Origin of the sequence: Methylotenera sp. 1P/1, from assembly GCF_000384355.1 — a bacterium.
Taxonomy (GTDB): domain Bacteria; phylum Pseudomonadota; class Gammaproteobacteria; order Burkholderiales; family Methylophilaceae; genus Methylophilus.
The window spans coordinates 2,699,895-2,747,525 of sequence record NZ_ARWC01000001.1; the positions used below are offsets into that span (position 1 = coordinate 2,699,895).

A 47,631-nucleotide genomic window follows, 5' to 3' on the forward strand; every position below is an offset into this window, starting at 1 on the left:
GCACAATGCCTACATAGTTCCACATAAACCGGCGTAACTCGTTCCAAGTGTGCGTAATCAAGACCTCTTCATCCGCATCTGTCACACGGCTTTCATCCCATGCCGGTAATGGCATGAATGCCTGTTGTGCGTTCTGCATGATATGGTTGGCTGCTGCTTGGCTAAATACCAAGCACTCCAACAATGAATTGCTGGCTAGGCGGTTTGCACCATGCAGGCCGGTGCAGGCGGTTTCGCCAATGGCGTATAAGCAGTCAATATCAGTACGACCATGCGCATCTGTCATCACGCCACCACAGCTATAATGCGCAGCCGGCACAACGGGAATCGGCTGTTGCGTGATGTCGATACCTAGCTCCAGACAGCGTTTGTAAATAGTGGGGAAGTGGCTCTGAATAAACTCGGCTGGCTGGTGTGAAATATCTAGATAGACACAATCCAAGCCACGTTTTTTCATCTCAAAGTCAATGGCGCGCGCGACCACATCGCGCGGGGCTAGCTCTTCACGCGCATCATGTGCAGGCATAAATCGGGTGCCATCCGGCAATTTAAGTTGGCCGCCTTCGCCGCGTACTACTTCAGAAATCAAAAAGGATTTGGCGTGTGGATGGTACAAGCAGGTAGGGTGGAATTGAATAAACTCCATATTGGCCACTCGACAGCCTGCACGCCACGCCATGGCAATGCCATCGCCAGTGCTGACATCAGGGTTAGTGGTATATAAATACACTTTGCCAGCACCGCCGGTAGCCAGCGCGGTGTGCTGTGCTGCAATAGTAATGACTTTGCCGGTGTCGTTGTCTAACACATAAGCACCTAAACACCGGTTGCTTGAGGCAGCTAGCCCTAGCTTTTTAGTGGTGATTAAATCGACAGCAATATGATTTTCTAACAGCGTAATATTGGCGTGCTCACGGATACGTTCCGTCAGTGTTTTTTGTACGGCATTGCCAGTGGCATCGGCCACATGAAAAATACGTCGATGACTGTGGCCGCCTTCGCGTGTCAGGTGGTAGCCGCTATCATCAGATTCGCGCGTAAAGTGCACGCCTTGCTGGATAAGCCACTCAATGGTTTCACGGCCTTTTTCTGCCACCATGCGTGTCACTGCTTGGTCACACAATCCGGCACCGGCAATCAAGGTGTCTTCGATGTGCGCTTCAATGGAGTCTTCACTATTTAATACTGCGGCGATACCGCCCTGTGCCCAACTACTGGCACTGTCGGTAATCTCACGCTTGCTGACTAAACACACTTTTTTGCTATCGGCAATTTTCAGTGCCAATGTTAATCCGGCAAGGCCGCTCCCGATAATCAGGACATCAAATTGATTATTCATACATCTTAATTTTAGTGAACTATTGGAAGTTTAACTGTGTCTCTACATAAGAGCTAGCGATGCATGTTAAATCATGTGTAAATAAGATAGGGGAAGAGAAAATGCTACAAACAGGTAAAATTGAGGAATTAACCCGATCAGGCTTCGTGGAAAGCCCCGCGAAGGCGTATACTACTGGCTACAAAAAAACCACAAACGGGAGCGACGCCGCTATGGCGGAAAAGCCAGTGCAAAACCCAAGCGCTGAGAATCGAGAGTTAGACCAAGTGTTGGTCTTACGTGCACAGCAAGGCGATAAAAGAGCATTCGGCTTGTTGGTGGAAAAATACCATCGTAAATTAGGCCGGTTACTTTCACGCATGATTCGCGATCAAGCGGAAGTGGAAGACGTGGTGCAAGAGTCTTTTATTAAGGCCTACCGCGCTTTGCACAACTTTAGGGGTGATAGCGCGTTTTATACTTGGTTGTACCGTATTGGCATCAACACGGCTAAAAACTATTTGGTCTCCATGGGCCGCAAGCCGCAAGTGATGCAAGATGTTGAAATTGAAGATGTAGAAAATTTTGACGAAGGCATTGAAATGCGCACCATGGACACGCCGGAAACAGCGTTGATGACCAAAGAGATTGCGCAAACCGTGAATGATACGATTGCCAATTTGCCAGATGAGTTACGTACGGCGATTACTTTGCGCGAGCTGGAAGGGCTAAGTTACGAAGACATTGCCTCAATTATGCAATGCCCAATTGGTACTGTGCGCTCACGTATTTTTAGAGCACGCGAGACCATTGCATTAAAATTGCGTCCGTTGTTAGATACACCTGAGCACAAACGTTGGTAATTTTGTTGAATATGATAAAGATAGAAGTACGGGGTTAGTATGAAAGAACAGTTATCAGCCTTGATTGACGGCGAATTTGATACGCACAACGCGGATCATCTTTTGATTGTTGCAAAGTCCGATGGTGAGCTACGACGCGCGTGGAACGAGTACCATATGATTGGCGATGTGATGCGCGGGGATGTTGTGTTGCATCGTAACGTGGCCGGCCGAATTCTGGAGGCACTGGACGAAGAGCCTACTGTGATTGCGCCAGCCATGGTGAAGGCATCGCGTACGGATACCAAGCAACCATTTTTTAAGAAGACTGCATTTTGGTCAGTTGCTGCATCCGTCACGGCGGTGATGTTTGTCGGACTCATGTTGTTGCAACAACAAAAGGCGGAACAGACACTGGTCAATCCAATTGAAATTGCAGAAAGTATGCCCAGTGAATACTTAGCTGCGCACCAAACGTATGCGCCTAACAGTGCCGCGTACTATATTCAAAGCGCCTCATATACGGAGCAACGTTAATAATGCTTAGATGGATGTTGGCTTGCGGCTTGTGCTGCGCGAGCCTTAATATTCAGGCCTCCGAAGACCCTTGGTTAGCATTACAGAAAACCGCTTTTGCAGCGCGCGAACTTAACTATCAAGGCGTATTTGTCTATCAAAATGGTAATCAAATACGTTCAGTACAAATCACCCACATGAACAATGCCGGACGCGAACTGACCCGTAATGTGGTCCTGGATGGTCAGCCACGTGAAGTATTTAGTGAAGGCAGTGATATTGTCATTTTTAATGCAAAAAATAACAAAGTGGTGATTGAAAAGCGCCGCGGTCAAAATTTATTTCCAGCCATGTTGCCCACTAATCTAGATGTGATTAAATCTAGCTATATCGCAAAACTTGGCGCTGTAGAACGGATTGCGGGGCGCGATGCACAAATCATTGATTTGGTGCCCAATGATAACTTTCGCTATTCGTATCGAATATGGTCTGATGCCGAATTTGGTTTGCTGTTGAAAATGACGCTGCTGGATAATCAAAACCGTGCGATTGAGCAGATAGGCTTTACGCAGCTGAGCATGCTCAATACGCATGAATTAGATTGGTTCCAACCCAAAATCGACTTATCCAAACAGTATGTAATGGAAGACGAGACCACGGTTAACCATGTCTCCAATAATTGGGTAGTGGCGAATTTACCGCCCGGATATCGTAAGATCGATCATATTGAGCATATTGTGCCCGGCAAGTCAGGCATTGTGAATCAAGTCATTTTTTCAGATGGTATTGCCTCGGTTTCTGTCTTTATCGAACCCCTTAAAAAGGGCATGCGTGCCAAAACAGGTCACAAAGTAGTGGGGTCGACCAATATTTGTGCGCATGTGATAGATGGCTATCAAGTGATTGTGGTGGGCGAAGTGCCAGCACAAACCGTGCAGCAAATTGCAAAAGCCATCAGCTTTAACAAGCAACCTACCACCACTGCCAATAAATAATTGTTGTTGAGTACATCATGATAGAAGAACGCGCTGTCATTCTCTCGCTAGAGTCTAACTCCTCTCCCGCTGATACATCCTCGATTGCTACTTTAGAAATTGAGCGTAAAACTGCTTGCGGATTATGTGGTCAAACCCGCGGCTGTGGTAATGCCATATGGGGAAAATTGTTTGCACATCGCTCAACAGCATTTAAAGCGAATAACAGCATTCATGCATCAGTAGGGCAAAGCGTTATCGTTGGCATCAATGAACGCGCGCTGTTATGGGGTGCTTTGCTTTTATATATATTGCCACTTGTGACCATGCTGATTGCCTCCATATTGATCATGCAATGGACTGATTCAAATGGCATCACCATGCTAGCAGCCTTGATTGGGTTAGTACTAGGACTGTTGTGGGTGAAAGGGTTTACGGCAATGCATCAGTATTTTGTGTTGCAACAGCCTGTCATTCTAAGATTGGCAGATGACGACAGGCCAATTACATTTGCCAATCAACTTAATTAACCTTGAGGATAGAAGGAAATTTAGATGTTAAAACAATGGATTTCTAGCACGTTGTTAACGATTGCAATTGCAGTCAATGCGTTGCCCGTTTATGCAAAAGATTTGCCAGACTTTACCGAACTGGCTGAGAAGCAAGGCCCTGCAGTGGTCAATATTAGCATCACCTCAGTTGCGCATACCAATGGTATGGCGCCTTTTCCAGGTATGCCGGATGATGAAAATATTCAAGAGTTCTTCAAGCGTTTTGGTATCCCAGGCATGCCGCCAGGCCAAGGACAAGCGCCGGGTGGACAAGAATTTAAAACTCAATCGTTGGGTTCAGGTTTTATTATTAGCCAGGATGGCTATATTTTAACGAACGCACATGTGGTGAGCGAAGCGGACGAGGTGTTGGTCAAGCTGTCAGACAAGCGTGAGTTCAAAGCCAAAATCATTGGTGCGGATAAGCGCACTGATGTGGCATTGATTAAAATCGAGGCGACCAATTTGCCTAAAGTGACTGTGGGTGACCCCAACGCACTGAAAGTCGGTGAATGGGTGGCGGCGATTGGCTCACCTTTTGGTTTGGAAAACACCATGACGGCTGGGATTGTCAGTGCAAAAGGGCGCGCATTGCCACAAGAAAACTTTGTGCCGTTTATTCAAACCGATGTGGCGATTAATCCAGGTAACTCTGGCGGCCCATTGTTTAATTTGCGTGGCGAAGTAGTGGGTATAAATTCACAGATTTATAGCCGCAGTGGTGGGTCTATGGGTTTGTCATTCAGTATCCCGATTGATGTGGCGATTGATATTTCCAACCAATTAAAAGCCAGTGGCAAAATCACACGTGGCTGGCTGGGGATTGCTATTCAAGAGCTCACCAAGGAGTTGGCTGAATCCTTTGGCATGAAAAATACCAATGGTGCTTTGGTAGCGGGGGTGGAGAAGGGTGGGCCTGCGGACAAAAGTGGTTTAGAAGCCGGAGATGTCATCACTAAGTTTGATAGCAAACCGATTGTGACCTCTAGTGACTTACCTCGCGTGGTGGGTAGTACAAAACCGGGTAAATCTGTGCCGGTAGAAGTGGTGCGTAAGGGCGCGGCTAAAACTCTGAATGTCAGTGTGGGCGAAATGCCGATCGATCCTGCCGAGGCGAGTGCGCCCAGTAAAGCAGCGCCAAAAGCAGAGGCCAATAAAATCGGCTTGACGTTGAAAGAGCTCACGCCACAGCAAAAGAAAAAGCTCAATGGCAAAAATGGTTTGCTAGTCATTGAAAGTACTGGGATTGCAGCGCAGGCAGGCATTCGTCGTGGTGACGTCGTGCTAGGCCTAAACAACAGTGAAAGCCAAAGTGTTGATTTGTTTAATAAACAGATTAATGCTGTACCAGCAGGCAAGACGGTTGCTATTCTGGTATTGCGTGGCGAGAGCACGCTTTATGTGCCGATTAAAGTGACGAAGTAACACAACAAATAGCTGGCGATTCAGTCGGCTATTGCTGTTATGCAAAACCCGCATTGCATCTGCATGCGGGTTTTTTCTTTTCTCAAGATTGTTATTTCGTTTGCGGGTGATCTGCCGTGCCAGTGAGCACGAGAGTGGATTTAATTTGACGTGAGGCTGTACTTAAGTTGACACGAATACTACCTTTGAGCTGTTGGCTTTCTGTCACGGTTAATGCGCCTGAAGCTTTCATGTTTCCGGATTTAAGCGCAAGTTGATCAACTGTCAATTGTCGATTTTTTGTAAAAAGCCGACCACTCAGCGAATCGAATCGGGTAGTACCATTAATCGCGGCATTCTTTTTAGCTACTTGGATTGCGCGCATGATGTCTATCCAGCCAATCTCGCCTTGTGAAATATTGAACTGACCCTGTAGATTCGGTTGGTCGAAGAGATGTTCAATGTCCACAGCATTCGCAGAGATATCAATGTCCGCATCTACATTGCCTTTGGCGCTCACCGTGCTAAAGGCAGGCATTAAGCTGTCCAAATCCGCATTGTGTACATTAATTTTGCCAGAGGTCTGCCAACCGTTTAACCAATCTAATGTAAGTGCCCCTGTCAGGGTGCCGTTGTAGGCAAAGCCTTGAATTGTGCTGAAATGAATGGCGTCATGATTGGCAGTGCCCTCTGCTTTCAGATTGCTAATAACGATCGGTGCACCCATTGGTAATGTCAGTTTTTTTGCTTGCATCGTAATCGCATAATCATTCGCCTGTGCAGTCAGCACAATCTGTGTGCGTTGCTCATCAAGCATCATTTCCGCATGGCTCAGTTGACCACTAGGATTGAATTGCAAGCTAGCATCAAAACTGGGTAGCTTGGATTGCGCCAACTGAATCGTGATATCACGTAGCTCAAACTGTTGTGTTTGCCATTGCATTTTCGATTGTCCATGCATCAGCCATTGTGCGCTACGCTTGGCTTGCGCTGGTGTGATTAGCATACCTTTCAACTCAATTTTCTCAATGGGACGCGCGTCTGTCGTCAGCATTGCCCAAGTAGGAAAAATCTTGGCTGATTGTACTTGGACATCCGATACGTTGCCGACATCTATATGTTCGAGTACTAAGTGTGGGCTAGGCAATAGCGCAGTGTGCATTTGATGAATCTTGACACGCTCGCCAATATGATTGCTTGCCAGTTGCTCTACGTTGCTCAGCCAAGGGCTCATCACAATCGGCAGATATGTGAGTAGCGCTAACACAAGCACTAAGCCCGCGACAGTTAAGCCTGCAGGTACCAGCCATTGTGTGACAAATGTGACCGTATAATGTAAGCCAAAACTGAATGCTTTGAGTAAAGAGAAGTTAAATGAAGGGAGTTTGAATTTAGGCACCTTAGGTGCCGGGTTTGCACTCGCAATTGTATCGAAAGCGTCCGCAGATACGTGTCTATGATCGTCATAGGTTCCTGGCGCAAATGTATCGCCAAATGCCTCTTCATCTATGTCAATATGCTGCTTTACTTTTAGCGGTGTTGGCTCGGGTGGTGTTGACTTAGATGATGCCGCCTTTTTTTGCTGATGTTTTTGTAAAACGGCTTCTATCTCCGCCTTGGCTTTCGCCTCCGCTTCTGCTCTGGCTTTCGCCTCCGCTTCTGCCTTGGCCTGCGCTTCCGCTTCTGCTCTGGCTTTCGCCTCCGCTTCTGCTTTGGCTTTCGCCTCCGCTTCTGCTTTGGCCTGCGCTTCCGCTTCTGCTCTGGCTTTCGCCTCCGCTTCTGCTTTGGCCTGCGCTTCCGCTTCTGCTCTGGCTTTCGCCTCCGCTTCTGCTTTGGCCTGCGCTTCCGCTTCTGCCTTGGCTTTCGCCTCAGCTTCTGCTTTGGCCTGTGCTCTGGCTTTCACCTCAGCTTCTGCCTTGGCCTGTGCTCTGGCTTTCACCTCAGCTTCTGCCTTGGCCTGTGCTTCTGCCTTTGCCTGTGCTTCTGCCTCTGCTCTGGCTTTCGCCTCAGCTTCTGCCTTTGCCTGTGCTTCTGCCTCTGCTCTGGCTTTCGCCTCAGCTTCTGCCTTGGCCTGTGCTTCTGCCTCTGCTCTAGCTTTCGCCTCAGCTTCTGCCTTGGCTTTCGCCTCAGCTTCTGCTTTGGCCTGCGCTTCTGCTTCTAGTCTTAATTTAGTCTCAATGGCGGCTTGTACTTGAGCAATGTTTTCGGCTTCTTCATCAAGCTCTGCTTGCGCACGTGCTTTGCCATCTTGTTTTTGATTGGATTTGTGCAAGGTAGCCACAGGTGTTGGGCTAGCGGATCTTGTAATCGCACTGCCAAAACTGGTGTCGAAAAATTGCTTGGTTTGCAGTTCCTCCACTACCATGGGGTTTATGGTATTGGAGGCAAAAAAGGCAGTCTCGTCAAAATCGCTTTTTGCAATGATGAAGCCATCATTGATGAGCTGAATCAGGATTTGGGTGTATTGATATTCTGTGAGTTTGCCTATGGCTTGCATCACAGACTTGGCATCGAGTTTACTATCGGTTTTGGTGAGTACCTGGATGTGGCTAGGCGGTAGCACTTTGTTTTTTAAAGACAAAGCCCTTGCGCCCTTGCTGGTTCTGCAGTAAACCGTTGATAAATTCATGCGAGTCCTTGCTCCGTTAAATCGTCATTTAACGCACCAATTGATATCACTTAAGCTTACCTCTGTTGGCTGCAAACAGGGTAACGCACTTGATATTTTGCGCGAAGATTCAGCGTTTACTAAATCATCTATAACGCTTTTTTAGTTTACTACAGATGATTTACTAGAGGTAGTGAATCCACCGGCTGGCATGGAATATTGTAGGTAGCGTCTAGTTTTGTTGTGTATTCGTCTCTTTTGCATAGTATTCAATATAAGTACTCACGTTTTTTGTGGGTTTTGAACAGTACCATCAACTGACTTTATTGCATGCATAACGATAGATAAACAGTGGCTACGATGCAATTAATTACAACCTAATCAAGCCTTTGTAGTAAAATCACGCCAACTTAAAAAAGGCGCATTATGCGCCTTACCTGTTTTTAAACGCTAAAGTAAACAATGAAAAATATCCGTAACTTCTCCATTATTGCTCACATTGACCACGGTAAATCTACACTGGCTGATCGTATTATTCAATTGTGCGGTGGGCTGGCCGACCGCGAAATGGAAGCGCAAGTGCTAGATAGTATGGATATTGAGCGTGAGCGCGGTATTACCATCAAGGCGCAAACGGCGGCATTGCAATATAAGGCCGATGATGGGCAAGTATACAACCTGAATTTAATTGATACGCCTGGCCACGTGGATTTTAGTTACGAAGTATCACGCTCACTTTCTGCGTGTGAAGGCGCACTGTTGGTAGTGGACGCCAGCCAAGGGGTTGAAGCGCAAAGTGTAGCCAATTGCTATACCGCTTTAGATTTGGGTGTTGAAGTCACTGCTGTACTGAACAAAATTGATTTGCCTTCTGCAGATCCGGATCGCGTGATTCAAGAGATTGAAGATGTGATTGGTGTAGACGCAACCGATGCAGTGCGTTGTTCTGCCAAAACCGGCGAAGGCGTGCGCGATGTATTAGAGGCTGTGATTGCCAAAGTGCCAGCGCCTAAAGGGGATGTTAATGCACCTTTAAAAGCGCTGGTGATTGATGCATGGTTTGATAACTATGTAGGTGTTGTAATGCTGGTACGCGTGATGGATGGCGTATTAAAACCAAAAGATAAAATCCGCTTAATGGCCACGCACTCAGAGCATTTATGCGAACAAGTTGGTGTATTTACCCCTAAATCAGTACAAAAAACGGCACTCTCTGCGGGGGAGGTAGGTTTTGTGATTGCTGGGATCAAAGAGTTGGCCAATGCCAAAGTAGGCGATACGGTGACCTTGGCTGGCAAACCCGCTTCAGAAGCATTGGCCGGATTTAAAGAAGTGAAGCCGCAGGTGTTTGCAGGCTTGTACCCGGTAGAGTCTAACCAGTTTGAAGCCTTACGTACCGCGCTTGAGAAGTTAAGCTTAAACGATGCGTCATTATTGTTTGAACCAGAAAACTCCACGGCATTAGGCTTTGGGTTTAGATGCGGCTTCTTAGGTTTGTTGCACATGGAAATCGTACAAGAGCGTTTAGAACGTGAGTACGATATGGACTTGATTACCACTGCACCTACGGTAGTCTATGAACTATTGCTTAAAGATGGCAGTGTGGTACAGATTGAAAATCCATCACGCCTGCCAGAGCCTTCGCGTGTAGAAGAAACGCGTGAGCCTATCATTAATGTGAATTTATTGATGCCACAAGACTATGTTGGTCCGGTGATGACGCTTTGTAACAATAAGCGCGGTCTTCAAAAAAATATGCAGTACATGGGGCGTCAAGTGATGCTCAGTTATGAAATGCCATTAAACGAAGTGGTGCTAGATTTTTTTGATAAATTAAAATCGGTATCGCGTGGCTATGCTTCAATGGACTATGAATTTTTAGAGTTTCGCGCCGCAGATTTGGTGAAGTTAGATATTATGGTCAATGGTGAGCGTGTGGATGCGCTCAGTATGATTGTGCACCGTGCCAACAGTGTGCATCGTGGCCGTGAGGTCGCGGCAAAAATGCGCGAGTTGATTCCACGTCAAATGTTCGATGTGGCGATTCAGGCCTCTATTGGTGCCAATATTATTGCGCGTGAGACGGTCAAAGCCATGCGTAAAAACGTGATTGCCAAATGTTATGGCGGTGATGTATCGCGTAAACGTAAATTGTTGGACAAGCAAAAAGAAGGTAAAAAACGCATGAAACAGGTGGGCAATGTGGAAATTCCACAAGAAGCTTTCCTGGCGATTTTGCGCGTAGAAGATAAGTAAGATTCATTAAAACAATAAACACTAAAAGGGATAACCATGTATTTTGCTTTGTTTATGTTGGTCATACTGCTGGTCACAGGGGCTATTTGGCTGCTCGATATTCTGGTGCTGCGCAAACGCAGAAAAAACAATGTAGACCCTTGGTATGTGGAATATAGCAAAAGCTTTTTCCCAGTCATTTTGCTAGTGTTTGTCATCCGCTCATTTTTGGTAGAGCCATTTAAAATTCCATCCGGTTCGATGATGCCTACGTTACTGGCCGGCGATTATATTTTGGTCAATAAATTTACCTATGGCTTACGTGTGCCTATTTTGAACAATACCTTTGTCGAGTTGAATCAACCTAAACGTGGTGATGTGTTTGTATTTCATTATCCACCTGAGCCAACGATCGATTACATCAAGCGCGTGGTAGGTTTACCGGGGGATGTGATTCAATATCACAATAAGCGTTTAAGCATTAACGGCAAAGTGTTAAACGTTAACGATGAAGATGACTTTATCTATACCTTGCAAACCAAAGATGAAAACAATCAAGACCGTGATGTGACCATTCAAGCGTTACGCTATCAAGAGACATTGGGTGAGGTGAAACACGATATTTTGGTTCATGATTTGGTGAATCAATATGAATCAGGGTCACCGGGCGCTAAGCTGATGAGCGGGCAATCTATTACGGTGCCAGAAGGCCATTATTTTGCTATGGGCGATAATCGCGATAATAGTTCGGATAGTCGCGTATGGGGCTTTGTGCCGGAGCGCAACTTGGTAGGCAAGGCATTTTATATATGGTTTAATTTTGATAACTTTTCCAGAATTGGGAATACAATCCAATAAGGATTGTTGATAAGGAGAACAGTGATGCAGCCATTCCAAAACGGTCTAATCCGCAAACAACGAGGCATGTCTTTTTGGGGCACGTTAGTGGTGTTGGCGGCACTCGTGTTTATCGGTACGTTTGTGATGAAATCCTTGCCAGCTTATTTAGAGTTTAATTCTGTGCGTACGGCTATTAGATTTATTGCCAAACAGAGTTCTGGTGAGCTTAACAGGAAAGAAGTGACAGAAGCTTTTGACCGTCAAGCCACTATCGACAATATTGATAGCATCAATGGCCGAGAGTTGCGTATTGAGGGCGGGGCGATTGTGGCTGAATATCAAAAGGTGATTCCATTGTTTGGCAATATGAGCATTCTGTTGGATTTTCATGCGACTACTGCAAAATAACTTGGCGCAACATAATCCCGCATGTCTTTAGCATCACTTCATCCACTCATTGGCTATACGTTCAACGCACCATCACTACTACAGCTGGCCGTCACACACCGCAGTTTTTCTGGTAACAATAATGAGCGCCTAGAGTTTCTAGGTGATGGGGTGCTTAACTTTATCGTGGCACATCAGTTGTATCATCGCTTTCCTAAGTTGCCTGAAGGTGATTTAAGTCGTTTGCGGGCGCAGTTGGTCAAAGAATCCAGCTTATGTGAGATTGCGTTGACGTTAAACCTCAAAGATTACTTAAAATTAGGTGAGGGCGAGCTGAAAAGTGCAGGCTGGCGCCGCCCTTCAATCTTAGCGGATGCACTGGAAGCCATTGTGGGCGCGGTATACCTAGATGGTGGCTTTGTCGCGGCAGAAGCGGCGGTATTAAAGCTGTTTGCACAAAAGCTCAGTACGATCGATCCCAAAGCGATTGATAAAGACGCGAAATCACAACTACAAGAATACTTGCAGAGCAAAAAAATTGAATTACCCGATTATGTAGTGGTCTCGATTGAAGGCGAAGCGCATGCACAAAGCTTTAAAGTAGAGTGTGTGATTAAAAAATTAGAGATTACAACTTTAGGCGAGGGCACTAGCCGTCGCAATGCAGAACAACAAGCTGCACAACTAGCCATGGAAAAAATAAATCAATGACTCAACCCTTTAAATGCGGCACTGTCGCGATTGTAGGCCGACCCAATGTAGGCAAATCGACATTGCTGAACCATATTTTGGGGATGAAGCTCGCTATTACTTCACGCAAGGCGCAAACCACGCGCCATCGCCTGTTAGGCATTCACACCACAGAAGATACGCAGTTTTTATTTGTAGATACCCCGGGTTTTCAGCAAAAACATTTAAATGCTTTAAACAAAACGCTCAATAAAACTGTGACGCAAGTGCTCACAGAGGTAGATGTAGTGTTATTTGTGATTGAGCCGATGAAACTGGGCGATGCGGATAAAAAAGTACTGAGTTTACTACCGAAAAATAAACCGGTGCTGCTCGTGGTCAATAAGTCTGACCTAATGGGCGATAAAGGTAATCTGTTACCACTGATTCAAGACTTTGATTTGTTGCATCCATTTGCTGGCATTATCCCTGTCAGTGCTAAAAAGAATTTGAATCTGGATGAGTTATTGCTAGCCACGCGTGAGCATTTGCCAGAGCAAGAGGCCATTTATGGTGAAGACGAGCTGACAGATAAGAATGAGCGTTTTTTGGCGGCAGAACTTATTCGCGAAAAAATATTCCGACTGCTTGGTGATGAGGTGCCTTATTCGGTGGCAGTAGAAATTGAAAAATTTGAAACAGTGAAAAATTTGCGTCGCATTTTTGCTGCGATTATTGTGGATAAAGACAGCCAAAAACCCATGCTGATTGGTAAAGGCGGGGAGAAGTTGAAACAAATTTCAACCGAAGCACGCCAAGACATGGAAAAACTATTTGGTAGTAAAGTGTATCTAGAAACTTGGGTTAAAGTGAAAGGCGGATGGGCAGATGATGAAAGGGCACTTAAAAGCTTGGGCTACTAGCGCCCATTGGAAAGCTGCTGTGGCGAGGTAACATCACCATGCAATCCTCGCTATCTATGCAATTTGGACAGCCTATCTCGTTGGATGATCAGGGTATTTACTATACGGTCAATCGTAAAACAGGCGGCATCAATAATGTATTTCAACTGGTTTATGAAGACGATGGCTGGTATTTGTTCCAATTAAAAAACACCAGTAAAGACGGCGATATGGCTTGGGTGATTTTGGCTGACCAAGGCGACTATGCGTTGATGAGTGTGGATACTGGAACAGTGCGCCAATTGTTTGATAAACCAGAATTTTCAGAGCCTAAAGGGGCTTGGCAACTGATGCGGAATGACCGCTACGGCTTTGGCAAATTTACCCCGCTCTTGCCTGCAGCACCTATACGTTATGCCATGGTTTTATTTTCTGGCAATGAGATGCTAGTCCCCTTATTGATTGAAAAAGCTGAGGACGAGTTGCTACAGAGTCTAGCAAGTCTTGCACGGTAATTCGCACGGATTCTGATGGTATAAATATGGCATCCCCCCTTCATCTACATCGCCAAGATAATCAGCCTGTCTACGTGCTACACACCTATCCATTCAAAGAAACCAGTTTGGTGGTTGAGTTATTTACACAGCGATTCGGTCGTGTGGCTGTGCTGGCCAAAGGTGCGCGTCGGCCACGTTCCGCCATGCGTGGTATGTTGCAATCATTTCAATTGTTGACAGGTACTTGGTCAGGAAAAAACGAACTGAAGACATTACATAGTTTGGATTGGTCTGCAGGGCTGACCTTGCTCAAGGGTGAAGCGCTGATGTGCGGATTTTATTTGAATGAGCTGCTGCTGCGCCTGCTGCCTAGAGAGGATGCGCACGAAGACTTGTTTGCCTATTACGCCAATACGTTGAATGCGCTGTCAGGCATGTCGACAGCCAGTCAACCGCTTGAATTGGCCGTGATTCTCAGACGATTTGAGTTAACGCTGCTACAAGAACTGGGATACGCTATTCCACTGCTGCAAGATGAAAATGGCGAGCCGATTGTGGCAGAAAAAAACTATCGCTACGAGGCGGAGTATGGTGCATGTGAATTAGGGGCAACTAAAAATGGCGTACAATTACGGGGCGGAACATTGCTGGATATGGCACGCGAAGACTATCGTGATGCACAATCACAGGTACAAAGTAAGCAACTGATGCGCTATTTACTGGCGCATTATTTGGGGGATAAACCCTTACATACACGACAGTTACTCATTGACTTACAAGGGTTATAAGCTGTTTTTTTGTGATTTGATAATAGAAAATTACTAAATGATTAAATTAGGCGTCAACATCGACCACGTCGCCACCATACGTCAGGCGCGTGGCACTAAATACCCCAGTGTAGTACAAGCTGCTTTGCGTGCTGAGCAATCAGGCGCAGATAGCATCACCTTGCACTTGCGCGAAGACAGACGTCATATGCAAGACGCTGATATCTTTGCATTACGTCCATTGCTACAAACCAAAATGAATTTGGAATGTGCGGTCACAGATGAAATGTTAGACATTGCGATTAAAGTAGCGCCGCAAGATGTGTGCTTGGTGCCAGAGCGTCGAGAAGAGCGTACTACCGAAGGTGGTTTAGATGTGATTACGCACTATGCCAAGGTTGAGCATGCCGTCAAAAAACTGAGCGATGCCGGTATTCGTGTCTCACTATTTATTGCGCCCGATATTGCACAGATTGATGCCGCCGTTAAAATGGGTGCGCCCGTAATTGAATTGCATACCGGTACCTTTGCCGATGCTGAAACAGAACGTGCGCAAGAGGACGAACTCAGCCGAATTGAGCTGGCCTTGCATCATGCGCGTGATGCCAAGCTGGTCGTCAATGCAGGCCATGGCTTGCATTATCACAACGTGCATCACGTTGCGCGTATGTTTGGGTTTGAGGAGTTGAATATTGGCCACGCCATTGTTGCGCATGCCCTATTTGTGGGTTGGGATAACGCGGTGCGCGAGATGAAAGCGTTGATGAAAGAAGCGGCGACATTGACACGATGATTTACGGCATCGGTACGGACATTGTTGAAGTCGCCAGGCTTGAAAACTCTATTCAGAACTTTGGAGATGAGTTTGCTTTGCGTGTACTCGCTGAGACTGAACTGGCTAGCTATCATCAAACCAAACTTAAGGCACGCTTTTTAGCCAAGCGGTTTGCAGCTAAAGAAGCATTTTCCAAAGCACTTGGCACCGGTATCCGTGGTGTGGTCAGCTTTCAAAATATTGCCGTGTCGCATGACGATTTAGGCAAGCCGGTACTAGTATTAGCGCAAGAATTGGCGAACTTTGTGCAAGAAAAACACATTACGCGTATGCACGTGACAATCAGTGATGAAAAAAATCTGGCGGCGGCCTTTGTGGTGTTAGAGCAGTAACCATGCAGTCTAATCTTCCGGATTACGAGCGTCGCTTTGGTGGTGTGCGCCGCCTGTACGGTTCAGCAGGATTCGATAAGTTACAAGCGGCGCATGTGTGTGTCATTGGTATGGGTGGGGTAGGCTCGTGGGCGGTGGAGGCTTTAGCGCGTAACGCCATTGGCACATTGACGTTGATTGATTTGGATAACATTGCCGAATCGAATGTGAATCGACAATTGCATGCAGTGGACGATGCGTTTGGCTTGCCAAAAGTGACCGCGATGCAACAGCGCGTCAAGATGATCAATCCAGCTTGTGTAGTACACACGATAGAAGACTTTATTACCCCCGACAATATTGCTGCATTATTGGGCCAGGGTTTTGATGTGATTGTGGATTGCATTGATGATGCTAAGGCCAAAGTGGCCCTAGCCGCACTTTGTAAACAACAGCAACAACCGCTGGTGATGGTGGGCAGCGCTGGCGGACGCTTAGACCCCACGCGTATCCAAGTAGATGATTTAGCGTATGTCACAGGGGATCGCTTGTTGGCCAAAGTGCGCAATCAATTGCGTCGTGATTTTGCTTTCCCCAAAGCGAGTAACACTAAAAAGTCTGCAAAATTTGGTGTTTTAGCTATATTTTCTGACGAGCCTGCACTTAAACCAATACAAGTAGAAGGCGCCGGATGTGAGATCAATCCTATCAGTTCAACCAGTATCACTGGATTGAATTGTGCCGGTTATGGCTCCAGTGTTTGTGTGACCGCGCCATTTGGATTTACCGCTGCGCAATATGCGTTGAACCACATTGTAAAACCATAGTCATTGAGGCATGACCTCTATACAATCGCCAGCCAATTTTAAAGGCAATAAATCCAACCTTCCCCACAAGTTATGTGTTCTATGTGGGCGCAGTATGGTGTGGCGCAAAGCGTGGGCAAACAACTGGGATGCTGTGAAATATTGTTCTACACACTGTAGCCGTGCCGCAAAATCAAAACGATGATTCGCCATTTAGTTATAGTGCTGGGGGATCAATTAACCCTAGATAATCCTGCGCTTGAAGGCTTTGACGTTGCTTGTGATCAAGTAGTCATGGCTGAAGTGATAGGTGAGGGTGCGCATGTATGGAGTCATAAAGCACGCATTGCATTATTCTTATCTGCTATGCGCCATTTTGCAGAAAGCCTTAAGACATCTGGTTTCCCGGTTGCTTACTATCCATTAGGTGAGCACAGATATACTGAACTACAAGAAGTTTGGTCACATCATATTAAGCAACACGCGCCGCAGAAAATGATTGTTTGTGAGCCAGGTGAATACCGCGTGTTGCAACTGCTTAAGACGTGTGCAGAAAACACCAATATACCGCTTATTGTGCGGGACGATACGCATTTTATGTGTAGCCAAGCCAACTTTAAACGTTGGGCTGGCCAAAGTAAAAGCTTACGCATGGAGTTTTTTTACCGCAACATGCGTCAGGAACACCAAGTGTTGATGCAGGGCACTCAACCCATTGGCGGTGATTGGAATTACGACCATGAAAATCGCAAAACCTTTGGTAAGCATGGGCCGCAATCAGTGCCGCTAGCCCCGGTGTTTGAGATTGATGCCATCACACACGAAGTATTTGCGGATGTAGAACACCATTTTGCAGAGCACCCGGGGACATTGGCACATTTTTGTTGGCCGGTGACACGTAACCAAGCCTTAACACTGTTAGATGTGTTTATCCAATACAAGCTTGCTGATTTTGGCGCACATCAAGATGCGATGTGGCAAGGCAGTGAGCAACCTCAATATGCTTTTTTGTGGCATTCATTGCTGGCTTCATCGCTTAATTTAAAGTTGTTGAACCCACGTGAGGTGATACAAGCGGCAGAGCAGGCTTATCACGCATATCAATTGCCTCTGGCCAGTGTGGAAGGATTTATCCGTCAAATTTTGGGTTGGCGAGAGTTCATTAGAGGAGTGTACTGGTTAGATATGCCGGCGATGGCAGAAGGCAATCATTACAAACATCAACGTAATTTACCTATTTGGTATTGGACAGCCAATACCCATATGAACTGCATGCGTCAAACCATCACGCAAACCATGCAGTATGGCTATGCGCATCACATTCAACGTTTGATGGTCACTGGGATGTTTGGTCTATTGGCGGAAATCGCGCCCAAACAAATAGAAGCTTGGTATCTGGCTGTGTATGTGGATGCAGTAGAATGGGTGGAATTGCCTAATGTGGCAGGCATGGCTTTGCATGCAAATGGTGGGCGCTTTACTTCTAAACCCTATGTGGCAAGCGGTGCCTATATTCAGAGAATGAGTAATTACTGCCAAGGTTGCCGCTATAAACCTGATATTAAAACGGGTGCGCAGGCTTGCCCTGTCACCACGTTGTACTGGCATTTTCTAATTAAGCATTGTCAGGACTTCGCACATCATCCTCGCACGGCCTTGATGGTGAAGCATGTCGATAAGATGTCACAAGAACAACGCAATGCCATTACCGATTACGCACAAGGGTTATTAGCACGACTAGATAACCTGTAGCCAATGCTAAACTTGTATGATTGTCACAAATTTGTCATAAACGACATAGGGTTTCAGCATAAAATAAAGTCATGATAACTCCACTACTAGACCGTGATTTAAGCATTCTCAGTTTTAACCAGCGCGTACTCACCTTAGCGCAACGCGAAGACTATCCCTTACTAGAGCGCCTGCGTTTTTTATGCATTGTGGCTTCTAATCTTGATGAATTTTTTGAAGTGCGGATGCCGCAACAACTGCAAGCAGTGCAAGACAATGTGACGCAAGGTGTGGTCAGCACCCAAAGCTTTACGCAGATTGCCAGCAAGGCACATGCCTTGGTCGCCAAGCAATATGAGCTGTTTAATGATGTATTGATGCCTGCGCTCGCCAAAGAAGATGTGCATTTGGTCTCTGGCGGTGTACGTACGCCAGAGCAAAAACAATGGGTTGCGCAATACTTCAAGCGTGAGGTCAAGCCTTTGCTCATGCCAGTGGCGCTAGATCCCTCGCATCCGTTTCCGCAAGTAGCCAACAAATCGCTCAACTTTATTGTAGAGCTGGAGTATGCGCACAATCAGGAGCGCAATATTGCCATTGTGCGGGTGCCGCGCGTGGTGCCACGCTTGGTGCAGTTGCCCGTCAATATCAGCCAGAAAGCGCAGTGCTTTGTATCACTGACCAGTATTATCCGTGCCAATTTAGATGACCTATTCAGTGGCGCACGTATTTTGCATTTCTCACAATTTCGTGTGACGCGGAACTCAGATTTAGCTTTGGATGAGGATGACGTCGATAATTTACGTACTGCATTGCGCGAAGAGCTTGCGCATCGTCAGTATGGCGATGCCGTACGCTTGGAAGTCTCGCATGAGTGCCACGAAGAGTTAGCCAATTTCTTGTTGGAGCAATTTAAATTGCCGCAGCAAGCACTGTATCGGGTCAATGGCCCAGTGAACTTAGGGCGTTTGATTCAACTGCCAGATATGGCTGAAGGCGCACATCTTAAATTCGTTCCATTCTTGCCGCAATGGCCAAAAAGTTTGCAGCGTACTCAATCCATCTTGGCGCAAATCAAAGAAAAAGATGTGCTGATTCATCAGCCCTTTGAAAGCTTTGATGCTGTTATTCAAATGCTGGAAGAAGCCGTAGACGACCCAAACGTGCTGGCGATTCGCCAAACCATATATCGCACGGGCGCAGACTCCAGAATCTTACGCTTACTGCAGTTGGCCGTACGTCGCGGTAAAGAAGTGCTGGTGGTGGTTGAGCTTAAAGCGCGCTTTGATGAAGAAGCCAACATTAACTGGGCGGAAGCGTTGGAATCCATTGGCGCACAGGTGGTATATGGCGTGGTTGGCTTAAAAACGCATGCCAAAATGTTGTTGATTATGCGGCGCGAAGGGAAAGCGATTAAGCGCTATGCACATCTTTCTACCGGTAACTACAATCCCAAAACAGCCAAACTCTATACCGATGTATGCATGCTGACGACAGATGCGGCAATCACCAGAGAGATGGAGCATGTGTTCAGGCATCTCACCAGTGAGTTGCCTTTGCCGCGGATGCAACAGTTATTGGTGGCCCCTTTTACTTTACATACCGCGATGTTAGCGCAAATTAAAAAAGCACAGTTGGCAGCAGGCCGCGGTCAGCCTGCCACTATCATTGCCAAAATGAACTCGCTGACGGACGAGACGCTGGTGTTGGCGTTGATTGCTGCGGCTAAAAAAGGAGTGGAGATTGATTTAATTGTGCGTGGTGCCTGCATTCTGCCAGTCGATTTACCAGCGTTGGCTGGTCGCGTACGCGTACGCTCAATAGTGGGGCGCTTACTAGAGCACTCACGCGTGTTTTATTTTAATGTTGCGGGCGAAACCCATCTTTGGTTATCTAGCGCGGATTGGATGAGCCGCAATATGCTACGTCGTGTGGAAGTGGCATGGCCGATTCATGACGCCTCCATGCAACAACGTATTATGGATGATTTGCTGACGCCATATCTGCAAGACAACGTAGATGCGTGGACACTGGGCGAACAAGGTGAATATCAACCGGTGCGAAAAATAAACACTGCAACGGTGCCATCGCATGCAATCTCTAGCCAAGCCATGTTAATTAAAAAACATAGCTAGGCTGAATAGCAGAATGCCAGACACTAAGTTAGTTAAAAACGTAATCCTTTGGCGGCACGCAGATGCCGAATTATGTGCGCCGGGCCAAACAGATATGGCAAGGCCACTAACGGCCAAAGGGCTCAAGCAATCTCGCGCAATGGCGCAATGGCTTCAACAATATCTGCCAAAAAATACCGTGGTATTGGTAAGCCCGGCTTTGCGTGCATTGCAAACAGCAGAGGCGTTGAATGGAAAGGTTATCATCGAAGATGTGTTTCAGCCTGACACCCGCTTAACAGAAGTGTTGGCCTATTTGCATCAGCACACTGCCGAGAATGTACTGATCGTTGGGCACCAGCCGTGGCTGGGTGAGCTGGTGGCTGCTTTGCTGGGTTTGGGTGATACCCCGGCGATCAGCGTCAAAAAAGGCGCAGTATGGTGGCTGCGCCTACGGCAACAGGGGGGAAGTACGTATCAGCTTTTTTCAGTACAAACCCCGCAGTTGCTAGATTAATCCCTAACGTTGTTTTTTAGGCATTAGTTTCAAGTCTTATTTTTAAGCTTTATTTTTTAGGGCGACCAGTTTTGATGACTGGAATTTTTTCCATGGTCATTTTTAATGTGTTGTCGCTCATCGCTGCCAATAATTTAATGCCTGCACGCAATAACTCACTTTTCTTTACCGGGTGACCCAGCGCGTTCATTCTGCTTTTCAGTGTGCCAATCGCCGCATACTCTTCTTTAGGCATGGTAAAGCTATCGCGTTCCATTTTAACTTTTTCTGGTTTATTTTTTTTGTCGTCTTTTTTATGGTCTTTTTTGCTGTCGGCCGCTTTTGCTTTGGTTGCTGGTTTGGCTTTTGTGGCTGTTTTTGCAATAGGCTTAACAGCAGCTTTTGCTGGCGCAGCTGACTTAGCGACGACAGATTTAGTCGCGGCAGGTTTAGTTACGACAGGCTTAGCAACAATAGCTGCGGGTTTGGCCGCTACCGGCTGATTCGGGATGGGTTTGCTCACTGTAGGTTTGCTGACAGCTGTTTTTGCTGCGGTCGGTTTTGTTTGTGCAGGTTTGCTAGCTGGTTTAGCGGCTGTTTTTGGTTTGGATACAGGGGTGTTCGCCATGACGGGTCTCCTAAAAATAGTATAAACAGTTTATACCGTTTATTTTCATTGTCAATTGCTCCATTGGATTGCAGTGGCAGTGAGCCATTGCAATCTCATCATATGAAAACGGTATGACAGTTTGATGGAGGTTGCGCGTTTAATCCGGCGTGCTGACGACAAGTGTCCAATTGGTTTTTTGCCAGGCCAATACTTCTTCTTCTAGCAGGTAGCAGGTTTGTGGAAAGGCCTTTTGCCATGCGCTTGGTAAGCTCAAGAAAAAACCATGGTGTTCGCGCGCTAATTGTAAATTTTTAAGCACAGGCATATTGCGTGAATGGCAGAATATGACAGCTAAACGCAACGCAAGAAGTTGGCAGATAAAAATCTCATCTTCAAAGTCGGCCTCTAGTTTTCTAAGCTTCCCATAATGCCCCAATACCAATAAGCTAAGGCGATGTAATTCGCTCTGTGCAAATCCCATGAGCTCGGTATTGTCCAGAATGTAAGCGCCATGGCGTTGTGATTCACTGTGAGAAATAGCGCAGCCAATCTCATGACTGTAAGCTGCCCAACCTAATATTTGCCGGTGCTTAATGACTTCATGCGCGTCTTCATCAGGGACATTCAAGGATGGTGATAGTAGATCAAAAAACCGTAGTGCTACTTTAGACACATTGCCTGCCTGCGTTTTATTGGCACCAAAACGGGTGGTCAGGCGATGGATGGAAGCGTCGCGCAAATCTTCAGTGGCGTCATCCTCAGCAATCATGTCATACAACAAACCATGTCTGAGTGCGCCTTTGGCCACCACTAAAGTATCTAGTTTTAAAATATCAAATACGGCAATCAAAATACTCAAGCCGCCGGCAATCACTGCTTTGCGTTCTTCTTTTAAGCCACCTAATTCCAAATTGCTCACATGTTTGGCTTTAATAAGTTGATGACGTAACCAAGTCAGGCCTTCCTGCGTTACGACATCTTCGCCAAATCCTGCGTAACTTAAAATATCTGCTACTGCACCCACCGTGCCAGATGCGCCGTAGGCAATATCCCAATGTCTGTGTTGATAGGTTTCTGCCACCATGTCTAAGAAAGACTCAGCGGCGATTTCGGCACGTTGAAAGTTGCGTTCCGAGAATTGACCATCCGCAAAGTATTTAAGTGACCACGCCACGGAGCCCACGCGTAACGAGTCTGTGGTTTCGGTATTAAAGTGCTGGCCGATAATGAATTCTGTAGAGCGGCCGCCAATATCAATCACCAAGCGCTTTTCGTTAGATTGCGGTAGTAAGCGGCTCACTCCCTGATAAATCAGGCGCGCTTCTTCCACCCCGGAAATCACTTCGACATCGTAACCCAACGCTTTTTTGGCTTGTTTAATAAAGACATCACGATTTTTAGCTTCACGTAAGGTTTGCGTGGCCACAGCGCGTACACAATGCGGTGGAAAACCTTTCAGTGTTTCACCGAATCTTGCTAGGCATTTCAAGCCACGATCAATGGCATCTTGCGTTAAGTTGCGGTCTTCGTCTAGGTCGCCGCCTTGGCGTACCGCTTCCTTTAGGTAATCCACACGTTGAATTTGGCCATGCTCAATACGGCCGATTTCTAACCGAAAACTATTGGAACCTAAGTCGACAGCAGCAAGGAGTGTTTCTGAGGCGTTGGGGTGAGTTGCGTTCATGAGAGTGTTATAACCTGTTTATTTGAAATCTTGATGACTGTTTTGTATTTTATGCTAACGTAATCTGTTGTTCGTATTCGGGAAAGTAGCGTGCGATCACGCTGAGATCGAACTGTTGCAGAATGCTGGTGTTTGGCTCACGTGCTAATAAAAAGATGAACGACTGCTTGACCAATTCAGTGGTGGATATTTTGCCTTGCGTCAGTTTCTGTGCATACGCAGGCTGTACGCTCACCAAGTGTGAGGTCGTGCTGCGATCTCTTACCGTGACTTTAAATTGCAAGGTATCCACTGCAACCACTTGAATATCTGCCATATTCAACTCCTACAAAATGTACATGCGCTCTTGAAATGGCAGAGGCCGACCCAATTTATGTAACAAAGAAATGCGTTGATCGCATGTTTAAAATAAAAAATAATTAAACAATATTATTGTTATTGCCAAATTTAAGTTTAACTCAAAGAGAGACTCCATGACGACAGAAAAATTAGCTTTCCAAGCCGAGGTCAAACAACTTTTACAATTAATGATTCATTCTTTGTACAGCAACAAAGAAATCGTATTGCGCGAGTTGATTTCCAATGCATCCGATGCCGCAGATAAACTGCGCTTTGAAGGCCTTTCCAACGGCGCGCTATACGAGAATGATAGCGAGCTAAAGATTCGCATTGGCTTTGACAAAGCAGCACGTACAGTCACCATTTCAGACAATGGCATTGGCATGAATCGCGAAGAGGTGATTCGCAATATCGGTACCATTGCAAAATCGGGCACCAAAGAGTTCTTTCAAAACCTAACGGGTGACCAAGCCAAAGATGCCAACTTGATTGGCCAGTTTGGGGTAGGGTTTTACTCTGCATTTATTATTGCGGATAAGGTAACGTTGATTACACGCCGTGCTGGTGAAAAGGACGCGGTGCAGTGGCAGTCAAGTGGTGAGGGCGATTTTACTATTGATACAGTAGAAAAAGCAGGGCGCGGTACCGATGTGATTCTGCATCTGCGCGAAGGCGAAGAAGAGTTTCTGAACGATTGGAAACTCAAAACGATTGTGCGCAAGTATTCCGATCACATTACCTTGCCTATCATCATGAAGAAATCAGAGTGGAAAGATGGTGAGAATGGTGCTGGCGGTGAGATGGTACCTACTGATGAAGATGAAACCATCAATAAAGCTTCGGCATTGTGGGCGCGCAACAAAAATGACATTACCGAAGAAGAGTATCAAGAGTTCTACAAGCATGTGTCACATGATTTTGAAAACCCGTTGGCCTATTCGCACAGCCGTGTAGAAGGTAAGCAAGAGTATATTTCTCTGCTCTATATTCCAACGAAAGCGCCATTTGATTTGTACGACCGTGAGCGTCGTCAGGGTATTAAGCTTTACGTGAAGCGTGTGTTTATTATGGAAGACGCAGAAAAGCTGATGCCACAGTATCTACGTTTTGTGCGTGGTGTGATTGATTCTGCTGACTTGCCGCTGAATGTCTCGCGTGAAATCTTGCAAGACAGCCGCGATGTAGAAGCCATTAAAAATGGTTCTGTTAAAAAAGTATTGGGCTTGTTAGAAGACCTGGCAGAAAACAAACCAGAAGCGTATGTAAAATTTTGGGATGCGTTTGGCCGTGTGATGAAAGAAGGGCCCGGCGAAGATTGGGCCAATAAAGACAAAATTGCAGGCTTGTTACGTTTTGCTTCCACGCATGCAGATAACGACACACAAAATGTATCCCTTAAAGATTACATTGCACGGATGAAGCCTGAGCAAGAGGTTATCTACTATATTACTGCGGACACTTTTGCGGCCGCGCAGCATTCGCCGCATCTGGAAATTTTCCGCAAAAAAGGCATTGAAGTATTGTTGATGTCGGACAAAGTGGACGAGTGGCTATTAGGTGGCTTAACTGAGTTTGAAGGTAAAAAACTGCAATCCATTGCCAAAGGTGATTTGGACTTAGGCAAGCTGCAAGACGAATCCGAGAAAGAAGCACAGAAGAAAGTGGAAGAAGAAGCCAAGTCATTAGTCGAGCGTATTCAATCAACACTGGGCGATGCTGTGAAAGAAGTGCGTGTGACCCATCGTTTAACTGATTCACCGGCATGCTTAGTGGCCGGCGAGCATGATGTTTCGGGTAACTTGGCGCGTATTCTAAAAGCGGCTGGCCAAAAAGCACCGGAGAGCAAACCTATCTTGGAGATTAATCCAGCCCATCGTTTAATTGAGCGGCTAAAGAACGAAAATGATGATGCTAAGTTTGCGGATTATACCCACGTAGTGTTTGATCAGGCCTTGCTTGCAGAAGGTGGTCAATTAGAAGATCCGGCAAGTTTTGTACGACGCATGAATAGCCTGATTGTGTAAGTATTGACAGGCATGAGCGAAAAGCCCGCGAATTCTTCGTGGGCTTTTTTGTCTCAATTTTAAGTTCTCACGTTAGGTTGGCGTAGTATTTGCTAAAATTTAACTAACAACAACCAAATTACTTTTAAGGTTCCTATGGCTGCAACGAAAACATACAAAGCGACACAAATGGTTTTGCCAAAATTAACCACCATCAAACAGGCATTGCAAAATCATTTGGTGTACTCCTGTTTTAAGACAGATCAAGCAGCGACGCCGCGTAACTGGTATGACGCATCTGCTTATACAGTGCGGGATCATGTAGTAGAGCGCTGGGTAAAAACAGCTTCTGCTTATGCCGAGCAAGATCCTAAACGTGTTTATTATCTTTCATTAGAGTTTTTAATTGGCCGTATGTTGACCAATGCCGCACTAAACTTGGGCATTAAAGATGAGTTAAGCGATGGTTTAGGTGCATTGGGGCACTCGCTGGAAGAAGCGGTGGAGATGGAACATGATGCTGCGCTAGGGAATGGTGGCTTGGGTCGTTTGGCTGCTTGCTTTTTAGATTCGATGGCGACGCTGGATATTCCTGCCACAGGGTATGGCATCCGTTACGAGTACGGCATGTTTAGGCAATCCATTGAGCATGGGCAACAAATTGAGAATCCAGATAACTGGTTACGCTATGGCAATGTGTGGGAGTTCCAACGCCCTGAAGTAACTTATATGGTGAAGTTCTACGGCAAAGTGGTGCAAGTGCCCTCAGCGCATGGCACCAAAAGCCATTGGGTAGATGAAGACCATGTGGTAGCCATGGCGTATGACATGCCAGTGCCCGGTTACGATACTGAAACGGTGAATAATCTGCGCCTTTGGTCAGCCAAGGCCACCAAAGAATTTGATTTGCGCCACTTTAACGAAGGCAATTATGAGCAATCGGTTGAGGTGCGTAACGACAGTGAAACCATCTCTAAAGTGTTATACCCCAACGATGCGTCGGCATCTGGTCGTGAATTGCGATTAAAGCAACAATACTTTTTTGTATCAGCTTCCATTCAAGATATTTTGCGACGCTTTATGGCCTCCAAAACCAATATGACCAAATTGGATTGGAAAGACTTGCCTAATAAAGTGGCGATTCAACTGAATGACACGCATCCTGCCATTGGTGTGGCGGAAATGATGTATCAACTGGTCGATGTGCATCATCTTGATTGGGCAATTGCATGGGATTTAGTAACGCACGTGTTTGCATATACTAACCATACATTGATGCCGGAGGCATTAGAAACGTGGTCGGTAGAGTTGTTTGGCAGTTTGTTGCCGCGTCACTTGGAAATCATTTATGAAATCAATCACCATTTCTTGCAAATGGTGAATCATCATTTCCCAGGTGATACAGATTTGTTAAAACGTGTATCAATCATTGATGAGACACATGGCCGTCGAGTACGTATGGCACATCTGGCAGTGGTGGGTAGCCATACCGTCAATGGCGTTGCGGCTTTGCACAGTGAGTTGCTTAAAACAACCTTGTTTGCAGACTTTAACCGCATCTACCCTAAAAAACTCACCAACATGACCAATGGTATTACACCACGCCGTTGGTTGAATCAGGCTAACCCTGGTTTAACTAAGTTGATAGCGCAAGCGATTGGCGATGGGTTTCAAAAGGATTTAACGCAGCTAGTGAAGCTTACACCGTTAGCAGATGATGCTGCATTCAGAAAAGCATTTAGAGCGGTTAAGTATGCCAACAAACAACGCCTAGCCAATAAAATCGCTTCGTTGACAGGCGTGCAGCTTAATCCCAACGCGCTGTTCGATGTGCAGATTAAGCGGATTCATGAATATAAGCGCCAACTGCTGAATGTGTTGCATGTGATTACGCTCTACAACCGCATCCGTCGTGGTGATGCAGGCAGTATCACGCCGCGTGTGGTGATTTTTGGTGGTAAAGCCGCGCCTGGTTATTGGTTAGCCAAATTGATCATCCGTCTGATTAATGACGTTGCCGCGATTGTGAATGATGACCCGGCTGTGGGCGATCAACTAAAAGTCGTGTACTACCCTAACTACGAGGTGTCTGCAGCGGAGATTTTATTCCCCGGCAGTGACTTGTCCGAGCAAATTTCAACGGCAGGGACTGAAGCCAGCGGTACCGGCAACATGAAAATGGCGCTGAATGGTGCACTGACGATCGGTACATTAGATGGCGCCAACGTAGAGATTAAAGAAGAAGTGGGGGATGAGAACATCTTTATTTTTGGCTTGACCACGCCAGAGGTAGCCGCCACTAAAGCTGCCAATTACAACCCGTGGGATATTTACCATAGCAATCCTGAGTTGAAACAAGTACTTGATATGATTGGATCAGGCTTCTTCTCGGTAGAAGATCCAACTCGCCACCAAGCCATTGTCGATACCTTGCTACATAAGGGCGATCATTACTTATTGCTGGCCGACTATGCGAGCTATATTGCCAAGCAAGAGGAAGTCTCACAGGTATATCAAGATCAAGAGGAATGGTCGCGTCGTGCCATATTAAACGTAGCACGCATGGCCAAGTTCTCTAGTGATCGAACCATTGGCGAGTACGCCAACCAAATTTGGCATGTAAATTCTTTTAAAAACAGCAGCGTAAAAAGCCCAAAAAATAAATAGTTAAGCGTAAACTCTACTCTGTATTTTCAATATTAGGGTGGAGGCTGTGATGAAGAAAAGTTTAATGGCTGTGTTGTTTATGATGTTTGTAACACACGCAAATGCGCTCAGTGTTGCTGACCTTAGCAACACTGAAGCGAGCGGTGGCTTAAAGGAAGCGCTGACACAAGGCGTAGGTAAAGCCGTGAGCCTATTGGGTAACACTGATGGGTTTCTGGGTAATAAAGAAGTTAAGATTCCATTGCCGGACTCACTGAAAAAAATTGAGAAAGGTATGAAGCTCATGGGTATGGGCAAACAGTCAGATGAGCTGGTGTTGAAAATGAACCGAGCAGCAGAGGCTGCCGTACCAGAAGCCAAAGCATTGTTGGTGGATTCGATTAAAAAAATGAGTGTGGCCGATGCCAAGTCTATTTTGACTGGACCGAATGATGCGGCCACGCAATATTTTAAAAAGACTACCTCTACCCAAATGGCTGCCAAATTCTTGCCTATTGTGCAAAAGGCTACAGAGAAAGTGCAGTTGGCGGAAACTTATAATAAGTATGCAGAGATGGGTAGTAAGTTTGGCGTCGTCAAAAAAGAGGATGCCAAGATAGAGCAGTATGTAACGAATAAGGCGCTAGACGGTCTATATTTAATGATTGCCAAAGAGGAGGCGGCCATTCGGCAAGACCCGGTTGGTCAGGCCAGCAGTCTTCTGAAAAAAGTATTTGGTGCCGTAAGTAATTAAAAAGCGTTTAAGTCTTTGAAAATAAAAGCGCATTGCAATGCGCTTTTATTTTCTGTCGTGAGTGAGGCAAGAAATCTTAAACAAAAATGCAAAGACTGTTTGACACATCCTCAAAATCTTTGCTATAGTCTCACCTCTCGACGCAACATGAAAAACGAAACGTCGATGCGGACGCGGGATGGAGCAGTCTGGCAGCTCGTCGGGCTCATAACCCGAAGGTCACAGGTTCAAATCCTGTTCCCGCAACCAGTTTAAACATAGCGATTTAAGCGGTAGTAATTTAAGTTCTTTAACAAACTGAATGACTGATAAGTGTGGGTGTTTGTGGTGATGGGTTAAGAGACTTCGGTTTCTTAGAGACTCAGAATATAAACGCTTACACTTAAATTTAAGACAAGTATGTACAGGTTACTTTAAGTAGTAACACATACCTTGAAATGAATTTGAGAAATAAAGCAAAGCGAAATAACCACCTCGAAAGAGGTAAACAAGTAATAGTCAGAAATTAAACTGAAGAGTTTGATCCTGGCTCAGATTGAACGCTGGCGGAATGCTTTACACATGCAAGTCGAACGGCAGCACGGACTTCGGTCTGGTGGCGAGTGGCGAACGGGTGAGTAATATATCGGAACGTATCCAATAATGGGGGATAACTAGTCGAAAGATTAGCTAATACCGCATACGCCCTGAGGGGGAAAGCTGGGGATCTTCGGACCTAGCGTTAATGGAGCGGCCGATATCTGATTAGCTAGTAGGTGAGGTAAAGGCTCACCTAGGCTTCGATCAGTAGCTGGTCTGAGAGGACGACCAGCCACACTGGAACTGAGACACGGTCCAGACTCCTACGGGAGGCAGCAGTGGGGAATTTTGGACAATGGGCGCAAGCCTGATCCAGCCATTCCGCGTGAGTGAAGAAGGCCTTCGGGTTGTAAAGCTCTTTCGCAAGGGAAGAAAACTTAGTCTCTAACATAGGCTGAGGCTGACGGTACCTTGATAAGAAGCACCGGCTAACTACGTGCCAGCAGCCGCGGTAATACGTAGGGTGCGAGCGTTAATCGGAATTACTGGGCGTAAAGCGTGCGCAGGCGGCCTGATAAGTCAGATGTGAAATCCCCGAGCTCAACTTGGGAACTGCGTTTGAAACTATCAAGCTAGAATATGTCAGAGGGGGGTAGAATTCCACGTGTAGCAGTGAAATGCGTAGAGATGTGGAGGAATACCAATGGCGAAGGCAGCCCCCTGGGATAATATTGACGCTCATGCACGAAAGCGTGGGGAGCAAACAGGATTAGATACCCTGGTAGTCCACGCCCTAAACGATGTCTACTAGTTGTTGGTGGAGTAAAATCCATGAGTAACGCAGCTAACGCGTGAAGTAGACCGCCTGGGGAGTACGGTCGCAAGATTAAAACTCAAAGGAATTGACGGGGGCCCGCACAAGCGGTGGATTATGTGGATTAATTCGATGCAACGCGAAAAACCTTACCTGGCCTTGACATGCCACTAACGAAGCAGAGATGCATTAGGTGCTCGAAAGAGAAAGTGGACACAGGTGCTGCATGGCTGTCGTCAGCTCGTGTCGTGAGATGTTGGGTTAAGTCCCGCAACGAGCGCAACCCTTGCCAATAATTGCCATCATTTAGTTGGGCACTTTATTGGGACTGCCGGTGACAAACCGGAGGAAGGTGGGGATGACGTCAAGTCCTCATGGCCCTTATGGCCAGGGCTTCACACGTAATACAATGGTCGGTACAGAGAGTTGCCAACCCGCGAGGGGGAGCCAATCTCAGAAAGCCGATCGTAGTCCGGATTGCAGGCTGCAACTCGCCTGCATGAAGTCGGAATCGCTAGTAATCGCGGATCAGCATGTCGCGGTGAATACGTTCCCGGGCCTTGTACACACCGCCCGTCACACCATGGGAGTGGGTTTTACCAGAAGTAGGTAGTCTAACCGCAAGGGGGACGCTTACCACGGTAGTATTCATGACTGGGGTGAAGTCGTAACAAGGTAGCCGTATCGGAAGGTGCGGCTGGATCACCTCCTTTCTAGAGCAAAACCTTTTGCTGCAAGCATTCACTCTTATCAGTCATTCAACAGTAGTACAACAAAGATTGGCCACAGGTAATATTAGAAACTACCTTATTGGGTCTGTAGCTCAGCTGGTTAGAGCACCGTCTTGATAAGGCGGGGGTCGTTGGTTCGAGCCCAACCAGACCCACCAGATTCACCTCGTAATATATGGGGGATTAGCTCAGCTGGGAGAGCACCTGCTTTGCAAGCAGGGGGTCGTCGGTTCGATCCCGTCATCCTCCACCAAGCTTTGTTGAGTAGAAATTAGAAGCAAGTATTGCTTAAGGATTGATTTAAACAATACTTGCTTCTAGTTTTTAACTAGACTGTTCTTTAACAAAATGGAAGAAGTAAAGAGAATGCACATTGTGTGATGACAATGTTGTATTCAAATGGGCAATATTATTTTTTAACCGGAGTAATATTGACTGATTGCAAAATCGAACATTTTGCTTGGCATGAGTTTCTGGAATGAAAGTTCTTGAAATAAATGTAAGTGAAATAAAAACCATCTTAATTTGTACAACCTTGCAGATTAAGAAAAGTTGCTTTAGAAAAACTATAACGCATGTCTCATGCATGATGAAATCTGGATTTAAAAAGGGTTTAGGTTTTAACGTTATAGGATCAAGTGAATAAGTGCATATGGTGGATGCCTTGGCGATTACAGGCGATGAAGGACGTGATAGCCTGCGTAAAGGTTCGGGGAGCTGGCAAATAAGCTTTGATCCGGACATATCCGAATGGGGAAACCCACCCGCAAGGGTAACCGCTCCTGAATATATAGGGAGATGGTGGCGAACCGAGTGAACTGAAACATCTAAGTAGCTCGAGGAAAAGAAATCAACCGAGATTCCGTAAGTAGTGGCGAGCGAACATGGAACAGCCTGTTATTTTTAGCACATGCGATAGTAGAACGGAATGGAAAGTCCGGCCATAGAGGGTGATAGCCCCTTATACGAAATCCCGTGTGTGGAACTAGGGTAACGACAAGTAGGGCGGGGCACGAGAAACCTTGTCTGAACATGGGGGGACCATCCTCCAAGGCTAAATACTCGTAATCGACCGATAGTGAACCAGTACCGTGAGGGAAAGGCGAAAAGAACCCCGGGAGGGGAGTGAAATAGATCCTGAAACCGTATGCATACAAACAGTGGGAGCCTCGTAAGGGGTGACTGCGTACCTTTTGTATAATGGGTCAGCGACTTACATTCAGTAGCAAGCTTAACCGATAGGGGAGGCGTAGCGAAAGCGAGTCCGAATAGGGCGTCTAGTTGCTGGGTGTAGACCCGAAACCAAGTGATCTATCCATGGCCAGGATGAAGGTGCCGTAACAGGTACTGGAGGTCCGAACCCACAAATGTTGAAAAATTTGGGGATGAGCTGTGGATAGGGGTGAAAGGCTAAACAAACTTGGAAATAGCTGGTTCTCTCCGAAAACTATTTAGGTAGTGCCTCGTATATCATTCTCGGGGGTAGAGCACTGTTATGGCTAGGGGGTTCATAAGAACTTACCAAACCATTGCAAACTCCGAATACTGAGAAATGCAATTACGGGAGACAGACCATGGGTGCTAACGTCCGTGGTCAAGAGGGAAACAACCCAGACCGACAGCTAAGGTCCCAAATGACGTGCTAAGTGGAAAACGAAGTGGGAAGGCATAGACAGCCAGGATGTTGGCTTAGAAGCAGCCATCATTTAAAGAAAGCGTAATAGCTCACTGGTCGAGTCGTCCTGCGCGGAAGATGTAACGGGGCTAAGCACGTAACCGAAGCTTCGGATACTAGTTTACTAGTATGGTAGGAGAGCGTTCTGTAGGCCTGCGAAGGTGTTCTGTGAGGAATGCTGGAGGTATCAGAAGTGCGAATGCTGACATGAGTAGCGATAAAGGGAGTGAAAAGCTCCCTCGCCGAAAGCCCAAGGTTTCCTGCGCAACGTTCATCGGCGCAGGGTGAGTCGGCCCCTAAGGTGAGGCAGAGATGCGTAGCTGATGGGAAACAGGTTAATATTCCTGTACCTCTATACAATGCGATGTGGGGACGGAGAAGGTTAGGTCAGCCGGGTGTTGGATGTCCCGGTTCAAGCGTGTAGACAGATTCTTTAGGCAAATCCGGAGAGTCAATGTCAAGGCGTGATAACGAGTCTACTTGTAGACGAAGTGATTGATACCATGCTTCCAAGAAAAGCCACTAAGCTTCAGTTGTATAAGACCGTACCGCAAACCGACACAGGTGGGCAGGATGAGAATTCTAAGGCGCTTGAGAGAACCCGGGAGAAGGAACTCGGCAAATTAGCACCGTAACTTCGGGAGAAGGTGCGCCTCGGTAATGTGTAGAGATTTACTCTCGAAGCATGATGAGGTTGCAGTGAAAAGGTGGCTGCGACTGTTTAATAAAAACACAGCACTCTGCAAACACGAAAGTGGACGTATAGGGTGTGACGCCTGCCCGGTGCTGGAAGATTAAATGATGGGGTGCAAGCTCTTGATTGAAGTCCCAGTAAACGGCGGCCGTAACTATAACGGTCCTAAGGTAGCGAAATTCCTTGTCGGGTAAGTTCCGACCCGCACGAATGGCGTAACGATGGCCACACTGTCTCCTCTCGGGACTCAGCGAAGTTGAAATGTTTGTGAAGATGCAATCTACCCGCGGCTAGACGGAAAGACCCCATGAACCTTTACTGTAGCTTTACATTGGACTTTGACAAGATTTGTGTAGGATAGGTGGGAGACGTTGAAGCGGAGTCGCTAGATTTCGTGGAGTCAACCTTGAAATACCACCCTGATGTTGTTGAGGTTCTAACCTAGGTCCATAATCTGGACTGGGGACCGTGTATGGTGGGCAGTTTGACTGGGGCGGTCTCCTCCCAAAGAGTAACGGAGGAGTGCGAAGGTAACCTAGGTACGGTCGGAAATCGTACTGATAGTGCAATGGCATAAGGTTGCTTGACTGCGAGACGGACAGGTCGAGCAGGTGCGAAAGCAGGTCATAGTGATCCGGTGGTTCTGTATGGAAGGGCCATCGCTCAACGGATAAAAGGTACTCTGGGGATAACAGGCTGATTCCTCCCAAGAGTTCATATCGACGGGGGAGTTTGGCACCTCGATGTCGGCTCATCACATCCTGGGGCTGTAGCCGGTCCCAAGGGTATGGCTGTTCGCCATTTAAAGTGGTACGTGAGCTGGGTTTAAAACGTCGTGAGACAGTTTGGTCCCTATCTGCCGTGGGCGCTGCAAGTTTGAGGGGACCTGCTCCTAGTACGAGAGGACCGGAGTGGACACACCGCTGGTGGACCAGTTATCATGCCAATGGTATCGCTGGGTAGCTAAGTGTGGAAGAGATAAACGCTGAAAGCATCTAAGCGTGAAACTCGCCTCAAGATGAGACTTGCCGGGGGTTTAACCCCCCTAAAGGGTCGTTCGAGACCAGGACGTTGATAGGTCAGGTGTGGAAGCGCAGTAATGCGTTAAGCTAACTGATACTAATTGCCCGTGAGGCTTGATCCTATAACCTTAAGACTTGACCAAAAAGTTAAGATTAACGGTTTGTTTTAAAGCACGATATGTAATCACCCCATTTAAATTCTTTACTTCTTCCAATTTGTTAAAGACGCCTCATGAAAATGAGACGGCAACACAGCATTTCTGCTGATGAAAACTCGTAAGAGTCAAAACATCAGTGATACCAGTTATGCTTGGCGGCCATAGCGGTTTGGAACCACCCCTTCCCATCTCGAACAGGGCCGTGAAACGAACCAGCGCCAATGATAGTATGCTCTTCGCATGCGAAAGTAGGTCACCGCCAAGCTATTTATACCAAAAAGCCTCAGATAATCTCTGAGGCTTTTTTATTGCAAAAACATTCTTCGAACATGAAGACTGTATAAAAACAAAAAGAGCACATTGATATGTGCTCTTTTGTTTACATCCAAAGCCTCGCTATAGAGCGATTAAGGCCCTACACTTTTGGCCGCTGGTAAGCTTGTTGGATTGGTTGTATTTGCACATGTCGGTTGCTCCCAACCATCGGTTTTGCCATTACTATCACCATTTAGATCATCAATCACCATATTGTCTGGTCTAGCAGCATCACCTGAAACGCCTGCAGGTACATAGTCCAAGTTAAGCGTGTTGCGTACACGCCAAGCCATATTATGATCAGCACAGGATGTATCACCTGATAAGCCAACTGCACCCACAAGTACACCACTGTTATTGTATAGCGCGAGTCCACCACCAAACACATTCACTCCACCAATACGATTGCCAACCATAGGGTCAGCATGGGTACCTACAAGTGCTGGGTTGCCACCATAAGCGACTGCAGGATCTACAGGATTACTAAACTGTAGACCATAAAGACTACCGCCTAATGGATTTGCTCCAGAAGTGCCTTGTACTGCAGAGTATAAATTAGCGGTGGATAAGGCCAGACCAGGTAAACTGAATGCATTGGCTGTATTGGCTTTTTGCGCAGAAATCACGCGGCTGCCGGGCCATTGTGCACCACGGTCAGCGCCAGAAAAAGCGACAGCACATACGACGCCATCCCGATTCACTACTGTAGCCCACATTTGTAAATTGAAGCCTGAGGATTCTGAACCTACGGCGCTCAGCAATGCGGTTTTTAATTGTGCGTAACTGGGTAAATTGCTACACACGCCGCCTCTAGATTTATCATCTTGAGGGATGCCGCGGTTTGGTTTAGTGTCAGCAATGGCGTGGCTACTTAACGCGGCGCTAACAAGCAGTGCAGAGGCGAGCAGTTGGATACGATGAGGCTGGTTGTTCATATTAAACACTCCAAAATAAGTATTGTTATTGGGGTTAAAGGGAGAGGTGTCAGTGTGTATTCAAATGCGACGAATAATGTGCGATGAATAACTTTTGAAGCATAACAAACGCAGTGCGTTTAAAATATCCCGCAAATTGGGGGCGTTAAGATGACAGTGTATGCAGTAAAATTAGTCCATTGGAATCATCTACTTTATTGCGGGATTGCGCTATGCTATGTGTAATACGCTAGGATGAGATGAGAATGCAGCAGTTATTTGAAACGCGCCTATGGGCTTTGTTATTAGCGTTGATGACAGCGCCGACTAGCTATGCAGCGAGTGTCTATATGGATGCATCGGACGCGGAAGAAATTACCTTGTCTTCTAACGCATTGTCCGGCGAGGCGGTGATGGAAATTCAGACCGAGGACAATTCTGCTGAGCAGGAAATACAGTCTTCAGTATCTGACAAATCCACTTTACAGCACATGCCGTATCATCAAGAAGTACTGGAGGCTGCAAATAAAACGACGCTAGACCCAGCGCTGATTCATGCGGTCATTACAGTGGAATCTAGGCATAACCCTAAAGCGGTTTCTAAAAAAGGTGCATTTGGCTTGATGCAGTTAATGCCTGCCACTGCGCAGCATTACGGTTTGACCCGTATGCGATTCCAAGATAATCGGCAAAATATTCTCGCGGGCGCACAGTATTTGAAAACCTTATTGCGGTTATTTGATGGTAATTTAGAGCTGGCATTGGCTGCGTATAATGCGGGGCCAGCTTCTGTTAAAAAGTATCATGATCGTATTCCTCCGTTTGAGGAAACCAAACTTTACGTGCCCAAAGTACTGAAATACTATCGAAAATACGCGAGTTAACGGTTTGTTTACTAACTGTTGATGCCGATGAACTTCCATTCATCATAGGTAGTGGCCTCTGAAAAACTCTCATAAGCAGTAGGGAATCCCGATTTTTTGATAGCAGCTTGATGGGACTGGCTATACACCCCAATGATCAAGCCTTGTTGTGTTACTAGCCCCCATGCTTGTTTTGAGATGGGATCTGCATATAGTTTGCGGAGATGGCGTTTGACTACAGGAAAACGCTTGTCTAGAACCAAGTCTTCTAATGCTTTTGGGTATTGTTTTGCGCCGCCCGGTGTGGATTCATAGTAACTTAAGATGGCGGCTCGGTACTGGTCACCAATAAACAACAGTTCTTTTTCATGCTCTCGCTGTAGTGATTGATGCCACACAATACCTACAACACTTAAAGCAATGCCAGAAAGCGCCACGATGATGAGGATGCCAATAAAGGTGAATCCCTGAGTCAGCTGGCCAGTACGCATATTACCAATCAGAGAACTTTGTGCCATCTTTTGCGATGCCTGTTGCACCGCTGTGGATGTTATATAGCCCACCTTCAAGTGGTGGAGCTGGCGGATCAATAACCCAAGTGTTCTCGCTTTCGGTGATAGGGTCTATCGGCAATCTGTTCATGTATTGCTTTTCCACAAGCTCGTCTAGGCTGGCTGGGTACTGGCTATGGTCGGCATAGTATTTATCAATACCTTCGCGCACGGTGTTCAAACTTTGCTTAAGTGCTGCTTCTCTTGCACGCTCTACACTACTAAAGTATTTTGGATAAGCCAAGGTGAGCAGTAATGCGAGGATCGACAATACGACTAATAACTCGACTAAAGTGAACCCGAGTATACGGCGGCAATTTGGCTTACCATTTGGCATAAGGAACTCCATTGGTACCCGTTAGCGGGCTTAACGAGTACACATCATATACATCTTTCCCAGCGACTGGTTGGTTGGCACTGCTTTCGTAGCTGCGCAAGCCCCAGCCTTGCGTTTGCTCAATGCTGAGTGCATCAGTCTCTCGTTGTGCAACCATCGGGTCTAGAGGGATTCTACGTAGAAATTTGAGTTTATGTTTGTTGGGGTCTTTCAGGTCTTCAGCCCCTTCTACCAATATTTCTAAATTAGGTGGGTACCCGGTCTCGTCTATGTTTTTTTTGATACGGCCTTCATCACTTGCTTTCTTATAGGCATCAATGGCTTCGCGAATTTGCCGTAAATGGTGACGTAACTCGCTTTCTTTAGAACGTTGAACTGTCACCGAGACTAAGGGCATGGCCACACTCGCCAAAATTGCCACAATCGCCAACGTGACAATCAGCTCAATCAAAGAAAATCCGCGCAGACGCATATGGAATTAGAAACGCGAAGGCGGATTAGTGGTATCAATAATGGGTGCTGGTTGTGCCTGCGGATCAATAATGACAGAAGGCACGGATGTCGGTGCGTTAGGGTCGATTACCTGACCGGGGATATCCTGCCCTGAGCTCTCAGTGGCTGGATTAACAGGGACTGCGGCCGGTGCTGGACTAATGGCATTTTCTGAACCATCGGCAGGTGTATTCAACTGCTGTTGTCGTTCACGCCGTTGGTCACGCAGTCTTTCCAGTGGCGTCAATGGGGCGGCAGAGCCACCAGAAAATGCGGGCAGTGCTTTTTGCGGTTTGTCCGTGATGATACTTTCGGTACCAGACCAATATTCGGAGACGTCCGCTTTAGGTAATTCTAAGTTGGTAATAACTCTTGGTGTAATGGCCAATACAATTTCCGTTTTACTTTTTTTGTCTTCTTGGTTCGAGAATAAACGCCCAATCAGCGGAATATCGCCCAAGCCTGGTAAACGGCTGGCATTTTTTCTTTCGTCATCCAAAATTAACCCGGCTAAGATTTGCGTCTCTCCATCTTTGAGGCGCAGTGAGGTGTTGGCATTACGCGTGCCAATGGTATAGATGGTGGCGCCATTTCTGGTCACGGTTTTTTCACCTAAAGAGCTCACTTCAAGGCCGACCTTGATGTTTACAAAATCATCCAAGGTGACATGTGGTTCAACATCAAGCTTTAGCCCGACATCAATATAAGTCACATTTTCAGAGATACCGACGTTAGCAGTCGAGGTGGTGGTGATAATGGGCACTTTATCGCCTACCAAGATTTTGGCTTTTTCATTGTTTTTGACGCGGATTCTTGGGTTGGAGAGCAAGTTAACATCGCCAATGGTTTTTTTAAAGTTAATGGCTGGGTTGGGGGATACGCCTATACCGCTGGAGTTGAGGGTTTTTAGCGCTTGTAAGGTGAGCCCAGTGTCTGCACCAATGACGGCCAGTTGATTCGGGTAAATAATCCCTAACTCTTGTAAACGGCTGCGGCTCACCTCTAACACTTCAATGTCCAGCATTACTTCAGAGTCTGCAATATCAGTGGCGGCCACTAATTTTTCGGCAATGCGCACGACCTCTGGTGTATCGCGCATGACCAGCATATTGATGCGTTCATCAATAAAAATATCTTTGGTTTTAAGCATGGACTTCAACATACCAGCCACTTGCTTGGCATTGGTGTTGTTTAAGTAAAAACTACGGATTTTTAAGTCTTGATAATCCTTTAATTTTTGTGGATTGCTTGGGAACACCAGCGCTGTATTTTCAGACAGTGCTTTTTTCTGTAGACCATTGCTGGCGAGTACCATATCTATCGCTTCTTCAATGGGTAGCTTTTTGATGAAGATAGTCGCTTTGGTGTCTGGCTTGATGTCTTTATCCAAAATAAAATTAATACCCGTTGCACGTGATAAAGCCTCAAATACGGCTTTGATATTTGCATCGCGTAGCTCTAAAGAAATAGGCTTATCTACGCTGGATTTAAGCTGTGGCGGTTGCATATTGCTGTTGCCAATTTTTTGATTGATTTGCGTTTCCAGTTTAAGCGCTGCTTTGTTTTGCGGGTTCTCTAACAGCACTTCATGTACTTCGCGCTTTGCTTGTTCAAGTTGGCTGTTGTTGGCCAACTCGTCCGCTTTTTGTAACTGCTGATGTTGCTTAATTTCTCTAAACACTTCATTTCTGCTGGTCATCGCGCTTTGGTTATCTGGTGCAAAGCTGAGTACACGCTCATATAGGCGCTGTGCTTCTGCAAGATCGCCTTTTAGACGCGCTTGATCCGCTTGTACCAATAGTTCATTCACAGCAGATTCAGTATTTAAATAAAAGTCCTTACGTGCTTTGGCAGATTCCGGATTTTGTTTAAGGTCTTGTTGTGATTCATAAGCGCGTGTTTCAGGCGGCTCATTTTTATGCTTATTGGATTCCCATGGCGCAAATGCGCAGCTTGTCATGAGCGGTAGCCCAGACAATAACAGCATAGCTGTGAGCGCTCGTGTGTGTTGCATCTTTAGATGATTAAACAATGGCATTGCTGATCCTTTTACTGGTTTACTGCCCCGGCTGCGCCATCTGTCCATTGAAGGACGATTCCGGTGAAATTAATTTTTGTGTTTTTGATAAAGTTTGTGGCAGATTCAGTGGTAAAAATGTGAACAGCAATTGGTTGGCATCTTCACCATCCAAGCGCCAAAACGCATCCACTTGTTCACCTTTTGCCACGGTATACACTTTGTTGTTAGCCATCAAAAAAATTTGCGTGCCTTTGGGGCCATCGTCTAGTTTCCCCATATAAGTAAAAGGCGAGGGTGGCGCTACCGGCGGGGGCGGGGGCGCAGGTTTGATTTTGGGGGTAGGTGCGACGACGACCCATGAATGTACCGGGAATAAATCGGCAGGCTTTTCTGCGCTTGTGTCTCGATGCATGATGCGCCAGTTGGATGGTGCCGCTGGTGTCGTTTCGACTTTGTCTACAGGTGTTACTTGAGCAATTGCCAATGATGGCAGTTTAGCGGTACGTGCACTGTCTGCAGGCTCAGCAAGTAATGACTCATCTGACTGGCCAGACGTGAACGCTGTCCACGCAGTCAGCGCAACAGTCACAATCAGTACGGCCCATAGCCATCCATTTTTACCTGCGTTAGCCGTTGCTTGTGCTGTTAAATTCATGAGGGGTCAGCCTTCACATATAACACTAACACCAATTTTGCATCAACCACGGGGGTGAGGGTGCTATCTCTATGCATTTGAATATCCGCGATGGCCACCGAAGGCACTGCACTCAGCATGGCAGACATAAATTGACGCACTTGAGTGTAATGGCCTGTGACTGGAAGCACCATTTCATATTGGGTGAGCGCTGCCTGTTGTGGCACATTACGCGGTGTAATTTTGGTGAGTTTATAATCGCCGCTATTCAATACAATGCGTTGTTGCGCTGCTAATTGGTTGAGTTGCGCAAGTGTGTCTGGGATGGAATCTGCACGAGGAAAAATGCGGTAAAAATCCTGCAAGGTTTGCTGTGTTTGCTCGGCTGGTTTTTCTATGATGGCTACGTGCGTGTCAGGCTCTGCATGTTGGTTTAAATCAGTAGAAAAGCTATGGATTTCTTCTTTTATCTCTGCTGATTTAGAGGTGTAGTACACACCGCCGGCGCAAATTGCCAGCAAGGCTAATAGACCCCAGACGCCAAGTTTCCTAGCCGCATGCGACAGTAACCACATCAGATATTGGGTATTCACCATATTCAGCTTTTCCCTTGCGCTACTTTCCCTAGCTCTAGTTTCCATTGTGCAACAATGGTAAATCCAACTGGCTTGTAGGGGTCGCTTTGATCGATTTGATGTTTAAGTAAATAGACCTGCGCTAAGGTGTTTAATTGTGCCAAAGCTTGCACGTACTGCAAGGTTGCGGCCATGTTTTTGGCCTGGCCGGTCAACACGACTTGTTGTTTTTTGCGATTAGGCGCTATGCTCAATAGTGCGATATCTTGTGTGCTGACTTGCTCCAGCGAAGTCAGTAGCGGATTCCATGGAATGCTTAACTGCGTGACAATATCACGGGCATATAGGACTTCATCTTCCGATGCGGTTTCAATCGGTAGCTCAACTGGCTTATTGCGTAATGCAGGTGACATTCCAGAGGCAGAAACCAACGTGGATAATGTCTGCTGTTGTAGTTGATATTGCTGTACCCAATATAGTGTGCAGCCAATCGCTGTCAGTAGCATTGCCAACCCGAGTAAGCTGATCTTTTTGAAAGAAAATGCACTGGTTTCCACAAAGTCAATGTGTAATCGCTGGCTCATGCCATTACCTCCAACAGTGGATACGCCGTTTGTGGTAGCGCTTGTTTGTTGGAGAGACCTAAGCGTTTGATTTGCCAGTGCGTAATGGGCGCCAATGCGCTGGCCTTGTGTGCAGGTGCATAAATGGAGATCACGCGCGCTACATCGTCTTCTAACACCATGGTGCGCGCTAGAATCTCTGGCAGTTGCTGCTGCCAGTCTAATGCAATGGCTTGCGAGCGGATTTGGGTACAGATGCCATGATGAAAAGTTGCAAACACCAAACGGCTATGCTCCACCATTGCCACTACGCCCTCTACCTTGTGCAAGGCGTTGGCTAGACCATTGATGGCTCTTACAAAGTAGGGCTGCACGCTTTTTAAAACAATGGATTGCTTTTCGGCTAAGGTGTGTAATTCAATCAGTAATGTTTGATCAATGGCCGCGCACATGGTGGGCTTAGCAGGTGCAACATCATCACATTGTATGGCCCAGTTCAGCACTTCGGCCCCAAACACTTCGCGGAAAGCCGCTTGCGCATACGCGGTTTTTTCTGTGATGGAGATATGTTTTAAGGTAGGCGGCAACACTAAATAGCGCACCAAATCACTTTCAAGCGTCAACTGCATTGCAGTGTGGCGGGGTGCAGCAAGCTCTACCAATATACGTGCTAAGGTTTGCAATGATGCTTGCCAAATATGCTCTGGATTCGGGGTTACGGCATGTTCGTGCTGGGCTAGTACTTTCTTTGTCAGCCCGGTACGATGCAGCACCGCCACATGAGTGGCGCTGAGTGTGACCAACAGTTGATTAGGCCACAAAGGTAACACGGTTAATCTCCTGTAAGGTTGTCATGCCTTCGCCCACCGCTTCAATCGCGGCCTCACGTATGGTGCGCATGCCGCTACGTTTTGCGGCTTCTTTCAGTTTGCGAATAGGCTCGCGCGCTACAATCATTTCTCTTAATTCGTCGTTGAGGACTAACAGTTCAGCGACTGCTTTACGACCTTTGTAACCGGTGCCTCGGCAATGACCACAACCTTTGGCATGTTTGAATTGCATGCGGCTGGCCATTTCAACGGTAATGGCCGATTCTTCTAATAGTGCGGCCGAAGGCTGCTCTGGCTCCATACAGTGTGGGCAAATCACACGAATCAGGCGCTGCGCCATGATGCCATTGACGGCTGAAACAAAGTTGTAGGGGTCTACACCCATGTGCATAAACCGTGCAATCACATCCAGCACATTGTTGGCGTGCACGGTAGTAAATACCAAGTGGCCAGTCAGCGCTGCCTGTACCGCAATCTGTGCAGTTTCTGAATCGCGAATCTCGCCCACCATGATTTTGTCAGGGTCGTGTCGCAAAATAGAGCGTAGGCCGCGTGCAAAAGTCAGGCCTTTTTTCTCATTGACTGGGATTTGCAATACGCCGGGTAGCTGATATTCCACTGGGTCTTCGATAGTGATGATTTTGTCATGCCCAGTGTTAACCTCAGAGATGGCTGCATATAACGAGGTGGTTTTGCCACTACCGGTGGGGCCTGTCACCAATACCATGCCATAAGGCTCTGCGGCTAAACGACGAAATTGTGTGATGATATTGGGGTTGAACCCAAGCGCTTGTAAGCTTAAACCTTGCGCTTCTTCAGACAGCGATTTACGATCGAGCACGCGTAATACGGCATCTTCACCAAACACACTGGGCATAATGGATACACGGAAATCCACTTCGCGGCCTTGTGTGATGACTTTAAACCGGCCATCTTGAGGAATACGGCGCTCCGCAATATCCAACTGCGCCATGACTTTGATTCTAGAGATGGCTTGGTCGGCATTGTCTTGCCCTTGAATGCCCCCCACGCTTGCCATGACACCGTCGATACGGTACTTCACTACTAGACCTGAATGTGCGCATTCCAAATGAATATCGCTGGCGCCTGTTTTTAAAGCATCGTACAGCGTGGAGTTCATCAGTTTGACAATCGGGTTGCTCTCTTCGCTAATCGATTTTAATGAAAGATGTACCACCGACTCATCATTATCCGCCAGTAGGTTTTGCTCGCCCGTCGGTAAGCCATCCATGGCGCGCATGGTTTCTTCATGTCTAGCTAAAAATGCGGCAATATCAGTGCGATGCGCGAGCCGCCATGTGTATGACCGTTTAATGTATTCATTGGCCCATGTTTGCAAGATGTCATTAAACGGATCGGCAAACACTAAAATAAGCTGTTCGTCTTCGGTATAAAAGGCCAGACATTCTTTTTGTTGGGCTTTGGAAAATGGAATCGTATCAAAGCCTGCAATTAGCGTGTGCATTTCTTTCATGGTGATGGGCGCATAATGAAAGCATGTGCCAAGCGCAGAAATGAATGTATCTTGCGTGCCGCCAATCAGCTCTTCCAGCACTTCAATCATGCGTCTTTGCTGAAGTTGCGCTTGTGCCTTCGCTTGCTTGATGGTGGCCGGGGTCATCATCACAGTGCCGCCGTCTAATGCAAAAGTAGGGGTCGCGATCATTGTATATTGCCTGCAAGCTCAAAGATGGGCATGTAAAGTAACAAGACTACCACACCTATTACCAAGCCAATCATCAACATTAATATGGGCTCAAACAAGCGCGTAAACCAGTCTATCCAGCGTGCGAGTTCTTCATCATAAAAGCCGGCAATGCGCTCCATCATATCGCCGATATTACCGCCGCGTTCACCCACTGCCAGCATGCGCAAGGCTACTGGTGTGGTCAGTCCGGTTTTGTCGAGCGCATCGGAAATCGGGTGGCCTTCGTTAATGGCTGCTGAAGCAAGCTTCATACTGTTTTGTAAGGCAGAATCTAACAAGCCGGACACCGATTGCAGTGCAAGTAGAATAGGCGTGCCGCCTTTGAGCAGCATGCCAAGCGTTCTGTAAAAACGTGCCAATTGGTAGATGCGCAGACGGTCACCCAATGCCGGGATTTTCCACAGTTGTTGCGCTAGCCATTTTCTGAATGCCGGTTGAGATAGGGCAACAATTAAAGCGGCAATGAGCCCGATGCTGCCTAGCATCATGGCAAAGCCATGGCGTTCAAGAAACACGCCCCATGCCAGTAATACTTGCGATAGAAAGGGGAGATCGCCGCCAGTGCCTTCATAAATGCGGCTGAATTTTGGAACGACAAAGCCGAGCAAAAATAGAATCACCAAACCGCCAACACTCATCAACAGTATCGGGTAGATGGATGCACTGACGATTTTCTTTTTGAGTAGGCCAATTTGTAATTCATAGGCAATGTAGCGACTCAACGCTTGGGGCAGATCGCCGGTTTTTTCACTGGCCCTGACCGTTGCAACAAACAACATAGGAAACGCTTGCGGCTGCTGCTCCAGTGCGGCGGAAAAGGTTTGTCCTTGGTAGAGCGCTTGTAACAGCGTATCTAAGGTAGATTTACCTTCGTTACGGTCGTCTTTGACTGCAAGCGTTTCAATCGCCTCTACCAAATTGAGGCCTGCTTCTAGCAAGGCCAGTAATTCTTGGCTAAATAAAATGAGCGGGAATTTTTTTCTGGAATGCTTGAGTGCATTGAGCGCTGTGGCCGAGATAGGCGTATAGCCTCTTGCCTGCGCCTGAGATAGCGCGTCATCCATATGCATGGCAGAAATGTTCAGGAGAACCATTTCTCTGTCACGGACCGCTTTTACTTGATAGTTCATCGCGTTTTGAACAGCGTTACCAGTTCGTGACGTCTTCGGCTTCTTTGGTGCCGCCTTGCTGCCCATCTTTACCTAGCGAGTATAAGTCGTAGTCGCCATGCTCTCCTGGTGATTTGTAGAGATAGGGTTTATCCCACGGGTCATTCGGCACGTTTTTTTTAAGATATGGGCCAGCCCATTTGGTATCGTTAGCCGGATTTTTATTGAGTGCCTCTAACCCTTGCTCGCTGCTTGGGTAGCGTCCGGTATCAATCCGGTATTGGTCTAACGCTTTACCCAGTGCATCGATTTGTGCTTTGGCGGTTTTTGTTTCGGATTTACCAATTTGCTCAAAATATTTGGGGCCTACATAGCCAGCAAGTAGGCCAATAATGACCATAACAACTAGCAATTCAAGGAGTGTAAATCCTTGAATTTTAATATTTAATTTTAATTTTTGTGTTCTAGTGATCATGTAATCAATTCTATCAAAGCAACTATATATGTCAATTGTAGTGAATGTCGGTGACGGGTAAATTTCATTTTTGTGACAACTTAGTCACAATTCTCAGTATGGTTTTTCTATTGTTATGTGAGTCTACATAATAGAGGCCACCATTTGGTGGCCCCGTCGGCATACCGCAAACAGATATTGCTATCTGATTAAGCCGGTTAAGGGCTGATATACAACTGCAGCTTAGGTACCGCACTATACGTACTTGCACCCGGTGCTTTCCATAATAGCTGCATTACTGCACCCCCGGTAAACTCTAGAAACTCCACCCTAATTGGCAAGCGTTGACCAGCGGTCATGCTGATTACCGTGCTGGTGTCCAAGGTTGGCCCATGTGAAGCCCAGTTATTGATGATGAGCTGGTTATTGAGATAGACCCTTACGCCGTCATCAGAATTGGTCTGGAACTGATAGTTGCCAGCAGCTAATGCTTCGACATACCCCGTCCAACGTGCAGTAAAGTTGTTTGCTGGAACGCCAGCACCCGGCGAAGCAGTGCCCCAGTTAAAGTTCACATCCTCCACGCGTTGTAAAACCGCATTGCCGGATAAATCAATGGAGTTGTAGTAACTACCATTCAAACCAGTGCCGGTCGAGGTCGTACCATTGGAGGTCACAGTAACGGAGGCGACACTACTGATGCTGACCGCACCGCTATTGTCAGTGGCTCTTGCCGTCACAGAATGGGTACCGACCGTCGCATTGGTCCAACTGATGCTGTATGGCGAAGTCGTATCTGTAGCGATGAGCGTAGCCCCATCATAGAACGCCACTTGGGTGATCGTACCATCACTATCTGCAGCATTGGCGGATACCGTGATGGCCGTGCCTTGTATGATGTTAGCTCCTGAAGCGGGTGCTGTGAGCGCAACAGTAGGTGCATTATTGTTGACCGTACTACTGTTATACAACTGCACTTTAGGCACCACGTCATAAGTAGTGGCTCCTGGTACTTTCCAGAATAACTCCATCAATGCTCCACCGGTGAACTCTTGGAATTCCACCGTAATCGGAATACGTTGGCCAGCCGTCATGCTGATCGCCGCGCTCGTGTCCAAAGTAGGGCCGTGCGGCGTCCAGTTATTAATCACTAACTGATTATTGATATAGACTCTAAGGCCATCATCTGAATAACTCTGGAATTGATAAGAGCCCGTCACAGTGGCTTCAATAAACCCAGTCCAGCGTACTGAGAAGTTATCTGCTGGTAAGCCTGCTCCCGGTGACGCATTACCCCAATCAAAGTTAATATCCTCTACACGCTGTAGCACAATGCTGCCGGTTAAATCATTCGTTGCGTAGTAATCGGCATTCAATCCGGTACCTGTTCCCGGTGTGGTTGGCGTGCTGGAAGTCACCGTAATCGCCACCGCAGCACTGGTAGTGACCGTACCCCCATTATCAGTCGCTCTAGCCGTGATGGAATGAGACCCAACCGCCGCATTGGTCCAACTGATGCTGTATGGCGAAGTCGTATCTGTAGCGATTAAGGTAGCACCATCATAGAACGCCACTTGGGTGATCGTACCATCGCTATCCGCAGCATTAGCGGAGACCGTAATAGCCGTACCTTGCACTACACTCGCACCGGCAGATGGTGCAGTCAGTGAGACAGTAGGCGCTACATTGGTAGCCGTCACCGTAATCGCCACCGCAGCACTGGTAGTGACCGTACCCCCATTATCAGTCGCTCTAGCCGTGATGGAATGAGACCCAACCGCCGCATTGGTCCA

41 protein-coding genes, 3 tRNA genes and 3 rRNA genes (1 of these 47 cut by a window edge) are annotated in these 47,631 nt (G+C 46.8%); 29 read left to right on the forward strand and 18 right to left on the reverse strand.

The window, feature by feature from the left end:
* Positions 1-1,339, reverse strand: the 5' portion of a protein-coding gene (gene nadB, locus A3Q3_RS0113145; protein ID WP_020184061.1) for an L-aspartate oxidase. It extends 302 nt beyond the left edge of the window; only the first 1,339 of its 1,641 coding nucleotides appear in the window; it begins with the start codon at positions 1,337-1,339; the stop codon falls past the left edge of the window.
* A gap of 212 nt (positions 1,340-1,551) precedes the next feature.
* Here nadB and rpoE point away from each other — a divergent pair, with 212 nt between their 5' ends.
* The 5 genes from rpoE to A3Q3_RS0113170 are packed head-to-tail and all read left to right on the forward strand — an operon-like array spanning position 1,552 to position 5,626.
* A complete protein-coding gene (rpoE, locus tag A3Q3_RS0113150; protein WP_081623312.1) occupies positions 1,552-2,181 on the forward strand; it encodes an RNA polymerase sigma factor RpoE in 630 nt (209 codons plus the stop codon).
* A gap of 39 nt (positions 2,182-2,220) precedes the next feature.
* Entirely contained in the window at positions 2,221-2,697 is a 477-nt protein-coding gene (locus A3Q3_RS0113155) for a sigma-E factor negative regulatory protein (RefSeq protein WP_020184063.1), read from the forward strand.
* A gap of 2 nt (positions 2,698-2,699) precedes the next feature.
* Positions 2,700-3,671: a MucB/RseB C-terminal domain-containing protein gene (locus A3Q3_RS0113160; RefSeq protein ID WP_025223926.1), complete on the forward strand. Its 972-nt coding sequence runs from the start codon at positions 2,700-2,702 to the stop codon at positions 3,669-3,671.
* 17 nt (positions 3,672-3,688) lie between these two features.
* Positions 3,689-4,180, forward strand: a complete 492-nt coding sequence (locus tag A3Q3_RS0113165) for a SoxR reducing system RseC family protein (RefSeq protein WP_020184065.1) — start codon at positions 3,689-3,691, stop codon at positions 4,178-4,180.
* A gap of 24 nt (positions 4,181-4,204) precedes the next feature.
* Positions 4,205-5,626, forward strand: a complete 1,422-nt coding sequence (locus A3Q3_RS0113170) for a DegQ family serine endoprotease (protein ID WP_020184066.1) — start codon at positions 4,205-4,207, stop codon at positions 5,624-5,626.
* A gap of 91 nt (positions 5,627-5,717) precedes the next feature.
* On the opposite strand, the gene A3Q3_RS14470 is transcribed toward A3Q3_RS0113170, so the two are convergent.
* A complete protein-coding gene (locus A3Q3_RS14470; protein WP_051086426.1) occupies positions 5,718-8,234 on the reverse strand; it encodes an AsmA-like C-terminal region-containing protein in 2,517 nt (838 codons plus the stop codon).
* Positions 8,235-8,675: 441 nt separating this feature from the next.
* Here A3Q3_RS14470 and lepA point away from each other — a divergent pair, with 441 nt between their 5' ends.
* From lepA to sixA, 14 genes are all read left to right on the forward strand, one after another.
* The gene (lepA, locus tag A3Q3_RS0113180) at positions 8,676-10,469 is read left to right on the forward strand and encodes a translation elongation factor 4 (protein WP_020184068.1); all 1,794 of its coding nucleotides are present in this window, start codon (positions 8,676-8,678) and stop codon (positions 10,467-10,469) included.
* A gap of 36 nt (positions 10,470-10,505) precedes the next feature.
* On the forward strand, positions 10,506-11,306 hold the full coding sequence (gene lepB / locus A3Q3_RS0113185; RefSeq protein WP_020184069.1) for a signal peptidase I: 801 nt from the start codon (positions 10,506-10,508) through the stop codon (positions 11,304-11,306).
* 24 nt (positions 11,307-11,330) lie between these two features.
* Positions 11,331-11,696, forward strand: coding sequence for a DUF4845 domain-containing protein (locus A3Q3_RS0113190; protein ID WP_020184070.1), 366 nt, complete (start codon positions 11,331-11,333; stop codon positions 11,694-11,696).
* A 21-nt stretch (positions 11,697-11,717) separates the two neighbouring features.
* The gene (rnc, locus tag A3Q3_RS0113195; protein ID WP_020184071.1) at positions 11,718-12,386 is read left to right on the forward strand and encodes a ribonuclease III; all 669 of its coding nucleotides are present in this window, start codon (positions 11,718-11,720) and stop codon (positions 12,384-12,386) included.
* Positions 12,383-13,267 carry a GTPase Era gene (gene era / locus A3Q3_RS0113200; RefSeq protein WP_020184072.1) on the forward strand — a complete coding sequence of 295 codons (885 nt, stop codon included), beginning with the start codon at positions 12,383-12,385 and terminating at the stop codon, positions 13,265-13,267. Before rnc ends, era begins: the two co-directional genes overlap by 4 nt.
* A 38-nt stretch (positions 13,268-13,305) precedes the next feature.
* Positions 13,306-13,761, forward strand: a complete 456-nt coding sequence (locus A3Q3_RS0113205; RefSeq protein ID WP_020184073.1) for a hypothetical protein — start codon at positions 13,306-13,308, stop codon at positions 13,759-13,761.
* Between the two features lie 26 nt (positions 13,762-13,787).
* Complete coding sequence (gene recO / locus A3Q3_RS0113210; protein ID WP_020184074.1) at positions 13,788-14,531, forward strand: DNA repair protein RecO; 744 nt, start codon at positions 13,788-13,790, stop codon at positions 14,529-14,531.
* Between the two features lie 37 nt (positions 14,532-14,568).
* Complete coding sequence (pdxJ, locus tag A3Q3_RS0113215; protein WP_020184075.1) at positions 14,569-15,303, forward strand: pyridoxine 5'-phosphate synthase; 735 nt, start codon at positions 14,569-14,571, stop codon at positions 15,301-15,303.
* Positions 15,300-15,677, forward strand: a complete 378-nt coding sequence (acpS, locus tag A3Q3_RS0113220; RefSeq protein WP_020184076.1) for a holo-ACP synthase — start codon at positions 15,300-15,302, stop codon at positions 15,675-15,677. The genes pdxJ and acpS overlap by 4 nt, the downstream gene beginning before the upstream one ends.
* 2 nt (positions 15,678-15,679) lie before the next feature.
* Complete coding sequence (locus A3Q3_RS0113225; RefSeq protein WP_020184077.1) at positions 15,680-16,483, forward strand: ThiF family adenylyltransferase; 804 nt, start codon at positions 15,680-15,682, stop codon at positions 16,481-16,483.
* A 10-nt stretch (positions 16,484-16,493) separates the two neighbouring features.
* A complete protein-coding gene (locus tag A3Q3_RS14675; RefSeq protein ID WP_081623284.1) occupies positions 16,494-16,667 on the forward strand; it encodes a DUF2256 domain-containing protein in 174 nt (57 codons plus the stop codon).
* Positions 16,664-18,214 carry a cryptochrome/photolyase family protein gene (locus A3Q3_RS0113230; protein ID WP_020184078.1) on the forward strand — a complete coding sequence of 517 codons (1,551 nt, stop codon included), beginning with the start codon at positions 16,664-16,666 and terminating at the stop codon, positions 18,212-18,214. Before A3Q3_RS14675 ends, A3Q3_RS0113230 begins: the two co-directional genes overlap by 4 nt.
* A gap of 71 nt (positions 18,215-18,285) precedes the next feature.
* Positions 18,286-20,328: a polyphosphate kinase 1 gene (ppk1, locus tag A3Q3_RS0113235; RefSeq protein WP_020184079.1), complete on the forward strand. Its 2,043-nt coding sequence runs from the start codon at positions 18,286-18,288 to the stop codon at positions 20,326-20,328.
* Between the two features lie 13 nt (positions 20,329-20,341).
* Positions 20,342-20,824, forward strand: a complete 483-nt coding sequence (sixA, locus tag A3Q3_RS0113240; protein ID WP_020184080.1) for a phosphohistidine phosphatase SixA — start codon at positions 20,342-20,344, stop codon at positions 20,822-20,824.
* A gap of 49 nt (positions 20,825-20,873) precedes the next feature.
* On the opposite strand, the gene A3Q3_RS14625 is transcribed toward sixA, so the two are convergent.
* From A3Q3_RS14625 to A3Q3_RS0113255, 3 genes are all read right to left on the reverse strand, one after another.
* Positions 20,874-21,431 carry a hypothetical protein gene (locus A3Q3_RS14625; protein WP_020184081.1) on the reverse strand — a complete coding sequence of 186 codons (558 nt, stop codon included), beginning with the start codon at positions 21,429-21,431 and terminating at the stop codon, positions 20,874-20,876.
* A 139-nt stretch (positions 21,432-21,570) separates the two neighbouring features.
* A complete protein-coding gene (locus A3Q3_RS0113250) occupies positions 21,571-23,097 on the reverse strand; it encodes a Ppx/GppA phosphatase family protein (RefSeq protein WP_020184082.1) in 1,527 nt (508 codons plus the stop codon).
* A gap of 49 nt (positions 23,098-23,146) precedes the next feature.
* Entirely contained in the window at positions 23,147-23,413 is a 267-nt protein-coding gene (locus A3Q3_RS0113255; protein ID WP_020184083.1) for a hypothetical protein, read from the reverse strand.
* Positions 23,414-23,570: 157 nt separating this feature from the next.
* Between A3Q3_RS0113255 and htpG the strand changes: the two genes are divergently transcribed.
* The 9 genes from htpG to rrf all read left to right on the forward strand — a co-directional run bounded on the left by htpG (position 23,571) and on the right by rrf (position 34,717).
* Positions 23,571-25,460 (forward strand): molecular chaperone HtpG, encoded by a 1,890-nt coding sequence (htpG, locus tag A3Q3_RS0113260; protein WP_020184084.1) that lies wholly within the window; start codon positions 23,571-23,573, stop codon positions 25,458-25,460.
* Between the two features lie 135 nt (positions 25,461-25,595).
* The gene (locus A3Q3_RS0113265) at positions 25,596-28,106 is read left to right on the forward strand and encodes a glycogen/starch/alpha-glucan phosphorylase (protein WP_020184085.1); all 2,511 of its coding nucleotides are present in this window, start codon (positions 25,596-25,598) and stop codon (positions 28,104-28,106) included.
* Between the two features lie 49 nt (positions 28,107-28,155).
* Positions 28,156-28,839, forward strand: coding sequence for a DUF4197 domain-containing protein (locus tag A3Q3_RS0113270; protein ID WP_020184086.1), 684 nt, complete (start codon positions 28,156-28,158; stop codon positions 28,837-28,839).
* Between the two features lie 172 nt (positions 28,840-29,011).
* Positions 29,012-29,088, forward strand: a tRNA-Met gene (locus A3Q3_RS0113275).
* Positions 29,089-29,346: 258 nt separating this feature from the next.
* A 16S ribosomal RNA gene (locus A3Q3_RS13990) occupies positions 29,347-30,885 on the forward strand.
* Between the two features lie 99 nt (positions 30,886-30,984).
* Positions 30,985-31,061, forward strand: a tRNA-Ile gene (locus A3Q3_RS0113285).
* A 19-nt stretch (positions 31,062-31,080) separates the two neighbouring features.
* Positions 31,081-31,156: transfer RNA gene (locus A3Q3_RS0113290), tRNA-Ala, on the forward strand.
* Between the two features lie 379 nt (positions 31,157-31,535).
* A 23S ribosomal RNA gene (locus A3Q3_RS0113295) occupies positions 31,536-34,416 on the forward strand.
* A gap of 187 nt (positions 34,417-34,603) precedes the next feature.
* Positions 34,604-34,717, forward strand: a 5S ribosomal RNA gene (gene rrf / locus A3Q3_RS0113300).
* The 16S, 23S and 5S rRNA genes sit together here with 3 tRNA genes alongside, the layout of an rRNA operon.
* A 142-nt stretch (positions 34,718-34,859) precedes the next feature.
* Here rrf and A3Q3_RS0113305 read toward each other — a convergent pair.
* Positions 34,860-35,702: a heme-binding protein gene (locus A3Q3_RS0113305; protein ID WP_020184087.1), complete on the reverse strand. Its 843-nt coding sequence runs from the start codon at positions 35,700-35,702 to the stop codon at positions 34,860-34,862.
* 245 nt (positions 35,703-35,947) lie between these two features.
* On the opposite strand from A3Q3_RS0113305, the gene A3Q3_RS0113310 reads away from it, so the two are divergent.
* Positions 35,948-36,565 carry a lytic transglycosylase domain-containing protein gene (locus tag A3Q3_RS0113310; protein ID WP_020184088.1) on the forward strand — a complete coding sequence of 206 codons (618 nt, stop codon included), beginning with the start codon at positions 35,948-35,950 and terminating at the stop codon, positions 36,563-36,565.
* Between the two features lie 11 nt (positions 36,566-36,576).
* On the opposite strand, the gene A3Q3_RS0113315 is transcribed toward A3Q3_RS0113310, so the two are convergent.
* The 12 genes from A3Q3_RS0113315 to A3Q3_RS0113370 form a co-directional block, all read right to left on the reverse strand.
* The gene (locus A3Q3_RS0113315) at positions 36,577-37,062 is read right to left on the reverse strand and encodes a type II secretion system protein (RefSeq protein WP_020184089.1); all 486 of its coding nucleotides are present in this window, start codon (positions 37,060-37,062) and stop codon (positions 36,577-36,579) included.
* Positions 37,037-37,432, reverse strand: coding sequence for a type IV pilin protein (locus tag A3Q3_RS0113320; RefSeq protein WP_020184090.1), 396 nt, complete (start codon positions 37,430-37,432; stop codon positions 37,037-37,039). The genes A3Q3_RS0113315 and A3Q3_RS0113320 overlap by 26 nt, the downstream gene beginning before the upstream one ends.
* Entirely contained in the window at positions 37,419-37,904 is a 486-nt protein-coding gene (locus A3Q3_RS0113325) for a type II secretion system protein (RefSeq protein WP_020184091.1), read from the reverse strand. The genes A3Q3_RS0113320 and A3Q3_RS0113325 overlap by 14 nt, the downstream gene beginning before the upstream one ends.
* 6 nt (positions 37,905-37,910) lie before the next feature.
* Entirely contained in the window at positions 37,911-39,938 is a 2,028-nt protein-coding gene (locus A3Q3_RS0113330) for a secretin N-terminal domain-containing protein (RefSeq protein ID WP_198288920.1), read from the reverse strand.
* 43 nt (positions 39,939-39,981) lie between these two features.
* Positions 39,982-40,599 (reverse strand): hypothetical protein, encoded by a 618-nt coding sequence (locus A3Q3_RS14220; RefSeq protein WP_020184093.1) that lies wholly within the window; start codon positions 40,597-40,599, stop codon positions 39,982-39,984.
* Complete coding sequence (gene pilO / locus A3Q3_RS14225) at positions 40,596-41,174, reverse strand: type 4a pilus biogenesis protein PilO (protein ID WP_020184094.1); 579 nt, start codon at positions 41,172-41,174, stop codon at positions 40,596-40,598. Before pilO ends, A3Q3_RS14220 begins: the two co-directional genes overlap by 4 nt.
* 2 nt (positions 41,175-41,176) lie before the next feature.
* Entirely contained in the window at positions 41,177-41,737 is a 561-nt protein-coding gene (locus A3Q3_RS14230; RefSeq protein WP_020184095.1) for a hypothetical protein, read from the reverse strand.
* Positions 41,734-42,546 carry a hypothetical protein gene (locus A3Q3_RS0113350; RefSeq protein WP_157355128.1) on the reverse strand — a complete coding sequence of 271 codons (813 nt, stop codon included), beginning with the start codon at positions 42,544-42,546 and terminating at the stop codon, positions 41,734-41,736. The genes A3Q3_RS14230 and A3Q3_RS0113350 overlap by 4 nt, the downstream gene beginning before the upstream one ends.
* A complete protein-coding gene (locus A3Q3_RS0113355; protein WP_020184097.1) occupies positions 42,527-44,233 on the reverse strand; it encodes a GspE/PulE family protein in 1,707 nt (568 codons plus the stop codon). Before A3Q3_RS0113355 ends, A3Q3_RS0113350 begins: the two co-directional genes overlap by 20 nt.
* Positions 44,230-45,405, reverse strand: a complete 1,176-nt coding sequence (locus tag A3Q3_RS0113360; protein ID WP_020184098.1) for a type II secretion system F family protein — start codon at positions 45,403-45,405, stop codon at positions 44,230-44,232. Before A3Q3_RS0113360 ends, A3Q3_RS0113355 begins: the two co-directional genes overlap by 4 nt.
* Before the next feature lie 16 nt (positions 45,406-45,421).
* On the reverse strand, positions 45,422-45,859 hold the full coding sequence (gene gspG, locus A3Q3_RS0113365; protein ID WP_020184099.1) for a type II secretion system major pseudopilin GspG: 438 nt from the start codon (positions 45,857-45,859) through the stop codon (positions 45,422-45,424).
* A 197-nt stretch (positions 45,860-46,056) separates the two neighbouring features.
* Positions 46,057-47,631 (reverse strand): PA14 domain-containing protein (locus tag A3Q3_RS0113370; RefSeq protein WP_020184100.1); only part of this gene is annotated, 1,575 nt, incomplete at its 5' end.

Excerpts from the sequence above, each read along its gene's own strand:
- rpoE (WP_081623312.1), top strand. The coding sequence starts at position 1,552 with ATGGCGGAAAAGCCAGTGCAAAACCCAAGCGCTGAGAATCGAGAGTTA.
- A3Q3_RS0113155 (WP_020184063.1), top strand. The coding sequence starts at position 2,221 with ATGAAAGAACAGTTATCAGCCTTGATTGACGGCGAATTTGATACGCAC.
- A3Q3_RS0113160 (WP_025223926.1), top strand. The coding sequence starts at position 2,700 with ATGCTTAGATGGATGTTGGCTTGCGGCTTGTGCTGCGCGAGCCTTAAT.
- A3Q3_RS0113165 (WP_020184065.1), top strand. The coding sequence starts at position 3,689 with ATGATAGAAGAACGCGCTGTCATTCTCTCGCTAGAGTCTAACTCCTCT.
- A3Q3_RS0113170 (WP_020184066.1), top strand. The coding sequence starts at position 4,205 with ATGTTAAAACAATGGATTTCTAGCACGTTGTTAACGATTGCAATTGCA.
- A3Q3_RS14470 (WP_051086426.1), bottom strand. The coding sequence starts at position 8,234 with ATGAATTTATCAACGGTTTACTGCAGAACCAGCAAGGGCGCAAGGGCT.
- lepA (WP_020184068.1), top strand. The coding sequence starts at position 8,676 with ATGAAAAATATCCGTAACTTCTCCATTATTGCTCACATTGACCACGGT.
- lepB (WP_020184069.1), top strand. The coding sequence starts at position 10,506 with ATGTATTTTGCTTTGTTTATGTTGGTCATACTGCTGGTCACAGGGGCT.
- A3Q3_RS0113190 (WP_020184070.1), top strand. The coding sequence starts at position 11,331 with ATGCAGCCATTCCAAAACGGTCTAATCCGCAAACAACGAGGCATGTCT.
- rnc (WP_020184071.1), top strand. The coding sequence starts at position 11,718 with ATGTCTTTAGCATCACTTCATCCACTCATTGGCTATACGTTCAACGCA.
- era (WP_020184072.1), top strand. The coding sequence starts at position 12,383 with ATGACTCAACCCTTTAAATGCGGCACTGTCGCGATTGTAGGCCGACCC.
- A3Q3_RS0113205 (WP_020184073.1), top strand. The coding sequence starts at position 13,306 with ATGCAATCCTCGCTATCTATGCAATTTGGACAGCCTATCTCGTTGGAT.
- recO (WP_020184074.1), top strand. The coding sequence starts at position 13,788 with ATGGCATCCCCCCTTCATCTACATCGCCAAGATAATCAGCCTGTCTAC.
- pdxJ (WP_020184075.1), top strand. The coding sequence starts at position 14,569 with ATGATTAAATTAGGCGTCAACATCGACCACGTCGCCACCATACGTCAG.
- acpS (WP_020184076.1), top strand. The coding sequence starts at position 15,300 with ATGATTTACGGCATCGGTACGGACATTGTTGAAGTCGCCAGGCTTGAA.
- A3Q3_RS0113225 (WP_020184077.1), top strand. The coding sequence starts at position 15,680 with ATGCAGTCTAATCTTCCGGATTACGAGCGTCGCTTTGGTGGTGTGCGC.
- A3Q3_RS14675 (WP_081623284.1), top strand. The coding sequence starts at position 16,494 with ATGACCTCTATACAATCGCCAGCCAATTTTAAAGGCAATAAATCCAAC.
- A3Q3_RS0113230 (WP_020184078.1), top strand. The coding sequence starts at position 16,664 with ATGATTCGCCATTTAGTTATAGTGCTGGGGGATCAATTAACCCTAGAT.
- ppk1 (WP_020184079.1), top strand. The coding sequence starts at position 18,286 with ATGATAACTCCACTACTAGACCGTGATTTAAGCATTCTCAGTTTTAAC.
- sixA (WP_020184080.1), top strand. The coding sequence starts at position 20,342 with ATGCCAGACACTAAGTTAGTTAAAAACGTAATCCTTTGGCGGCACGCA.
- A3Q3_RS14625 (WP_020184081.1), bottom strand. The coding sequence starts at position 21,431 with ATGGCGAACACCCCTGTATCCAAACCAAAAACAGCCGCTAAACCAGCT.
- A3Q3_RS0113250 (WP_020184082.1), bottom strand. The coding sequence starts at position 23,097 with ATGAACGCAACTCACCCCAACGCCTCAGAAACACTCCTTGCTGCTGTC.
- A3Q3_RS0113255 (WP_020184083.1), bottom strand. The coding sequence starts at position 23,413 with ATGGCAGATATTCAAGTGGTTGCAGTGGATACCTTGCAATTTAAAGTC.
- htpG (WP_020184084.1), top strand. The coding sequence starts at position 23,571 with ATGACGACAGAAAAATTAGCTTTCCAAGCCGAGGTCAAACAACTTTTA.
- A3Q3_RS0113265 (WP_020184085.1), top strand. The coding sequence starts at position 25,596 with ATGGCTGCAACGAAAACATACAAAGCGACACAAATGGTTTTGCCAAAA.
- A3Q3_RS0113270 (WP_020184086.1), top strand. The coding sequence starts at position 28,156 with ATGAAGAAAAGTTTAATGGCTGTGTTGTTTATGATGTTTGTAACACAC.
- A3Q3_RS0113305 (WP_020184087.1), bottom strand. The coding sequence starts at position 35,702 with ATGAACAACCAGCCTCATCGTATCCAACTGCTCGCCTCTGCACTGCTT.
- A3Q3_RS0113310 (WP_020184088.1), top strand. The coding sequence starts at position 35,948 with ATGCAGCAGTTATTTGAAACGCGCCTATGGGCTTTGTTATTAGCGTTG.
- A3Q3_RS0113315 (WP_020184089.1), bottom strand. The coding sequence starts at position 37,062 with ATGGCACAAAGTTCTCTGATTGGTAATATGCGTACTGGCCAGCTGACT.
- A3Q3_RS0113320 (WP_020184090.1), bottom strand. The coding sequence starts at position 37,432 with ATGCCAAATGGTAAGCCAAATTGCCGCCGTATACTCGGGTTCACTTTA.
- A3Q3_RS0113325 (WP_020184091.1), bottom strand. The coding sequence starts at position 37,904 with ATGCGTCTGCGCGGATTTTCTTTGATTGAGCTGATTGTCACGTTGGCG.
- A3Q3_RS0113330 (WP_198288920.1), bottom strand. The coding sequence starts at position 39,938 with ATGCAACACACACGAGCGCTCACAGCTATGCTGTTATTGTCTGGGCTA.
- A3Q3_RS14220 (WP_020184093.1), bottom strand. The coding sequence starts at position 40,599 with ATGAATTTAACAGCACAAGCAACGGCTAACGCAGGTAAAAATGGATGG.
- pilO (WP_020184094.1), bottom strand. The coding sequence starts at position 41,174 with ATGGTGAATACCCAATATCTGATGTGGTTACTGTCGCATGCGGCTAGG.
- A3Q3_RS14230 (WP_020184095.1), bottom strand. The coding sequence starts at position 41,737 with ATGAGCCAGCGATTACACATTGACTTTGTGGAAACCAGTGCATTTTCT.
- A3Q3_RS0113355 (WP_020184097.1), bottom strand. The coding sequence starts at position 44,233 with ATGATCGCGACCCCTACTTTTGCATTAGACGGCGGCACTGTGATGATG.
- A3Q3_RS0113360 (WP_020184098.1), bottom strand. The coding sequence starts at position 45,405 with ATGAACTATCAAGTAAAAGCGGTCCGTGACAGAGAAATGGTTCTCCTG.
- gspG (WP_020184099.1), bottom strand. The coding sequence starts at position 45,859 with ATGATCACTAGAACACAAAAATTAAAATTAAATATTAAAATTCAAGGA.